This is a genomic window from Pseudomonas sp. 14P5.3.2, from assembly GCF_057799175.1.
On sequence record NZ_JBYOKU010000033.1, the window covers coordinates 1 to 57,671 of the forward strand.

The 57,671-nt window shown below is 61.4% G+C and carries 48 protein-coding genes and 2 tRNA genes (1 of these 50 running past the window's edge); 18 read left to right on the forward strand and 32 right to left on the reverse strand.

From position 1 onward, the window contains the following. The first annotated feature begins 159 nt into the window (after positions 1 to 159). Both pncB and nadE read left to right on the forward strand, forming a co-directional pair. Positions 160 to 1,383 carry a nicotinate phosphoribosyltransferase gene (gene pncB / locus AC27VU_RS22530; protein WP_003221154.1) on the forward strand — a complete coding sequence of 408 codons (1,224 nt, stop codon included), beginning with the start codon at positions 160 to 162 and terminating at the stop codon, positions 1,381 to 1,383. A gap of 4 nt (positions 1,384 to 1,387) precedes the next feature. Further along, positions 1,388 to 2,215 carry an NAD(+) synthase gene (nadE, locus tag AC27VU_RS22535; RefSeq protein ID WP_047290995.1) on the forward strand — a complete coding sequence of 276 codons (828 nt, stop codon included), beginning with the start codon at positions 1,388 to 1,390 and terminating at the stop codon, positions 2,213 to 2,215. Between the two features lie 171 nt (positions 2,216 to 2,386). On the opposite strand, the gene azu is transcribed toward nadE, so the two are convergent. Next, complete coding sequence (gene azu / locus AC27VU_RS22540; RefSeq protein WP_098966950.1) at positions 2,387 to 2,833, reverse strand: azurin; 447 nt, start codon at positions 2,831 to 2,833, stop codon at positions 2,387 to 2,389. A 340-nt stretch (positions 2,834 to 3,173) separates the two neighbouring features. Between azu and AC27VU_RS22545 the strand changes: the two genes are divergently transcribed. After that, positions 3,174 to 3,761, forward strand: a complete 588-nt coding sequence (locus AC27VU_RS22545; protein ID WP_003221147.1) for a cytokinin riboside 5'-monophosphate phosphoribohydrolase — start codon at positions 3,174 to 3,176, stop codon at positions 3,759 to 3,761. Positions 3,762 to 3,829: 68 nt separating this feature from the next. After that, a complete protein-coding gene (locus tag AC27VU_RS22550) occupies positions 3,830 to 4,015 on the forward strand; it encodes a hypothetical protein (protein ID WP_139053493.1) in 186 nt (61 codons plus the stop codon). A gap of 154 nt (positions 4,016 to 4,169) precedes the next feature. Here the strand turns inward: AC27VU_RS22550 and AC27VU_RS22555 are convergent, their stop codons facing one another. From AC27VU_RS22555 to rnr, 11 genes are all read right to left on the reverse strand, one after another. Beyond that, positions 4,170 to 5,060, reverse strand: coding sequence for a transglutaminase family protein (locus AC27VU_RS22555; RefSeq protein WP_338800658.1), 891 nt, complete (start codon positions 5,058 to 5,060; stop codon positions 4,170 to 4,172). After that, entirely contained in the window at positions 5,060 to 7,546 is a 2,487-nt protein-coding gene (locus AC27VU_RS22560) for a circularly permuted type 2 ATP-grasp protein (RefSeq protein ID WP_488724966.1), read from the reverse strand. Before AC27VU_RS22560 ends, AC27VU_RS22555 begins: the two co-directional genes overlap by 1 nt. A gap of 88 nt (positions 7,547 to 7,634) precedes the next feature. Next, positions 7,635 to 10,910, reverse strand: a complete 3,276-nt coding sequence (locus AC27VU_RS22565) for a transglutaminase family protein (RefSeq protein ID WP_488724967.1) — start codon at positions 10,908 to 10,910, stop codon at positions 7,635 to 7,637. Between the two features lie 338 nt (positions 10,911 to 11,248). Next, complete coding sequence (locus AC27VU_RS22570) at positions 11,249 to 13,552, reverse strand: YgiQ family radical SAM protein (protein ID WP_027611423.1); 2,304 nt, start codon at positions 13,550 to 13,552, stop codon at positions 11,249 to 11,251. A 192-nt stretch (positions 13,553 to 13,744) separates the two neighbouring features. Then, positions 13,745 to 15,142: a replicative DNA helicase gene (gene dnaB / locus AC27VU_RS22575; protein ID WP_003221138.1), complete on the reverse strand. Its 1,398-nt coding sequence runs from the start codon at positions 15,140 to 15,142 to the stop codon at positions 13,745 to 13,747. A 120-nt stretch (positions 15,143 to 15,262) separates the two neighbouring features. Next, positions 15,263 to 15,709, reverse strand: coding sequence for a 50S ribosomal protein L9 (rplI, locus tag AC27VU_RS22580; protein WP_003221136.1), 447 nt, complete (start codon positions 15,707 to 15,709; stop codon positions 15,263 to 15,265). A gap of 19 nt (positions 15,710 to 15,728) precedes the next feature. Beyond that, positions 15,729 to 16,622 (reverse strand): hypothetical protein, encoded by an 894-nt coding sequence (locus AC27VU_RS22585; protein WP_003221135.1) that lies wholly within the window; start codon positions 16,620 to 16,622, stop codon positions 15,729 to 15,731. A 36-nt stretch (positions 16,623 to 16,658) separates the two neighbouring features. After that, on the reverse strand, positions 16,659 to 16,889 hold the full coding sequence (gene rpsR, locus AC27VU_RS22590) for a 30S ribosomal protein S18 (RefSeq protein WP_002551829.1): 231 nt from the start codon (positions 16,887 to 16,889) through the stop codon (positions 16,659 to 16,661). A gap of 28 nt (positions 16,890 to 16,917) precedes the next feature. Continuing rightward, a complete protein-coding gene (gene rpsF / locus AC27VU_RS22595) occupies positions 16,918 to 17,340 on the reverse strand; it encodes a 30S ribosomal protein S6 (RefSeq protein ID WP_003221133.1) in 423 nt (140 codons plus the stop codon). 307 nt (positions 17,341 to 17,647) lie between these two features. Continuing rightward, positions 17,648 to 18,415, reverse strand: a complete 768-nt coding sequence (rlmB, locus tag AC27VU_RS22600) for a 23S rRNA (guanosine(2251)-2'-O)-methyltransferase RlmB (RefSeq protein ID WP_007967448.1) — start codon at positions 18,413 to 18,415, stop codon at positions 17,648 to 17,650. Next, on the reverse strand, positions 18,412 to 21,045 hold the full coding sequence (gene rnr / locus AC27VU_RS22605; RefSeq protein ID WP_488724968.1) for a ribonuclease R: 2,634 nt from the start codon (positions 21,043 to 21,045) through the stop codon (positions 18,412 to 18,414). Before rnr ends, rlmB begins: the two co-directional genes overlap by 4 nt. 225 nt (positions 21,046 to 21,270) lie before the next feature. On the opposite strand from rnr, the gene AC27VU_RS22610 reads away from it, so the two are divergent. The 4 genes from AC27VU_RS22610 (at position 21,271) to AC27VU_RS22625 (ending at position 24,416) form a co-directional block, all read left to right on the forward strand. After that, a tRNA-Leu gene (locus tag AC27VU_RS22610) sits at positions 21,271 to 21,357 on the forward strand. A gap of 181 nt (positions 21,358 to 21,538) precedes the next feature. Continuing rightward, positions 21,539 to 21,625: transfer RNA gene (locus tag AC27VU_RS22615), tRNA-Leu, on the forward strand. A 215-nt stretch (positions 21,626 to 21,840) separates the two neighbouring features. After that, entirely contained in the window at positions 21,841 to 22,851 is a 1,011-nt protein-coding gene (locus AC27VU_RS22620; protein ID WP_003221127.1) for an iron ABC transporter substrate-binding protein, read from the forward strand. Beyond that, positions 22,851 to 24,416 (forward strand): ABC transporter permease, encoded by a 1,566-nt coding sequence (locus AC27VU_RS22625; RefSeq protein ID WP_488724969.1) that lies wholly within the window; start codon positions 22,851 to 22,853, stop codon positions 24,414 to 24,416. The genes AC27VU_RS22620 and AC27VU_RS22625 overlap by 1 nt, the downstream gene beginning before the upstream one ends. Before the next feature lie 108 nt (positions 24,417 to 24,524). On the opposite strand, the gene AC27VU_RS22630 is transcribed toward AC27VU_RS22625, so the two are convergent. The 12 genes from AC27VU_RS22630 to AC27VU_RS22685 all read right to left on the reverse strand — a co-directional run bounded on the left by AC27VU_RS22630 (position 24,525) and on the right by AC27VU_RS22685 (position 39,520). Continuing rightward, complete coding sequence (locus AC27VU_RS22630) at positions 24,525 to 26,459, reverse strand: methyl-accepting chemotaxis protein (protein WP_003221124.1); 1,935 nt, start codon at positions 26,457 to 26,459, stop codon at positions 24,525 to 24,527. 139 nt (positions 26,460 to 26,598) lie between these two features. Continuing rightward, positions 26,599 to 27,888 (reverse strand): adenylosuccinate synthase, encoded by a 1,290-nt coding sequence (locus AC27VU_RS22635; protein ID WP_488724970.1) that lies wholly within the window; start codon positions 27,886 to 27,888, stop codon positions 26,599 to 26,601. Positions 27,889 to 27,942: 54 nt separating this feature from the next. Next, positions 27,943 to 29,130: an ATP phosphoribosyltransferase regulatory subunit gene (locus AC27VU_RS22640; RefSeq protein WP_047600701.1), complete on the reverse strand. Its 1,188-nt coding sequence runs from the start codon at positions 29,128 to 29,130 to the stop codon at positions 27,943 to 27,945. A 313-nt stretch (positions 29,131 to 29,443) separates the two neighbouring features. Further along, positions 29,444 to 30,313 (reverse strand): protease modulator HflC, encoded by an 870-nt coding sequence (gene hflC / locus AC27VU_RS22645; RefSeq protein WP_003221118.1) that lies wholly within the window; start codon positions 30,311 to 30,313, stop codon positions 29,444 to 29,446. Next, positions 30,313 to 31,488 (reverse strand): FtsH protease activity modulator HflK, encoded by a 1,176-nt coding sequence (gene hflK, locus AC27VU_RS22650; RefSeq protein WP_003221116.1) that lies wholly within the window; start codon positions 31,486 to 31,488, stop codon positions 30,313 to 30,315. Before hflK ends, hflC begins: the two co-directional genes overlap by 1 nt. 96 nt (positions 31,489 to 31,584) lie before the next feature. Continuing rightward, positions 31,585 to 32,886, reverse strand: coding sequence for a ribosome rescue GTPase HflX (gene hflX, locus AC27VU_RS22655; RefSeq protein WP_003221114.1), 1,302 nt, complete (start codon positions 32,884 to 32,886; stop codon positions 31,585 to 31,587). Positions 32,887 to 32,898: 12 nt separating this feature from the next. Then, positions 32,899 to 33,159 carry an RNA chaperone Hfq gene (gene hfq / locus AC27VU_RS22660; RefSeq protein ID WP_003221112.1) on the reverse strand — a complete coding sequence of 87 codons (261 nt, stop codon included), beginning with the start codon at positions 33,157 to 33,159 and terminating at the stop codon, positions 32,899 to 32,901. 94 nt (positions 33,160 to 33,253) lie between these two features. Then, positions 33,254 to 34,225 carry a tRNA (adenosine(37)-N6)-dimethylallyltransferase MiaA gene (miaA, locus tag AC27VU_RS22665; RefSeq protein ID WP_488724971.1) on the reverse strand — a complete coding sequence of 324 codons (972 nt, stop codon included), beginning with the start codon at positions 34,223 to 34,225 and terminating at the stop codon, positions 33,254 to 33,256. Beyond that, positions 34,225 to 36,126, reverse strand: coding sequence for a DNA mismatch repair endonuclease MutL (mutL, locus tag AC27VU_RS22670; RefSeq protein WP_488724985.1), 1,902 nt, complete (start codon positions 36,124 to 36,126; stop codon positions 34,225 to 34,227). The genes miaA and mutL overlap by 1 nt, the downstream gene beginning before the upstream one ends. 5 nt (positions 36,127 to 36,131) lie before the next feature. Next, positions 36,132 to 37,511, reverse strand: a complete 1,380-nt coding sequence (locus AC27VU_RS22675; RefSeq protein ID WP_400508169.1) for an N-acetylmuramoyl-L-alanine amidase — start codon at positions 37,509 to 37,511, stop codon at positions 36,132 to 36,134. A 51-nt stretch (positions 37,512 to 37,562) separates the two neighbouring features. Then, a complete protein-coding gene (gene tsaE / locus AC27VU_RS22680) occupies positions 37,563 to 38,033 on the reverse strand; it encodes a tRNA (adenosine(37)-N6)-threonylcarbamoyltransferase complex ATPase subunit type 1 TsaE (protein WP_103485508.1) in 471 nt (156 codons plus the stop codon). Further along, positions 38,021 to 39,520, reverse strand: coding sequence for an NAD(P)H-hydrate dehydratase (locus AC27VU_RS22685; RefSeq protein ID WP_488724972.1), 1,500 nt, complete (start codon positions 39,518 to 39,520; stop codon positions 38,021 to 38,023). The genes tsaE and AC27VU_RS22685 overlap by 13 nt, the downstream gene beginning before the upstream one ends. Before the next feature lie 63 nt (positions 39,521 to 39,583). Here AC27VU_RS22685 and queG point away from each other — a divergent pair, with 63 nt between their 5' ends. Next, positions 39,584 to 40,654 carry a tRNA epoxyqueuosine(34) reductase QueG gene (queG, locus tag AC27VU_RS22690; RefSeq protein WP_488724973.1) on the forward strand — a complete coding sequence of 357 codons (1,071 nt, stop codon included), beginning with the start codon at positions 39,584 to 39,586 and terminating at the stop codon, positions 40,652 to 40,654. 2 nt (positions 40,655 to 40,656) lie between these two features. On the opposite strand, the gene AC27VU_RS22695 is transcribed toward queG, so the two are convergent. The 3 genes from AC27VU_RS22695 to orn all read right to left on the reverse strand — a co-directional run bounded on the left by AC27VU_RS22695 (position 40,657) and on the right by orn (position 43,215). Continuing rightward, the gene (locus AC27VU_RS22695) at positions 40,657 to 41,703 is read right to left on the reverse strand and encodes a Fic family protein (protein WP_488724974.1); all 1,047 of its coding nucleotides are present in this window, start codon (positions 41,701 to 41,703) and stop codon (positions 40,657 to 40,659) included. 153 nt (positions 41,704 to 41,856) lie between these two features. Further along, the gene (locus AC27VU_RS22700; RefSeq protein WP_003221099.1) at positions 41,857 to 42,468 is read right to left on the reverse strand and encodes a trimeric intracellular cation channel family protein; all 612 of its coding nucleotides are present in this window, start codon (positions 42,466 to 42,468) and stop codon (positions 41,857 to 41,859) included. Positions 42,469 to 42,672: 204 nt separating this feature from the next. Then, the gene (gene orn, locus AC27VU_RS22705) at positions 42,673 to 43,215 is read right to left on the reverse strand and encodes an oligoribonuclease (protein ID WP_003221098.1); all 543 of its coding nucleotides are present in this window, start codon (positions 43,213 to 43,215) and stop codon (positions 42,673 to 42,675) included. Between the two features lie 107 nt (positions 43,216 to 43,322). On the opposite strand from orn, the gene rsgA reads away from it, so the two are divergent. From rsgA to AC27VU_RS22725, 4 genes are all read left to right on the forward strand, one after another. Then, the gene (gene rsgA / locus AC27VU_RS22710; RefSeq protein ID WP_003221096.1) at positions 43,323 to 44,354 is read left to right on the forward strand and encodes a small ribosomal subunit biogenesis GTPase RsgA; all 1,032 of its coding nucleotides are present in this window, start codon (positions 43,323 to 43,325) and stop codon (positions 44,352 to 44,354) included. A gap of 212 nt (positions 44,355 to 44,566) precedes the next feature. Then, on the forward strand, positions 44,567 to 44,974 hold the full coding sequence (locus AC27VU_RS22715) for a TIR domain-containing protein (RefSeq protein WP_003221095.1): 408 nt from the start codon (positions 44,567 to 44,569) through the stop codon (positions 44,972 to 44,974). Positions 44,975 to 44,976: 2 nt separating this feature from the next. Next, the gene (locus AC27VU_RS22720; protein ID WP_488724975.1) at positions 44,977 to 45,936 is read left to right on the forward strand and encodes a caspase family protein; all 960 of its coding nucleotides are present in this window, start codon (positions 44,977 to 44,979) and stop codon (positions 45,934 to 45,936) included. Next, positions 45,936 to 46,427: a toll/interleukin-1 receptor domain-containing protein gene (locus AC27VU_RS22725; protein WP_003221092.1), complete on the forward strand. Its 492-nt coding sequence runs from the start codon at positions 45,936 to 45,938 to the stop codon at positions 46,425 to 46,427. The genes AC27VU_RS22720 and AC27VU_RS22725 overlap by 1 nt, the downstream gene beginning before the upstream one ends. Before the next feature lie 52 nt (positions 46,428 to 46,479). Here the strand turns inward: AC27VU_RS22725 and motB are convergent, their stop codons facing one another. Beyond that, complete coding sequence (gene motB, locus AC27VU_RS22730) at positions 46,480 to 47,556, reverse strand: flagellar motor protein MotB (RefSeq protein ID WP_488724976.1); 1,077 nt, start codon at positions 47,554 to 47,556, stop codon at positions 46,480 to 46,482. A 3-nt stretch (positions 47,557 to 47,559) separates the two neighbouring features. Next, entirely contained in the window at positions 47,560 to 48,411 is an 852-nt protein-coding gene (gene motA / locus AC27VU_RS22735) for a flagellar motor stator protein MotA (RefSeq protein ID WP_007952169.1), read from the reverse strand. Between the two features lie 166 nt (positions 48,412 to 48,577). Here motA and AC27VU_RS22740 point away from each other — a divergent pair, with 166 nt between their 5' ends. From AC27VU_RS22740 to asd, 3 genes are read left to right on the forward strand one after another with little or no spacing between them, the layout of a single operon-like run. Further along, complete coding sequence (locus tag AC27VU_RS22740) at positions 48,578 to 50,116, forward strand: HDOD domain-containing protein (protein ID WP_488724977.1); 1,539 nt, start codon at positions 48,578 to 48,580, stop codon at positions 50,114 to 50,116. A 42-nt stretch (positions 50,117 to 50,158) separates the two neighbouring features. Beyond that, positions 50,159 to 50,992, forward strand: a complete 834-nt coding sequence (gene rhdA / locus AC27VU_RS22745) for a thiosulfate sulfurtransferase (protein ID WP_262141472.1) — start codon at positions 50,159 to 50,161, stop codon at positions 50,990 to 50,992. Next, the gene (gene asd, locus AC27VU_RS22750) at positions 50,992 to 51,852 is read left to right on the forward strand and encodes an archaetidylserine decarboxylase (RefSeq protein ID WP_488724978.1); all 861 of its coding nucleotides are present in this window, start codon (positions 50,992 to 50,994) and stop codon (positions 51,850 to 51,852) included. The genes rhdA and asd overlap by 1 nt, the downstream gene beginning before the upstream one ends. Positions 51,853 to 51,912: 60 nt before the next feature. On the opposite strand, the gene AC27VU_RS22755 is transcribed toward asd, so the two are convergent. Continuing rightward, the gene (locus tag AC27VU_RS22755; RefSeq protein ID WP_103485522.1) at positions 51,913 to 52,314 is read right to left on the reverse strand and encodes a lectin OAA family protein; all 402 of its coding nucleotides are present in this window, start codon (positions 52,312 to 52,314) and stop codon (positions 51,913 to 51,915) included. A 220-nt stretch (positions 52,315 to 52,534) separates the two neighbouring features. Between AC27VU_RS22755 and AC27VU_RS22760 the strand changes: the two genes are divergently transcribed. Continuing rightward, positions 52,535 to 54,289 (forward strand): molecular chaperone, encoded by a 1,755-nt coding sequence (locus AC27VU_RS22760; protein WP_488724979.1) that lies wholly within the window; start codon positions 52,535 to 52,537, stop codon positions 54,287 to 54,289. A 103-nt stretch (positions 54,290 to 54,392) separates the two neighbouring features. On the opposite strand, the gene serB is transcribed toward AC27VU_RS22760, so the two are convergent. Continuing rightward, positions 54,393 to 55,607, reverse strand: coding sequence for a phosphoserine phosphatase SerB (gene serB, locus AC27VU_RS22765; protein ID WP_003221079.1), 1,215 nt, complete (start codon positions 55,605 to 55,607; stop codon positions 54,393 to 54,395). Positions 55,608 to 55,741: 134 nt separating this feature from the next. Between serB and AC27VU_RS22770 the strand changes: the two genes are divergently transcribed. After that, complete coding sequence (locus AC27VU_RS22770) at positions 55,742 to 57,259, forward strand: AhpA/YtjB family protein (RefSeq protein ID WP_003221078.1); 1,518 nt, start codon at positions 55,742 to 55,744, stop codon at positions 57,257 to 57,259. A 251-nt stretch (positions 57,260 to 57,510) separates the two neighbouring features. On the opposite strand, the gene AC27VU_RS22775 is transcribed toward AC27VU_RS22770, so the two are convergent. Beyond that, on the reverse strand, positions 57,511 to 57,671 hold the end of the coding sequence (locus AC27VU_RS22775) for a PqiC family protein (protein WP_003221076.1). 550 nt of this gene lie beyond the right edge of the window; the window shows 161 of its 711 coding nt (coding positions 551–711); the start codon falls outside the window, past its right edge; its stop codon occupies positions 57,511 to 57,513.

Consider the following 57,671-nt stretch of genomic DNA (forward strand, 5'->3'; position numbering starts at 1 on the left):
CCCCCCCCCCCCCCCCCCCCCCCCCCCCCCCCCCACCCCCGCTCCCACAGGTGATCTCGGCGCTCTTAAAAAATGCTGGCAATCCCCACCGCTGATATGCGCCACTAGCGTCATTGATTGATCCCGCGCAACCGCGCGGTGCACCTGGAGACCCCGTTTATGAGCGAGAGTGTGTTTGCCGATCGCATCGTGCAGAACCTGCTCGACACCGACTTCTACAAACTGACGATGATGCAGGCGGTGCTGCACAACTACCCCAACGTCGAAGTCGAATGGGAGTTCCGTTGCCGTAACAGCGAGGATCTGCGCCCGTATCTGGCCGAGATTCGCTATCAGATCGAGCGCCTGGCCGAATTGAGCCTGAGCGCCGACCAGTTGAGTTTTCTCGAGCGCATCACTTTCCTGAAACCGGATTTCCTGCGCTTTCTCGGCCTGTTCCGCTTCAACCTGCGCTACCTGCACACCGGGATCGAGAACGGCGAGTTGTTCATCCGTCTGCGCGGTCCGTGGCTGCACGTGATTCTCTACGAAGTGCCGCTGCTGGCGATCGTCAGCGAAGTGCGCAACCGCTATCGCTACCGGGAAATCGAGCTGGTACAGGCGCGCGAACAGCTGTATCGCAAGTTCGACTGGCTCAGCGCCAACGCCTCGGCCGACGAACTGGCGCAATTGCAGGTCGCCGACTTCGGCACCCGCCGGCGCTTTTCGTACCGCGTGCAGGAAGAAGTGGTCAACGTGCTCAAGCACGATTTCCCCGGGCGCTTTGTCGGCACCAGCAACGTGCACCTGTCTCGCGAGCTGGACATGAAACCGCTGGGCACCATGGCCCATGAATGGATCATGGCCCACCAACAACTCGGCCCACGCTTGATCGACAGCCAGATCGCCGCCCTCGATTGCTGGGTGCGCGAATACCGTGGCCTGCTGGGGATTGCGCTCACCGATTGCATCACCACCGACGCGTTCCTCGGCGACTTTGACCTGTTCTTCGCCAAGCTCTTCGACGGTCTGCGCCACGATTCCGGGGATCCGGTGCAGTGGGGCGAAAAATGCATCGCCCACTACCACAAGCTCGGCATCGACCCGATGAGCAAGACCCTGGTGTTCTCCGACAGCCTGACCCTGCCCAAGTCGCTGGAGATCTTCCGCGCGCTGCACGGGCGGATCAACGTCAGCTTTGGCATCGGCACCAACCTGACCTGTGACATTCCGGGTGTCGAACCGATGAGCATCGTGCTTAAAATGACCGCCTGCAACGGCCAGCCGGTGGCGAAGATCTCCGACGAGCCCGGCAAGACCCACTGCAAAGACCCGAATTTCGTCGCCTATTTGCGACATGTGTTCCAGGTTCCTGCCGATTCCAGTCTATCTAGCAAGGAGTGAATTCATGCAAGCCGTACAGCGTGAGATTGCTGAACAGCTCAAGGTGCAACCGCCATTCGCCGGGCATCAGGCCCTCGAAGCGGAAGTCGCCCGGCGCATCACCTTTATCCAGGATTGCCTGGTCAATTCCGGCCTCAAGACCCTGGTGCTGGGCATCAGCGGCGGCGTCGACTCGCTGACCGCCGGCCTGCTGGCCCAGCGCGCCATGCGTGAGCTGCGCGAGCGCACCGGCGACAACGCCTACAAGTTCATTGCCGTGCGCCTGCCGTACGAAACCCAGTTCGACGAGCACGACGCCCAGGCTTCGGTGGACTTCATCGCTCCGGACGAACGCCACACGGTGAACATCGGCCCGGCGGTCAAATCGCTGGCCAGTGAAGTCGCGGCGTTCGAAGGCAAACATGCGGTGTCGGTGGATTTCGTGCTCGGCAACACCAAGGCGCGGATGCGCATGGTCGCCCAGTACACCATCGCCGGCGCGGCGCACGGTCTGGTGATCGGCACCGACCATGCGGCGGAAGCGGTGATGGGTTTTTTCACCAAGTTCGGTGACGGCGCCTGCGACCTGGCCCCGCTCAGCGGCCTGGTGAAAAACCAGGTTCGGGCGATTGCCCGCAGCTTCGGCGCACCGGAATCGCTGGTGGAAAAAGTGCCGACCGCGGATCTGGAAGACCTGTCGCCGGGCAAACCGGACGAAGCCTCCCACGGCGTGACCTACGCCGAGATCGACGCCTTCCTGCACGGCGAGCCGGTGCGTCAGGAAGCGTTCGACATCATCGTCAACACCTACAACAAGACCCATCACAAGCGGGTCATGCCGTTCGCGCCTTGATCGGCGACCGAATGAAAAAGCCCGCTGAGGAGCGATCCTCAGCGGGCTTTTCTTTGGCCATTGCATTCATTGATGCGGATGGCCCTTCGCGAGCAGGCTCGCTCCCACATTGACGGCGCGAACCTGTGGGAGCGGGCTTGCTCGCGAAGAACGATAACGCGGTAAGCCTGCTTACTTCACAGCAATGGTGCCTTTCATCATCGAGATGTGGCCCGGGAAGGAGCAGAAGAAGCCGTAGTCAGTGCCAGCGGTCAGCTTCGATACATCGATGGTCAGCGTGTCTTTCTCGCCGGCGCCGATGATCTTGGTGTGAGCGATCACGCGCTCGTCGCCGTCTTTCAGGTAGTTCTTATCGATGCCAGCGGCCAGGCCGTCGGTGGCGATTGGCTGCATGTCAGCGGTTTTGCTGACCACCAGGTTATGACCCATGACGTTCTTCGGCAGGCTGCCGGAGTGAGTCAGTTCGACGGTGAAGGTCTTGCAGCTCTTGTCGATCACGATCTCCTTGGTGTTGAAGGACATCTGGTCGGTGGAATCAACGGTGGTTTTGCACTCGGCAGCCATCAATTGGCTGCTGGCCAGCGCCAGCAGGGATACCGCAACAACTTTGGAAAACATGGTGAATCTCCAAGGCAGGGTTAACAAAAACACTAATGGTGGAAAGACTGCCTGAAATCTTCGCAAGTTCCTATGACTTGAGTCAAAAATTGTATACAACTTTCAGGCTATGACACTCATCGAAACAATCTACCGGCCAGATTCCACGGCCGGGCCTATGATCGGCGCATCTACTGAAACGGAGTGCCTGTCATGTTCTTTAACGGTCTGTTGTGCAGTTTGCTCGCCGCCTACGCCTGTGGCGCCAGCGGTACCTTTGAATCGCCAGAACGCGAAGCTTAGTCCTTGGATCAAGGCGTGCCAGCCATTACCCTGTGACGGATTGACCCAGGAGGAAGGCATGTCTCTCAAATCCGTTTGTGTATTTTGCGGTGCCAACGCCGGCACTGATCCGGCTTACACCGAAGCCGCCCAAGCCCTTGGCCGGGCACTCGCCGAGCGCCAACTGACGCTGGTTTACGGTGGGGGTGCCGTGGGCCTGATGGGGCTGGTGGCGGACGCCGCGCTGGCCGCTGGCGGCGAAGTGATCGGGATCATTCCGCAAAGCCTGATGGACAAGGAGATCGGTCACAAAAGCCTGACGCGCCTCGAAGTGGTCGATGGCATGCACGCGCGCAAGGCCCGCATGGCTGAACTGAGCGATGCGTTCATCGCGTTGCCCGGCGGTCTCGGCACGCTGGAAGAGCTGTTCGAAGTCTGGACCTGGGGCCAGCTCGGCTACCACGGCAAACCGCTGGGGCTGCTTGAGGTGAACGGTTTTTACAGCAAACTCACCGCTTTTCTTGACCATATCGTCGGCGAAGGCTTCGTTCGCGCCCCACACCGTGACATGCTGCAAGTGAGCGAATCAGCACAAACGCTGCTCGACGCCCTGGATAACTGGAAGCCGACCGTCACGCCCAAGTGGGTCGACCAAAAACCCGGCTAACCGCCGGGCACCGATACAGGGCAGAATACGCGCCGCTCAACCTCACCTTCGACCCCAGAGGATCGCCCATGGCCAAACCCAATTACTCCTTCGCCAAACGTCAACGAGACCTGGAAAAGGAAAAGAAGAAAGAGGAAAAGCTTCAGCGCAAGAAACAGCAGGCTGAAGAAGCGGCACTGAACCCTGACGGTGAAGTGGCGACTGACAACGATGATGATGTTGATGCACCGAAAGACCAGGCACCTGACGCCTGAGCTGATTGCTGATTCGCTCCCAGAGGGAGCGATCTGTGGCGAGGGAGCTTGCTCCCGCTGGGTTGCGCAGCGACCCCAAATTGTTTTGCGACTGCTTCGCAGTCGAGCGGGAGCAAGCTCCCTCGCCACAAAAGCTCCCCACACTCGATTGTCTTCATTCCAATGGCATCACCGTGACCCGCACTTCCGGATCATGCGAACCGCCCCCCAGAATCACCCCGCGCAACGGCGACACATCGGAAAAATCCCGGCCCCACGCCAGGGTGATGTGCTCCAGCGCCGGCTGCACGTTGTTGGTCGGATCGAAATCCACCCACCCCAGCACCGGACAAAATACTGACACCCAGGCATGCGACGCGTCGGCGCCGATCAGCCGTGGCTGCCCCGGTGGCGGCTGGGTCAGCAGATAACCACTGATGTAACGCGCCGCCAGCCCCCGTGAACGCACGCAGGCAAGCATCAGGTGGGCGAAGTCCTGACACACGCCGCGTCGGCGCTCCAGCACCTCGACCAGCGGCGTCGCCACTTGCGTCGCCTCGGCGTCGAAGGTGAATTCGCTGAAAATCTTCTGCATCAACGCCTGCACGCCCAGCAACAAGGGCCTGCCCGGTGGAAAACAGCTTTCGGAAAACTCGACGAAACTGCGTTTCAAATGCACGTAGGGTGACTGAAAGCGATAGCGACAAGCCTCCAGCATTTCAGCAGACAACGGCAGGCTGCTGTAAGTCAGTGCGTTGCGCGTCTGCTCCCACGCCGGGGACAGATTGAAATCCGCCAGCGGCCGCGCCAGCACCTCAACCGTGAGCCGGGCGTTGACCTGCAATTCATCATGCGGCCGCTCAAAGGCCAGCCGGGTCAGCGGATTGCCGAACACATCCAATTCATCCCGCCGCGTCGTCGGCTCCGGGCTGATCAGCAATTGCTGCTCGGTGCAGCGCTGCCACGTGCACTCGCGCGGCCACAGGTGCGCCAATTGCTGTGCCAGGGAAACCGGGCTGTCGTAGTGGTAACAGGTGTCGTGAAAGATCTGGTAATGCGCGCTCATCAGACGGACACCGTACGCTGGCTGACATCATCGACATGGGCAAAGTGGCGCAGCGCCAGACGATCGGACACCTGCCCGCTGGCCTCGGCAATTTCTTGCAGCAGATCCGCCAGACCATCGAGCGCGGCACGCACGCTGTTCTCCCCGAACAGCGGATTCTCCAGACAACCCAGATCGAACCGCGCCAGACGCTCGACCAATTGCGACAACCCCGCCTCGCGAGGCACGCCGAAATCATCATTCAGGCGCTTGAGCGTGCGGGTCACCAGTTTCAACTGGAACAGCACCGCGTGCGGGTTCTGCTCATCCAGCAGCAACAGGTCGAGCACCGGAATCAACTGCGCCACCGCCAGATACCGCGAACGGTAGGTGATGCTGCTGTTGCCCAGTTCCAGCAGCCATTCCAGCCCCGCCTGATCGAACGCCCCGGCGCCGCGCAGAAATGCGGCCAGACTGCGGCTGAGAAACTGCAACCGTTCGATCCGCCGGCCGATCATCAGAAAGCGCCAGCCTTCGTCGCGGGTCATGTCGTCGAGCGCGAAACCCGAAAGCGCCGCCAGCGACATCACCAGCCGGTTGAGGAAATCCAGCAACTCGCCGAAGTCCGGCTCCTCGGTGTCCAGTTCCAGCGCCTCGCGTTGCAACTCGACCAAGGCCTGCCAGTTCTCCCGCGAGAGCTTGCCGCGCACCTGCGAGGCCGCCCACTGCAAGCGCTGCAGGTTGGAGCGCAGACTGAACGACCAATCCTCACCGAGCAGCGCCGCGAGCAGCCGCTCCGGCAACTCGCCCTCCTCCGGCAGCAACATCAGACGCTCGCCCAGCTCCACGGCGGCCTGCAAGGCTTGCGGATCATCGCCATCGACATAACGCGCGAGCATAATCCGCAGCAGTCGCGCACTGTCGTCACAACGCTCGCAGTAACGGCCGAACCAGAACAGGTTCTCCACCACTCGCGAGGGCAGGTAAGGATCGCGGCGCACCAGATCGTGCACGCCGACGTTGCGCTGGGTTTTCCATTGTTCGCCACTCGGCGCACGCTCGCCCAACACCCAGGTGTCCTTGCTCGCGCCACCGCGCTGCATCGACACCACCTCGGCATCGGCCTCGGCGGCGACCCGGGTCAGCCCACCGGGCAATACGCGATAGCCGTCACCACTGGCCACCGCGTACACGCGCATGCCGATCGCTCGCGGTTGCAGTTGGCCGTCTTCGGCCTGCCAGATCGGTGCCTGGGACAGCTGCGCCAACTCTTGCGCGACATACGCGTATGGCCGCGCCTGCATGCGCTCGGCAAGTGCCTGGCGCTGTTGTTCACTCAGATCGCGGCCGAATACCGGCGCGAAGCTTTGCGAGGGGAACGCCGGTTTGATCAGCAGTTCCGGAAGCTTTTCCAACGCCTGCGCCAGCACCGGCGCCTCGCCGCACCACCAGGTGGCGATGGACGGCAGCAGCAGTTCTTCGCCGAACAGGTACTGATTGATCTTCGGCAAAAATCCGAGCAATCCCGGTGATTCCAGCACGCCGCTGCCCAAGGCATTGGCCACCAGCACCCGGCCCTGACGCACCGCTTCCAGCAGGCCAGGCACACCAAGTGCCGAATCGGTGCGCAGCTCCAGCGGATCGCAGAAGTCATCGTCGAGCCGGCGCATGATCGCGTGCACCCGGCGCAGACCACTGAGGGTTTTCAGGTACACCGTGGCATCGCGCACGGTGAGGTCGCCGCCCTCCACCAGTGGATAACCGAGCTGGCGCGCCAGATAAAGGTGTTCGAAGTAACTTTCGTTGAAGCGCCCCGGGGTGAGCAGCACCACCAACGGCGCGTCGTCGGCACACGGCGCCTGACGCGCGAGGGTTTCCTGCAGGGTGCGGAAGAAGCCGGCCAGGTGCTGCACTTTCAGATCGCGGTACAACTCGGGAAACGCCCGCGAAACGATGGTGCGGTTTTCCAGCGCATAACCCGCGCCCGACGGCGCCTGGGTACGATCCGCCGTGACCCACCAGCGTCCGTCCGGCGTGCGCGCCAGGTCCACGGCGTACAGATGCAGAAAGGCCCCTTCAGGCGGAGCAATGCCCTGACAGGGCCAGAGAAAATTGTTGTGGCCGAACACCAGGTCCGCCGGTAACAACCCTTCGCTGATCAGCCGCTGCGGCCCGTACAGATCAGCCAGTACCGCGTTGAGCAGGCGTGCTCGCTGGGCAATCCCCGCCGACAGGTGCTGCCACTCATCAGCAGCGATCACGTGCGGCAGCAGGTCCAGCTCCCACGGGCGGTCGGCGCCCTTGGGATCGGCATAGACGTTGTAGGTCACGCCGTTTTCCTGAATCTGCCGGGCCAGCAGCGCCTGCCGCTGCACCAGTTGCGCCGGGGTGCTGCGCTGCAATTGATCGAACAGCCGCCGCCAGTGCGGGCGCACTTCCCCGCTGTCATTCAGCAGTTCGTGATAAGTGCCCGCGGTCAGCGGGTAGCGGTCTAGCAGGTCAGGCATGGAAAGCTCGGCAGACAGCAGGGAACGGTCAGACTAACGCAGGCACATGACGTGCGGATATACGAAAAATCCGCATGTCGTGCAGGACTTAGAAACGTCGCAAATCGAGTGTCATCGGCAGCTCGTCGGAGATTGTCAGGTTAGGTATCGGAAGTTTCCCCGGCGTGTGTCCGATGCGGAAAAACCGCGCCATGCGCCGGCTCTCCGCTTCGTTGGCATTGACCGGCAAGGTCTCGTAATTACGCCCGCCCGGGTGTGCAACGTGGTACTGGCAACCGCCCAGCGAACGTTGCATCCAGGTATCGAGCAAATCGAACACCAGCGGCGCGTGCACCGGAATGGTCGGTTGCAGACAATTGGCCGGTTGCCAGGCCCGAAAGCGCACACCCGCGACGAACTCACCGATGCGCCCGGTCGGTTGCAGCGGCAGCGGGATGCCGTTGCAGGTCAGCAGATAACGCTGCGGCGGCAGACCGCTGAGTTTGATCTGCAAACGCTCCAGCGACGAATCGACATAACGCACCGTGCCGCCCGCCGTCCCTTCCTCGCCCAGCACATGCCAAGGCTCCAGCGCCTGACGCAGTTCCATCTCGATGCCACTGACCGCGTAGTCGCCGACCTTGGGAAAACGGAACTGCAGATGCGCGGCGAACCACTCGGCGCGCAACGGATAACCGGCGTTGTTCAGTTCGACGATGACGTCGGCAAAATCCTGCTCGATAAAATGCGGCAGCATAAAGCGGTCGTGCAGCTCGGTGCCCCAACGTGCGAGCTTCGGCGGCGCATAAGGCTCACGCCAGAAGCGTGCCACCAGTGCCCGCAACAGCAACTGCTGGGCAAGGCTCATGCGCGCATGCGGCGGCATTTCGAAAGCGCGCAGCTCCAGCAGGCCGAGACGCCCGGTGGCGCCTTCCGGCGAATACAGTTTGTCGATGCAGAACTCGGCGCGATGGGTATTGCCGGTGACGTCGATCAGCAGATTGCGCAGCAGTCGATCCACCAGCCACGGTGCGCACGCTTCGCCCGGTTCTGGCATCTGCGCAAAGGCGATTTCCAGTTCGTACAAGGCGTCGTTGCGGGCTTCATCGACCCGCGGCGCCTGTGAGGTCGGGCCGATGAACAAGCCGGAAAACAGGTAGGACAGCGACGGGTGATTGTGCCAGTAACTGATCAGGCTGCGCAGCAGATCCGGGCGGCGCAGGAACGGTGAGTCCGCCGGGGTCGCGCCACCGAGGACGAAATGGTTGCCGCCGCCGGTGCCAGTGTGGCGGCCGTCGATCATGAATTTCTCGGTGGTCAGCCGCGTCTGTCGCGCCTCTTCATAAAGAAACTCGGTGCGCTCGACCAGTTCGTCCCAGGTCGCGGAAGGCTGCACGTTGACCTCGATCACGCCCGGATCCGGGGTGATGCGGAAATTGCTCAGGCGCGGAACGCTCGGCGGCTCGTAACCTTCCAGCAATACCGGGCAATGCAGCTCTTCGGCGGTGGCTTCAATGGCCGCCACCAGCTCCAGATAATCCTCGACCCGCTCCAGCGGCGGCATGAACAGATACAGACGCCCTTCGCGCGCCTCTGCACAGAAGGCGGTGCGGGTCAGCCAGTCGGCGGACTCATCGATTTTCGGCGCACGTTCGGCGGCCGCGGCGGGTTCGGCATGACTGTTGAGCTGCGCGGTATCCGGCAGCTCGGGGAAGTCCTGATTCGGATCGCTGGGATGAATGAACGGGTACTCCGCCGCCTTCACCCACGGCTGCGAGGCGAGCGGCAAGCGGTAACCCAGCGGCGAATCCCCCGGCACCAGCCGGCAATGCTCGTCGCGCAGATACCAGCGCCCGCTCTGCCATTGATCACCCTTGGCGGTGCGCGCCAGCGGCAGCACCTGGCCGATCACTTTATCCAGGCCCTGAGCGAAAACCTTGCGCAGTCGCGCACGCTCCAGTGGCTCTTCCAGTCGCGAATCTTCAGCACTGACGTTGCTCGGTAATGCGCCCTCACGCCAGAGGTAATAGAAATGGTCTTCGTAGGCTGGAAACACGAAACGTGCGGGCAGTTTCAGGCGTTCGGCAACACTTGCGAGAAAACGCCCGGCCAGTTCGCCATTGGCGCCGTAGTCCTGCTGCTCATCGGCGATCAGCGCGTTGTTGTGCCAGATCGGCACGCCGTCGCGGCGCCAATAGCAGTTGAGCGACCAGCGCGGCAATGGCTCGCCCGGGTACCACTTGCCCTGACCGAAATGCACCAGACCTTTCGGCGCATAGTGCTGGCGCATGCGCTGGAACAGTTCGGCGGAGAGTCGGCGCTTGTCCGGGCCCAGTGCGGCGGTGTTCCATTCGGCACCGTCCGGATCGTCGATGGAGACGAAGGTCGGCTCGCCGCCCATGGTCAGGCGCACATCGCCTTCCAGCAGATCGGCATCGATCTGTCGGCCCAGCGCCTGGATCGCCAGCCACTGCTCATCGGTATAGGGTTTGGTGACCCGTGGCGCTTCCCAGATCCGCTCCACCGACATTTCGTGGCTGAACTGGCACTCGCACGGCTCGACCAGGCCACTGATCGGCGCCGCCGAGGACGGATCGGGACTGCAGGCCAGCGGGATATGCCCTTCACCGGCGAACAGCCCGGACGTGGCATCCAGACCGATCCAGCCAGCGCCGGGCAAGTACACCTCGCACCACGCGTGCAGGTCGGTGAAATCCACCTCGGTACCGGACGGACCGTCGAGACTCTTCACGTCGGCGGTCAGTTGAATCAGATAACCGGAAACGAATCGCGCAGCCAACCCGAGGTTGCGCAGCAGTTGCACCAGCAGCCACGCCGAGTCACGGCAGGAACCGGACGCATGTTCGAGGGTGCGTTCCGGGGTTTGCACGCCCGGTTCCATGCGGATCAGGTAGCGGATGTCTTCGCTGAGACGCTGGTTGAGCATCACCAGGAAATCCACGGCGGGCTGCGGCGTGCGGTCGATCCCGTCCAGATAGGCTTTGAAGGCAGGCGTCAGCGGCAGGGTTTCGAGGTACGGCGCCAGCTCCTTGCGCTCATCGGCCGCGTAGGTGAAGGGGATTTTCTCGGCGTAGGGTTCGAGGAAGAAGTCGAACGGGTTGAACACCGCCATCTCGGCCAGCAGGTCGACTTCGATGCGCAACTCGTCGGTTTTCTCGGGGAACACCAGACGCGCGAGGTAGTTGCCCTGCGGGTCTTGCTGCCAGTTGATGAAATGCTGCTCGGGCGAGACCTTCAGCGCATACGAGAGGATTCGCGTGCGGCTGTGGGCGGCCGGGCGCAGGCGTACGATCTGCGGGCCGAGTTCGACAGCGCGGTCGTAGCGGTAATGCGTGACGTGATGCAATGCGACATGAATCGACACGGCGTGCCTCCTGCGAGCCTAAGCGTATTCGAAAGCGCGCAAGACTTATGCCATGCAGAGGCTTGGGCGCTTTCCCGGAATGCTCAGGGCAGTACAGCACCAAAATCGGGCGATGCGGGGAAATGGATTGAGGAAGTTGCGCCGAAATGTGGCGGCAGTGGTAGATGCGGCGCCTGAGATGACGCCTTCGCGAGCAAGCCCGCTCCCACAGGAGACCGCATTCCAACTGTGGGAGCGGGCTTGCTCGCGAAGGGGCCAGTCGATTCAGCGCACTTCCTGAGCCCTGAAATGCAAAACGCCAACCCGAAGGTTGGCGTTCTGTTGAAACAAAAAGCGACTTAGCGCGGAACGACCGGCTTGCGCGCCGGCTTCGGCCCCTTGCCCTTGGCCGCTTCCTTGCGCTCCTTGGCCGCCTGCTGGTTGCGGGCGAACGCCGCAGCCTTGGCCTGTTCACGCTTGTCCCAAGGATTACCACCGTCGCTGGCGCGCGGCGGCAGGCCGTTGTGCTGGGTGAGAATCTTGGTGGTCTTCTCTTTCGCGACCTTGTGGCTGCCGGCCGGCGTCGAGTTCTTGCGACGGGCGCTCTGGTAGCTGTCGGTGGCCGGTTGATGCAGCGGAATCAACTGATCCTTGCCCGGACCGATCAGATCACCACGGCCCATGCGGATCAGCGCTTCACGTAGCATCGGCCAGCCTTTCGGGTCGTGATAACGCAAGAACGCCTTGTGCAGACGACGCTGCTCTTCGCTCTTGACGATGGTCACACCGTCGCTCTTGTAGGTGACCTTGCGCAGCGGGTTCTTGCCCGAGTGGTACATCGCGGTGGCGGTGGCCATCGGCGACGGGTAGAACGCCTGCACCTGGTCGGCACGGAAACCGTTGCCCTTGAGCCACAGCGCCAGGTTCATCATGTCTTCGTCGGTAGTGCCCGGGTGCGCGGCGATGAAGTACGGGATCAGGTACTGCTCTTTGCCTGCTTCCTTGGTGTACTTCTCGAACATGCGCTTGAACTTGTCATAGCTGCCAATGCCCGGTTTCATCATCTGGTTGAGCGGACCTTCCTCGGTGTGTTCCGGGGCGATCTTCAGGTAGCCACCGACGTGGTGGGTCACCAGCTCTTTGACGTACTCCGGCGACTCGACCGCGAGGTCGTAACGCAGGCCGGAGGCGATCAGGATCTTCTTCACACCCGGCAAGGCACGGGCGCTGCGGTACAGCTGAATCAGCGACGAGTGGTCGGTGTTCAGGTTCGGGCAGATGCCCGGGAACACGCAGGACGGCTTGCGGCACGCGGACTCGATTTCCGGGCTCTTGCAGGCGATGCGGTACATGTTCGCGGTCGGGCCGCCAAGGTCGGAGATGACGCCAGTGAAGCCCGGGACCTTGTCGCGGATCTCTTCGATTTCGCGAATGATCGACTCTTCGGAACGGTTCTGGATGATCCGGCCTTCGTGCTCGGTGATCGAGCAGAAGGTGCAACCGCCGAAGCAGCCACGCATGATGTTCACCGAGAAACGGATCATGTCGTAGGCCGGGATCTTCTCCTTGCCGTACGCCGGGTGCGGAACCCGGGCATAAGGCATGCCGAACACGTAGTCCATTTCTTCAGTGGTCATCGGAATCGGTGGCGGGTTGAACCAGACGTCGACCTCGCCATGCTTCTGCACCAGCGCGCGGGCGTTACCCGGGTTGGTTTCCAGGTGCAGCACGCGGTTGGCGTGGGCGTACAGGACCGGGTCGTTACGCACCTTTTCCATCGACGGCAGGCGGATCACGGTCTTGTCGCGGGTCATGCGCGGGCTGGCCAGGATCTGTACGACCTTGGCTTCTTCGGGATCATCCACCGGCCCCTTCTCTTGCTCGATGGCGCAAGCCTGGGTGTCCTGGGTGTTGACGTACGGGTTGATGATCTTGTCGACCTTGCCCGGACGGTCGATGCGCGTGGAATCGACTTCGTACCAGCCCTGCGGCGTGTCACGACGGATGAATGCGGTGCCGCGCACATCGGTGATGTCTTCGATCTTGTGCCCGTAGGACAGACGCTGGGCCACTTCGACGATGGCGCGCTCGGCGTTGCCGTACAGCAGGATGTCGGCACTGGCGTCGATCAGGATCGAGTTGCGTACACGATCCTGCCAATAGTCGTAGTGGGCGATGCGGCGCAGCGAAGCTTCGATGCCGCCGAGGACGATCGGCACATGCTTGTACGCTTCCTTGCAGCGCTGGCTGTAGACCAGACTCGCGCGATCCGGACGTTTGCCCGCCATGCCACCCGGGGTGTAGGCGTCGTCGGAACGGATTTTCTTGTCCGCGGTGTAGCGGTTGATCATCGAGTCCATGTTGCCGGCCGCGACGCCGAAGAACAGGTTAGGCTCGCCGAGCTTCATGAAGTCGTCTTTGGACTGCCAGTTCGGCTGGGCAATGATCCCGACGCGGAAGCCCTGGGACTCCAGCAGCCGGCCGATGATCGCCATGCCGAACGACGGGTGATCGACGTAGGCATCACCGGTGACGATGATGATGTCGCAGGAATCCCAGCCGAGCTGATCCATCTCCTCCCTGCTCATCGGCAGGAATGGCGCTGGCCCGAAACATTCGGCCCAGTACTTCGGATAGTCAAATAACGGCTTGGCTGCTTGCATGTCGATAACCGGTGTTGGCTTTCATTGAATTTCGCGGGCGCGGAATATAGCACAAATTTTGACCAATTCCGACGGCTGTGGTCGGAAATTGTGCCATGCCCATTCGCGAGCAAGCCCGCTCCCACATTTGAATGCATTCCAAGTGTGGGAGCGGGCTTGCTCGCGAAGGCGTCAGTTCAAACGATGAAGCATTTACTCGTCGTCGTCGAAGTTGTAACTGCCCGGCGCGAGGTTTTCGAAGCGGGTGTACTTACCGATAAAGGCCAGGCGGATAAAGCCGATCGGGCCGTTCCGCTGCTTGCCGATGATGATTTCGGCGATGCCCTTGTGCTCGGTTTCCGGGTGATACACCTCGTCCCGGTACACGAACATGATGACGTCGGCGTCCTGCTCGATCGCTCCGGATTCCCGCAAGTCGGAGTTCACCGGACGCTTGTTGGGACGTTGTTCCAGGGAGCGGTTGAGCTGCGACAGCGCCACCACCGGGCAGTTGAATTCCTTGGCCAGGGCTTTCAGGGATCGCGAGATCTCGGAAATCTCGTTGGTCCGGTTGTCACCGCTGGAACCCGGGATCTGCATCAGCTGCAGGTAGTCGATCATGATCAGGCCGATGTCGCCGTGCTCACGCACCAGACGTCGGGTTCGCGCACGCATTTCCGACGGGCTGATGCCGGCGGTATCGTCGATGAACAGTTTGCGATCGTTGAGCAGGTTGACCGCCGAGGTCAGGCGCGGCCAGTCGTCGTCTTCCAGTTGGCCGGAACGCACCTTGGTCTGGTCGATACGTCCGAGGGACGAGAGCATACGCATGATCAGCGATTCGCCTGGCATCTCGAGGGAGTACACCAGTACGGCCTTGTCGCTGCGCAGTACGGCGTTTTCCACCAGGTTCATGGCGAAGGTGGTTTTACCCATCGACGGACGGCCGGCGACGATGATCAGGTCGGACGGCTGCAGGCCGCTGGTCTTCTCGTCGAGGTCGGTATAGCCGGTGGACAGGCCGGTGATCGCGTCGGCGGTGTTGAACAGGGTGTCGATGCGGTCGATGGCCTTGGTCAACAGTTCGTTGACCCCCACCGGGCCGCCGGTCTTCGGCCGCGCCTCGGCAATCTGGAAGATCTGCCGTTCGGCCTCGTCAAGGATCTCTTCGGCGGTACGGCCTTCGGGGTTGAACGCGGCGTCGGCAATTTCGGTGCTGATACCGATCAGCTGGCGCAGCGTCGCGCGCTGGCGAACGATCTGCGCATAGGCCTTGATGTTGGCGACGGACGGCGTGTTTTTCGCCAGTTCGCCGAGGTAACCGAGGCCGCCGACCTGGGACGTCTGACCTTCCTTGTCCAGTTGCTCGGCAAGGGTCACGACGTCGATCGGCATGTTCTGATCGGCCAGTTTGGCGATCGCACGGAAGATCAGACGGTGGTCATGTCGGTAGAAATCGCCGTCGGAGACTTGATCGAGCACGCGTTCCCAGGCGTTGTTGTCCAGCATCAGACCACCGAGTACGGCCTGTTCGGCCTCGATGGAATGCGGCGGCACTTTCAGCGCGGCGGTTTGCAGATCGTATTGCTCGGGAGCGGTGATTTCGTTCATGGCCACTTGGAGTCAGGTTTGAAAACGGGATTACCAGAAAGACAAAGGGCACGACCTGTAAACAGGATCGTGCCCGATGTTACCGGCAAGCACCCGAGGGTGCCAGCCGACAAGTATTGCTTAAGCTGCTACCACGACAACGCGTACGGTGGCTTCAACTTCGGCGTGCAGGTGCACAGCCACGTCGAATTCACCCACGTTGCGGATGGTGCCGTTCGGCAGACGAACTTCGCTCTTCTGCACTTCAACGCCGGAAGCGGTCAGTGCGTCAGCGATGTCGTGAGTACCGATCGAACCGAACAGCTTGCCTTCGTCGCCAGCGGTGGCAGTGATGGTCACTTCCAGCTCGGCCAGTTGGGCAGCACGGCTTTCAGCCGATGCTTTACGGTCTGCGGCAGCTTTTTCCAGCTCAGCACGACGCTCTTCGAACGCAGCCAGGTTGGCAGCGGTCGCAGCGGTAGCTTTGCCGAAAGGCAGCAGGTAGTTACGACCGTAACCGGCCTTAACGTTTACTTTGTCGCCCAGGTTGCCCAGGTTGGCGATTTTTTCCAGAAGGATCAGTTGCATGTGGAAATCCTCTTAACTTTTAACCTTCACCGTTCGCGTTATCGGTGTCTTTCGACACGTGACGACCGCGAAAATCAATCAGGCTGTCGACAATGGCCAGAACCACGAGCAACGGATAGAGCAGCTGCATGAACAACAGCAGCGTGACGTACAACCCCACCAGCCAGAAACCGGCCAGTCGCTTCTGCCCGACCAGCCCGTGAATCAGGGCGAGTCCGGCGAACACCAGCGGTACACTGCACAACGGCGTCAACATGGCCATCTGTGCACCGAGATTCGGGCCCAGAAGCATCAACGCCAGCAGCAACATCGCCGGCCCCAGCGGGATCCGGATGGCGCGAAACTCGCGACCAAAACCACCCGGGTTGTACAACAACGCCTGCCAATGACGCCCGACAATCAGGCTCAGCACGCTGACGATCTGCAACAGAGCCGCAATCAGTCCGGTCAGGACTGGTGCAATCAGGGACGCGAAGCGCGCTTGCTCATCGACCGACAATTGCTTGTAGGTTTCACCAAGAAGCGCCGGCATGACCTTTATCAAGGCCTGCGCGAGCATCTCGATCTGGGCCGCAAACGCTGCCCCGAGCACCACTGAAAACACCACTCCAATCACTACGCTGACCAGCAGCGTGCGGACCCAGGATTCGCTTGCGCGCAACACCAACGCAAGCCCCGAAGACCCCAGCAGCACCAGAAGTGCCCGTGGATCATCGGCATACAGCCACCAGATCAATGCCGGCAGCAGCCCCAGGGACAGAACGCCAATGGCGTCCGTCAGTCCGCGCCGCAGAAGCACCAGGCTCCCGGCGGCAGCACCCAACCAATACAACAACGGCAATGTTGCACACCCGGCCACTACGAGAGTGGCCTGCATGCGGCCGCGCATGATGAACTCAGCTATGGCACGCATGCATTCAATCCTTTGCTACTTGTCGACTGCCCGGTCTCAGCGGCCGTGGCTGTCGGTGTAGGCCAGCAGGGCCAGGAAGCGGGCGCGCTTGATAGCGGTGGCCAGCTGACGCTGATAACGAGCTTTGGTACCGGTGATGCGGCTTGGAACGATTTTGCCGGTCTCGGATACGTAGGCTTTCAGAGTGTTGAGATCTTTGTAATCGATCTCTTTCACGTCTTCAGCGGTGAAGCGGCAGAATTTACGACGACGGAAGAAACGTGCCATTTGATAGGCTCCTTAAAAGGTCCGTGGATTACTCGTCAGCGTTATCGCTGTTGTCGCTGTCATCACCCTCAACGCCATCAGCGTCGGAGTGCTCAGGACGGTCGCGACGCTCACGGCGCTCACTGCGGTTTTCTTCAGCCTTGAGCATCTCGGACTGGCCGGTAACGGCTTCGTCGCGACGGATGACCAGGTTACGGATCACTGCATCGTTGTAGCGGAAGTTGTCTTCCAGCTCGGCCAGGGCCTTGCCAGTGCATTCAACGTTCAGCATCACGTAGTGAGCCTTGTGAACATTGTTGATTGCGTAGGCCAGTTGACGACGGCCCCAGTCTTCCAGACGGTGGATTTTGCCGCCGTCTTCTTCGATCAGCTTGGTGTAACGCTCAACCATGCCGCCGACTTGCTCGCTCTGGTCAGGGTGGACCAGAAAGATGATTTCGTAATGACGCATGAATGCTCCTTACGGGTTGTAGCCTGCCGCTCAAAAACGGTCAGACAAGGAGTGAATGACACTTATGGACTTGCTGGCGCGGGGCACATGCGTGCCTGCCGTCACAGCAAGGGGCGCAATTGTAGAGAAGGGACTGCAGAGGTGCAAGGCAATTGGTGATTATTTGAACAATCACCGGATACAGGCCACACCACAAAACAATGTAGGAGTGAGCCTGCTCGCGATGAGGGCGCAACATTCAACTTTGATGCTGAATGTAACTCCGCTATCGCGAGCTGGCTCACTCCTACAGGAGATTTGCAACAGGTCAGGCTTTCTTGGCTGCAGCCTTGGCCTTGGCACCGCGTTGACGCTGCGCTTCGAACAGGCACACGCCGGTTGCCACGGACACGTTGAGGCTGCTGACGCTACCGGCCATTGGCAGGTTTACCAGATAGTCGCAGTGCTCGCGGGTCAGGCGACGCATGCCCTTGCCTTCGGCGCCCATGATCAGGATGGTCGGGCCGGTCAGGTCCTGGTCATAAATGCTGACCTCGGCCTCACCCGCCGTGCCGACCACCCACAGACCGCGTTGCTGAAGCTTTTCCAGGGTGCGCGCCAGATTGGTCACCGCCACCAGCGGAATCACTTCCGCCGCGCCGCAGGCCACTTTACGCACCACCGGCGTCAGGGTTGCCGACTTGTCCTTGGGCACGATCACCGCCAGCGCGCCGGCAGCATCCGCCGAACGCAGGCAGGCGCCGAGGTTGTGCGGGTCGGTCACGCCGTCGAGCACCAGCAACAGCGGTGCGCCTTCGGTGCGGTCGAGCAGCTCGTCGAGCATCGCCTCGCCCCAGACCTGACTCGGACTGACGTCCGCCACCACGCCCTGGTGCACGCCTTCAACCCAGGCGTCCATTTCGCGGCGCTCGGCCTGACCGATCTGCACACGATTTTCGTTGGCCAGTTCGATCAGGGTCTGCACACGCGGATCGTTGCGGCTTTCAGCCAGCCAGATCTGCTTGACGCGTTTCGGGTGGTGACGCAACAACGCTTCTACCGCGTGAACGCCGTAGATTTTTTCCAACTGACTCATGACTTCGCCTTCGGTTTACGCGACCCGCCACTTTTGGCTGGAGCCGAACCCGCTTTCGGCGGGCCTTTACGGTGTTTGCTCGGTTTGGCTGGCTTGCCGCCGACAGCCTTGTCAGGCGCCGACCGTCCGGTCTTTCCCCCAGACGCCGCTTTACCACCGCTTTTGGCGTCGGCCAGCAAGGCCTTCTTCATTTCACGGCTTTTGCGCAGCTCGGCGTTTTTCGCCACGGCATCGCTCGGGCGATAGGCCTCGGCAGCCTTTTCCTTGGCTGGACGACGGCTGGCGGTTTTCGCCGGAGCCTTCTCTTCCACAGCCTTGGTCGCTGCCGGAGCAGTTGTTTCGCTACCGCGCTTCTTGCGGCCAATCGGCGCGCTGATGGTTTTTTCAGCCATCTCGAAGTCGATCTTGCGCTCGTCGAGGTCGACGCGCATCACGCGCACTTCAACGGTATCGCCGAGACGGAAGCTGCGACCGGTGCGCTCGCCCGCCAGGCGGTGATGCACAGGATCGAAGTGGTAGTAATCGCCCGGCAGCGCGGTGACGTGCACCAGGCCTTCGACGTAGATATCGGTCAGCTCGACGAACAGGCCAAAACCGGTCACCGCAGTGATCACGCCCGGGAACGACTCACCGACGCGATCCTTCATGAACTCGCACTTGAGCCAGTTCACCACGTCGCGGGTGGCTTCGTCGGCACGGCGCTCGCTCATCGAGCACTGCTCGCCGAGTTGTTCCAGCGCCGCTTCGTCGTACGGATAGATGCGCGCCTTCGGAATGGTCATCGCCCCGGCACGACGAACGTGCGGAGTGTCCTGTTTCGAATGGATCACGCTGCGGATGGCGCGGTGCGTGAGCAGGTCCGGGTAACGACGGATCGGCGAAGTGAAGTGGGTATAGGCTTCGTAGTTCAGGCCGAAGTGGCCTTCGTTCTGGGCGCTGTACACCGCCTGGCTCAGGGAGCGCAGCATCACGGTCTGAATCAGATGGAAATCCGGACGGTCCTTGATGCTGGCCAACAGGGCCTGATAGTCCTTCGGCGACGGGCCATCCTTGCCTTTGTGCAGGGACAGGCCGAGCTCGCCGAGGAACGCGCGCAGTTTTTCCAGACGCTCCGGTGGCGGGCCGTCGTGGACACGGTACAGCGCAGGGATTTCGTGCTTCTTGAGGAATTCGGCGGTGGCCACGTTGGCCGCCAGCATGCATTCCTCGATCAGCTTGTGCGCATCGTTACGGGTGGTCGGACGGATTTCGGCAATCTTGCGCTCGGAACCGAAGATGATCCGGGTTTCCTGCGTTTCGAAATCGATCGCGCCACGCACGTGACGGGCAGCCAGCAACACTTTGTACAGCGCATAGAGCTGCTTGAGGTGCGGCACCACGTCGGTGTATTCGCCGCGAAGCTTGCGCGCTTCGGTGGCTTTCGGGGTTTCCAGCATCGCACTGACCTTGTTGTAGGTCAGGCGGGCGTGGGAGTGAATTACCGCTTCATAGAAGCAGTAGTCGGTCATTTCGCCGGACTTGGAGATGGTCATCTCGCAAACCATGGCCAGACGATCGACGTGCGGGTTCAGCGAGCACAGGCCGTTGGACAGCTGCTCAGGCAGCATCGGCACCACGCGCTCGGGGAAGTACACCGAGTTGCCGCGCACCTGGGCTTCGTTGTCCAGCGCCGAACCGATCTTCACGTAGCTGGAAACGTCGGCAATCGCTACGTACAACTTCCAGCCGCCGGAGAACAGGCGCAGCTTGCCAGGCTTGGCTTCGCAGTAGACCGCGTCGTCAAAGTCGCGGGCATCTTCGCCGTCGATGGTGACAAATGGCAGATGGCGCAGGTCAACGCGCTTCTCTTTGTCTTTTTCTTCGACTTCCGGCTTGAGCTTGGCGGCTTCTTTCAGCACCGCTTCAGGCCAGACATGCGGAATGTCGTAGGTACGCAGCGCGACATCGATTTCCATGCCCGGCGCCATGTAGTTGCCGACCACTTCGACCACATCGCCTTGCGGCTGGAAGCGCGGCGTCGGCCAGTGGGTGATCTTCACCTCGACGAACTGACCGATCTGCGCGTTGGCGTTGCGGCCCGGGGTGACCAGCACTTCCTGCTGGATCTTCGGGTTGTCGGCAACGACGAAACCGATACCGCCCTCTTCGAAGTAGCGACCGACGATCGTTTCGTGGGCACGGGACACCACCTCGACGATCACGCCTTCACGGCGCCCGCGACGATCAAGACCGGAAACACGGGCCAGCGCGCGATCACCATCGAACACCAGACGCATCTGCGCCGGGCTCATGAACAGGTCATCGCTACCGTCGTCCGGCACCAGGAAACCGAAACCGTCACGGTGACCGCTGATGCGGCCGAGGATCAGGTCGAGCTTGTCCACTGGCGCATAGGTGCCACGGCGGGTGTAGATCAATTGAGCGTCGCGCTCCATGGCGCGCAGACGGCGGCGCAGGGCTTCGATCTGGTCTTCGGTGGTCAGACCAAACTCTTCGACCAGTTGCTCACGGGCAGCAGGCGAACCCCGATCAGCAAGGTGCTGAAGGATCAGTTCGCGGCTGGGAATAGGGTTTTCATATTTTTCCGCTTCACGAGCGGCCTCGGGATCGAGGGACTGCCAATCGGCCATTAGAGAGTTTTCACCTTGTCTATATGCGGGTTAGTTTGGCATAGGCGCCATCAAACGGGAAATTTCCGACTCTATAAGGCCCTTCTATAGGCTTGTATCGACGCCTGAAAGCCCTTTTGAACACCGCCGGTAAAAAAATTCATTTTTTTTGCTGACAGGGGTTTACAGTTAAAAAGGCGCTCCGTATAGTGCGCGCCATCGACGACGTACACACGTTGACGAGATGCCCAGGTGGTGAAATTGGTAGACACGCCAGCTTCAGGTGCTGGTGACCTTACGGTCGTGGAAGTTCGAGTCTTCTCCTGGGCACCAATTTCGAGTTTGAGACTAGATCAGTTTCAAGGCTCACACAAAAACCCGCGAAAGCGGGTTTTTTGCATTCTAAGCAACCGATTTGTTAAAACCGATTAACTAAAATTAAATCAGGGGTTTACAGATCAAAAAGCGCTCCGTATAGTGCGCCACATCAACAGCGGCAACGCTCGCGATGAATGCCCAGATGGTGAAATTGGTAGACACGCCAGCTTCAGGTGCTGGTGACCTTACGGTCGTGGAAGTTCGAGTCTTCTTCTGGGCACCAATTCAAACTCAAGGTCACGATCTTGAGTTTCCCAAAAACCCGCGAAAGCGGGTTTTTGCGTTTCTGGCGTTTGAAAACCTGCAGCTCCCTCGCCACACATGATCACCAGATCATGCTCTAGCAAACCTCCGCCCTCCCCGCAAGGCGCACTTGAGAAACAATATCGTTTATCATTGTTGCAAGTTTTTGCAATGCGACAGTGAGGAACCCTGCGAATGATGTTTCGAAATACCCTGCGCCGCGGCTTGACCTTCACCCTGCTCGGCCTGGCACTCGCCACTCCCCTCACCCAGGCAGCCGATGCGGTTTCCCTGACGCTCTACAACGGTCAACACAAGGAAGTCGGCGATGCGATCGCCAAGGCCTTCGAGGCCAAGACCGGTATCCACGTCAATGTACGCAAGGGCAGCAGCAACCAGCTCGCCAGCCAGGTCATCGAAGAAGGCGACCGCTCCCCCGCCGACGTGATCTACACCGAAGAATCCCCGCCACTGAACAACCTCGGCGAGCAAGGTCTGCTGGCCAAGACCGACGACGCCACGCTGGCCGTGCTGCCCAAGCAATACGTCGCCGGCAACGGCACCTGGATCGGTGTCACCGCCCGGGTTCGTGTAGTCGCCTACAACCCGAAACTGGTCGATGAGAAAGACCTGCCGAAGTCGGTGATGGAATTCTCCGATCCGAAGTGGCAAGGCAAAGTCGGTTTCGTACCAACCAGCGGCGCCTTTCAGGAACAGGCTGTGGCGATCATCAAGATGCACGGTCGCGACGCCGCTGAGGAATGGCTGACCGGGCTGCGCGCTTTCGGTAAGACCTACAGCAACAACATGGTCGCCCTCAAAGCCGTGGAAAACGGCGAAGTCGCCACGGTGCTGGTGAACAACTATTACTGGTTCGCCCTGCAACGCGAGAAAGGCAAACTCGACTCGAAACTGCATTACTTCACCGGCGGCGACGTCGGCGGGCTGATCACTGTTTCCAGCGCTGCCGTCCTCAAATCCAGCAAACATCCAAAAGAAGCTCAGCAATTCCTCGCCTACATGGCCAGCGAGGAAGGCCAGCGCGTGATCACCCAGACCACCGCCGAATACCCACTGCACAAAGGCATGGAATCGGATCGCGGGCTCAAGCCGTTCAGCGAACTGCAAGCGCCAAACGTGACCCCGGCCGATCTGGGCAACGCCGAAGAAGCCTTGGACCTGGAACGTGAAGTTGGCCTGAACTGATGGCCACATCGTTATCCGCCCCCGCCGCGCGCGGGGGTTACGTGCCACGACGCAAGCGGCCGTCAATCTGGCTAGTGCTGCCGGTCTTATTGCTGGTGGTCATGAGCCTGTTGCCTCTGGCCTATGTCGGCCTGAAAGCCTGGCAGGCCGGGTGGGCCGAAGCGCTGCACCTGTTGTGGCGCCCGTACGTATTCGGTCTGCTGCGCAACACCCTGGCGCTGATGGTCGGCGTAACGCTGACTTGCGGCGTGATCGGCCTGTCACTGGCGTGGCTGCTGGAGCGGAGCAATCTGCCGGGACGACGCCTGTGGGGGGTGATTCTGTGCTTGCCGTTCGCGGTGCCGGCGTTCGTCAGCAGCTTCACCTGGGTGTCGTTGAGCGCGCAGTTCGAAGGTCTTGGCGGGGCGATTCTGGTGATGAGCCTGTCGAAGTATCCGCTGATCTTTCTGCCCGTGGCGGCGACTCTGCGCAACCTTGATCCGTCCCTTGAAGAATCGGCCCACACCTTGGGACAGAACCGCTGGGGCGTGTTTTTTCGCGTCACCCTGCCGCTGCTCTGGCCGTCGCTGCTGGCCGGCTCGCTGCTGATTGCCCTGCACATGCTGGTCGAGTTCGGCGCGCTGTCGATCATCGGCCTGCAAACCTTCACCACGGCGATCTACCAGCAATTCGAACTGGAATTCAGCAACGCCAACGCCGCGATGCTCTCGGCGGTGTTGCTCGCGCTGTGTCTGATGCTGTTGTGGCTGGAGCTGCGGGTGCGCGGCAAGGGTCGCCATGTGCGTACAGGCCAAGGCGCGGCGCGTCAGGCCGAACAAGTGCGTCTCGGGCCATGGGCCGTTGTCGGTCAGCTGTATTGTCTGCTGCTGGCGATCGTCGGCAGCGGGATTCCGCTGGGCATGCTCGCGTACTGGCTGGCGGTTGGCTCATCGGCGGCCTTCCCGGTCGCAGCGATCACCGAGGCCCTGCTGTCTTCGCTGGCCTTGTCGCTCGGTGGCGCAGCGCTGTGCTTGCTGCTGGCGGTGCCGGTGGGGCTGCTGGTGGTGCGCTACAAGGGTCGACTGGCGATCTGGGCCGAGCGCTTGCCGTATCTGCTCCACGCCTTGCCAGGCCTGGTGATTGCGCTGACGCTGGTGTATTTCGCCCTGCATTACGTGCCGGCGCTGTACCAGACCTCGGCATTACTGCTGATCGCTTATGCGTTGCTGTTTCTACCGTTGGCGCAGGCACCGATTCGTACGGCACTGAACAAGGCTGCGCCGCAGCTGGAAGAAGCGGCACGCACGCTGGGGGCGTCGTCGTTCACCGCGTTTTGCCGGGTGACCCTGCCGATCATTTTCCCGGCACTGGGTGCGGCGTTTGCGCTGGTGTTTCTGGATGCGATGAAGGAATTGACGGCGACGCTGCTGCTCAGTCCGACCGGGCTGAACACGCTGGCGACCGAAGTCTGGGCGCATACGGCGAACGTCGAGTTTGCGGCGGCAGCGCCTTATGCGGCGTTGTTGATAGTGGTGTCCGGGTTGCCGGTGTATCTGCTGACGACGCGGATGTATCTGAGCCGCTGACACCGCTTTCGCGAGCAGGCTCGCTCCCACAGCTTGACCGAATCCCTACCTGGGAATGCGATCGAATGTGGGAGCGAGCTTGCTCGCGAAGAGGCCCGCCAGACGACCTCAAGCCCTGAACTGCCCCAGACTCGCCTTCAACTGCGCCGCCAAGCCATCCAGCACCTTGCCACTGGCCGTGGTCTCCACCACCGCCTGCGCCGCTTTCTCGGCCTGGGCATGAATCGTTTCGACCCGCCCACGCACCGCCTGCGCGCCCTGCGCCTGATGCGCCGCCGCCTGCGTCGCCAGACCAATCGCCGCATGCACCTGCTCGACCGAGGCCTGCACCGACTGCTGCAGCCGCGCACTGTCGCGCAACACCAGCAAACCCTCGCTGGCCTGACGCCCGGCCTGTCCGATCGCTTCAACCGCCTCACGCGCGCCCTGCTGCAACGCGACGATGTGCGCCTGAATGTCGCCGGTGGAGCTTTGTGTCTTGCTCGCCAAGGCGCGCACTTCATCCGCGACCACGGCAAAACCGCGCCCGGTCTCGCCGGCCCGCGCCGCTTCGATCGCCGCGTTCAGGGCCAGCAGGTTGGTCTGTTCGGCGATGCCGTGAATCACCGTCAGCACCACTTCAATCTGTTCGCTCTGCTGCGCCAGTCGCTCGATGACTTTCGCCCCGGTGTCGACCTGCCCGGCCAGCGCTTCGATCAGGCTGCCGACCTTCGCCGAGGTCCGAGTGTTTTCGTCGGTGGCCTGGCGAATATCCACCACCTGTTTCAACGCCGCCTGCATGGCATGGCTTTCCGATTGCGCCTCGTCAGCCATTTGCGACAGCGCGCGCAGGCTTTCCGCCACTTCATCACGCTGCATCCCCGCCGCCGCATCGGCACCGGCATTGCGCAGGGTCATGGCGCCGATTTCCACGCCGGTACGTTGGGCCACGTCGCCCGCCTCGCGCACAATCGGCTGCAACTTATCCACAAAGCGATTGACCGCCGACGCCATGTCGCCGATCTCGTCTTTGCTGTTGATCTGCACGCGCTTGGTCAGATCGCCCTCGCCCGCCGCCAGATCATCCATCGCCGCGTTGAGCATCTTCAGGCGGTTGACTACCCGATGACCGAGCACCACCGCCAGCAACAGCAGTACGCCAAATCCAACCAGCGCCAGGCCCATGCCGATCCGCCAGCGTAGCGTCCCCGCGGCATCCTGCACGGTGCTCGCGGTATTAGCCTTCATCTCGGCAGCCGTGGACTGCGCCGACTGCAGGCGTGCGCGCATGGCCGTGGCGCTGTCAGCAGCCGCCCCCTTCAGGCTGTCGCCGACCAGTTGATCACTGCTGGCGATCAGCGCCGAGAAACGTTTGTCGAGCGCCGCCAGATCAGTTTCCACCGACGCCGTCGAGACGCCCATCAGCACCTTGCCGATTTCCACACCATTGGGGTTGATCGAGGCCTCGAGGTAGTAGACCGACGGATCGTTCTTCGCCGCATCCAGCACTTTATCGAGCGCACGCTCGCCCTGGCCTTTTTCCAGCAAGGCCTTGTTGATCGGGTTTTCGCGATTGAGATAACGCGTCAGGTGCTGACCGGTGGCGTCGTCGTAGACCACGAACAGCACGTTGGGATTGCGCTGGGCGCGCCGGGCGAACTCGGAGAGGGTCGGTACGTCGTTATCCCACATGGCACGGGGCGCGACCGAGGCGAGCAACTGGGCCATGTCGTTGGCCGAGTCCTTGAGGTCTTTTTCCAGAGTCGTACGCAGCTGCGCCTGCTCCTCTTCCAGACGCGAAGACAGACCCGCAGTAAGTCGCTGACGAGTACTGGCGGACAAGGCGTCGAGGCTCGACGTGACTTCACGCCCGGCCTGCTCCAGCTCACCCGAAAGCTTCTGGCTGTCTGCGCCCAGGCGAGTGCCGAGATCGGCTTCCAGCGCCGTGACGGTGCTTCGTGTCAGGGCGACTGCCACCAGCACTTGCACCAAAAGGGCGATACCAAGGGTAACGAACACGGGCCGCAACAAACGGCTTTGTAACAGTGAGAGAACGGCCGACACTGTGAATCCCTCTACTTCTGACGCCATTAATTTGATGGCACTCTTGTAGGAAGATTTACAGCAAAGGTCATGCCGTCCAACAGGCATAAACGACAAAGGCCCCGATTAAGGGGCCTTTGTTTTTTACATCAACGACTTATCAAGCGAACGGATGACGCAGAACGATGGTTTCGTTGCGGTCCGGGCCCGTCGAAATAATGTCAATCGGCGCGCCGATCAGCTCTTCAACGCGTTTGATGTAAGCACGAGCGTTAGCTGGCAGCTCTTCCAGGGTTTTGGCACCCACGGTCGATTCGCTCCAGCCCGGCACTTCTTCGTACACAGGCTGCAGGCCCACGTAGCTGTCAGCGTCGGTCGGCGCCACGGCGTTGCCTTGCGCGTCCTTGTAGCCGGTGCAGATGTTGATGGTTTCCAGGCCATCGAGGACGTCCAGCTTGGTCAGGCAGATGCCCGAGATGCTGTTCACATCGATAGCGCGACGCAGGATAACGGCGTCGAACCAGCCGCAACGACGGGCACGGCCGGTGGTCGCGCCGAACTCGTGACCCTGCTTGGCCAGATGCGCACCCACATCGTCGAACAGCTCAGTCGGGAATGGACCCGAACCGACGCGAGTGGTGTAAGCCTTGGTGATGCCCAGGATGTAGTCCAGGAACATCGGGCCAACGCCCGAACCGGTGGCCACGCCACCTGCGGTGGTGTTGGAGCTGGTCACGTACGGGTAGGTACCGTGGTCGATGTCGAGCAACGAACCCTGGGCGCCTTCGAACATGATGTCTTTGCCGGCGCGACGCAGGTCGTGCAGCTCGGCAGTCACGTCCAGCATCAGCGGCTTGAGCAGCTCAGCGTATTCCTTGCACTCGGCCAGGGTCTTTTCGAACTCGATGGCCGGCTCTTTGTAGTAACCCACCAGCATGAAGTTGTGGTAATCCACCAGTTCACGCAGCTTGTCTTCGAAGCGCGGCATGTTGAGCAGGTCGCCCACGCGCAGGCCACGACGTGCAACCTTGTCTTCGTAAGCCGGGCCGATGCCGCGACCGGTGGTACCGATCTTCAGCTCGCCACGGGCTTTTTCACGGGCCTGGTCCAGCGCCACGTGGAAGGACAGGATCAGCGGGCAGGACGGGCTGATACGCAGGCGCTCGCGCACCGGTACGCCTTTCTCTTCCAGCTTGGTGATCTCACGCAGCAGGGCGTCAGGTGCAACCACCACGCCGTTGCCGATCAGGCACTGCACGCCTTCGCGCAGCACGCCCGAGGGGATCAGGTGCAAGACGGTTTTCTCGCCGTCGATCACCAGGGTGTGGCCAGCGTTGTGGCCACCTTGGTAGCGCACTACGGCGGCAGCATGTTCGGTCAGCAGATCAACGATCTTGCCTTTGCCCTCATCACCCCATTGGGTGCCCAGGACTACGACATTCTTACCCATAACACTTGTCCTCATTCGCGCAAACTTGGTGCCGGCGATGGCCGGCAGGAAAACTCAAGAAGCCAGTGGCGATACTTGCCAAAGCCCGTTCTGCTGAATCAATTGCCGGTCGCAGTCCGCATCACGGGCGGCGGCCAAAGGTTGTCCAGGCAACGCCTGAACGACACGCTGACCCTCACTGCGCAACTGGCAAACCTGCTGCCAGAGTGCCGCATCCGTACTGTCAGGCATCCAGATACCGCCAGACGGTAGCTCGATCTCAGCACGCCCCAGGGTCACCAGGGTTTTCAAATCGGTAGAGAAGCCGGTCGCCGGACGGGCACGACCGAAGTCGGCGCCGATGTCGTCGTAACGACCGCCCTGAGCGATGGACTGGCCCACGCCCGGGACAAACACCGCGAACACCACACCGGTGTGGTAGTGGTAGCCGCGCAGCTCGCCCAGGTCGAAGTACAGCGGCAGCTCCGGGAAACGCGTCGCCAGACGATCGGCGATCTCCAGCAAATCTTCCAGCGCGGCCAGCACCGGCGCCGGTGCATTGGCCAGACGCTCACGGGCCGCACTCAGTACTTCACGGCCGCCACACAGATCGACCAGCGCCCGCAGCATGCCGGACAGATCGGCCGGCAGGCCTTCGGTCAAGGTAATGACCTCGTCGATGGCCTTGCGTTGCAGCGCATCGAACAACTGCTGCTCGACTTCACCGGACAGACCGGCGGCGCGCGCCAGGCCACGATAGATACCGACATGACCAAGGTCCATGTGCACATCCGGCACATCGGCCAGTTGCAGCATGGCCAGCATCAGGCTGATCACTTCAACGTCGCTGCTCGGGCTGGCATCGCCGTACAGCTCGGCACCCAGCTGGATCGGGCTGCGCGAGGACGACAGTGCACGCGGCTGGGCATGCAGCACGCTGCCGGCATAGCACAGACGGCTCGGGCCTTCGCGACGCAGGGTGTGCGCATCGATGCGCGCCACCTGCGGCGTGATGTCGGCACGGAAACCCATCTGCCGGCCCGACTGCGGGTCGATGACCTTGAAGGTACGCAGATCCAGATCCTGGCCCGCACCGGTCAGCAGGGATTCCAGGTACTCGATATGGGGAGTCACGACAAACTCGTAACCCCAGCTCTGGAACAGATCCAACACCTGACGACGCGCGACTTCAATGCGCGCCGCTTCCGGTGGCAGTACTTCTTCGATGCCATCTGGCAGCAGCCAGCGGTCTACCGTTGCCATTACGCCATTCCCCTTTGATCCGGGCGGCCAGCCTGCGGGCGAGCCTTGAGTGAAGCAGAAAATGACCGACTCGTTCAAAACGCACGCGCATGAACGACGCGGCGAAAGGCCTGTTACCGGCTTCGCCCATCACTTTCCTCGAAATACTCTCGGGCCATTCAACCCGATGCCTGCAACAAAAAACAGCAATCAAACGTGCAGACGCAAAAAAGCCGGGAATTTCCCGGCTGCCGCATCATACACACGTTTTCCCAAAGGATCACCCCGCCCGAGGTTTTAGCCGCCGGGCGGAGTGATTCAGGTCAACGTCGTATCAAGGCTTGGACTTTTCCAGATAACGGAAGAAGTCGCTGCTTGGGTCGAGAACCATGACGTCGGTTTTGTTCGCGAAGCTTTCACGGTAGGCACGCAGGCTACGGTAGAAACCGTAGAACTCCTGATCCTGACCGTAGGCCTTGGAGTAGATCGCAGCGGCCTGGGCATCGCCATCACCGCGAATCTCTTCGGATTCACGATAGGCTTCAGCCAGCAGCACGCGGCGTTGACGATCGGCGTCGGCACGGATGCCTTCGGCCAGCTCGTTACCCTTGGCGCGGTGCTCGCGAGCTTCACGCTCACGCTCGGTGCTCATACGTTCGAACACGCTGCGGTTCACTTCCTTCGGCAGATCGATGGCCTTGACCCGGACATCGACCACTTCGATACCCAGCTCTTTTTCTGCCATCGAGTTCAGCGACGCGGTGATGTCAGCCATCAACGCATCACGCTCACCCGACACCACTTCGTGCAGGGTGCGCTTGCCGAACTGGTCACGCAGGCCCGATTCCAGGCGACGGGACAGACGCTCATCGGCGATTTGCTTGAGGCCGGAAGTCGCGGTGTAGAAGCGCTCGGCATCTTTCACGCGCCACTTGGCGTAGGCATCGACCATCACGGCTTTCTTTTCCAGGGTCAGGAAGCGCTGTGTCGGTGCATCCAGCGTCATCAGACGTGCGTCGAATTTACGCACCTGGTTAACGTAAGGCACCTTCACATGCAGACCTGGCTGAACATCGGCCTGAACCACACGACCAAATTGCAGCAACACCGCACGCTCGGTCTGAGCCACGATGTAGAAGCAGTTCCAGCCCACCAGTACCACAACAACGCCAACGATCAGGGCGATCAGCGATTTATTGCTCATCAGCGGGTCTCCCTTGTGCGTGTCTGCGGCAGATCAGTGACATGCGGCGCGACATCCGTGTTGTTGCTGGCAGCGGCCGAACCGGTCACCGGTGCATTGCTGCCCGAACTGTTCTGAATCATTTTATCCAGCGGCAGATAAAGCAAGTTGCTCTGGCCGTTCTTGTTGCCGGTCACGAGTACCTTGCTGGTGTTGCTGAAGACTTCCTGCATGGTGTCCAGGTACAGACGCTGGCGGGTGACTTCAGGTGCCTTGCGATACTCGGCCACCAGTTTGGTGAAGCGGTCAGCCTCACCCTTGGCGCGCGAGACTGTTTCGTCGCGGTAACCGTTGGCATCCTCGAGGATACGCTGGGCCTGACCACGGGCTTCCGGCACGACGCCGTTGGCGTAGGTTTCAGCCTGGTTGCGTGAACGCTGCTCGTCTTCACGGGCGCGGATCACATCGTCGAAGGCTTCCTGCACTTCACGCGGGGCTGCCGCGTTCTGTACGTTGACCTGAGTGACGGTGATACCGGTGCGATAGGTATCGAGGAAGCGTTGCAGACGCTCCTTGATTTCGCTGGCCATCAATTCACGACCTTCGGTAAGCACCTGGTCCATGGCGGTCGAACCCACCACGTGACGCAGGGCGCTGTCGGTCGCATGCTGCAGGCTGATTTCCGGCTGATCGACGTTCAGCACGAAGTCCTGCAGGTTGCTGATCTTGTACTGCACGGTCAGCGGCACTTCGACGATGTTCTCGTCTTCGGTCAGCATCTGGCCCTGCTTGGTGTAGGCACGCTCACGCGTGACGTTCTCCATGTACTTCTTGTCGATCGGCGGGAAGTAGATGTTCAGGCCGGGGCCGACCGTCTCGTAGTACTTGCCGAAGCGCAGCACCACGGCTTGCTCCTGCTCGTCGACCACATAGACCGCGCTGTACAGCCAGACAGCCGCCAGCACGACGAGGCCGATGCCGAGCAGACCGCCGAAGCCGCCACCACTCCTGCCCGAACCACCGCCGTCATCACCACCGCGTTTCTTACCACCACCGAACAACCCGTTCAGGCTTTCCTGCAGCTTTCGGAAGGCCTCGTCGAGATCCGGTGGCCCCTTGCGGTCGCCGTTATTGCGGCGCTTGCCACCCCAAGGATCCTGATTATTCGAGTTGCCACCCGGCTCATTCCAAGCCATAGCGCTCTCCATCTGATAAAGCAAAGACGCACCCACGGCGCGCCGACCAATGCTACAGAATGCCTGCCGTCGCGGCACAACCGCTTTGCCAGGCTTTTATTGCAAAGTGTGTTGCTCGATGAATTCCATCGGCTGCAATCCTTCGCGGCTTACCAGTCGATTCAACTCGACCCGGGGCAAACGAACGGCCAGCAGGCAGATGCCTTCTTCGTCATGCTCTTCTTTCTGTACCGCACCGAGCTCGAAGAACTGCGCACGCAGTCGAGCGAACCGTTGTGGCAAGCGCAATGTCCCCACAAACAAATCACTGCCCAGCAACTCGGCAATCGCCTGTTCAAGCAATTCCAGACCCGTGCCATCACGCGCCGACAGCCAGACCCGCTGCGGTTTGCCATCGGCATCGCGCTGGATCTGTGGCTCAACGCCTTCAAGCAAATCGAGTTTGTTGTATACCTCGAGGATCGGCAAGTCCTGGGCTCCGATCTCGCCCAGCACCACCATCACCTGCTCGATCTGCAACATGCGATCCGGTTCGGCCGCATCGATCACGTGCAACAGCAGGTCGGAGTTGCTCGACTCTTCGAGCGTAGACCGAAATGCCTCGACCAGCTTGTGCGGCAAGTGCCGAATGAACCCTACCGTGTCAGCCAGAACGATCGGCCCCAGGTCGTCCAGTTCCAGACGGCGCAAGGTCGGGTCCAGCGTGGCGAACAACTGGTCGGCCGCGTACACCTCGGATTTGGTCACGTTATTGAACAGCGTGGATTTGCCGGCGTTGGTATAGCCCACCAGAGAAACGGTAGGGATATCCGCACGGGAGCGGCCGCGTCGCGACTGCTCGCGCTGGCTGCGTACTTTTTCCAGACGACCCTTGATCTGCCGCAGGCGAACCCGCAGCAGACGCCGGTCGGTTTCGAGCTGGGTTTCACCCGGACCACGCATGCCGATACCGCCACCCTGACGCTCAAGGTGAGTCCAGCCGCGAACCAGCCGGGTGCTCATGTGGTCAAGCTGGGCCAGTTCGACCTGGAGCTTGCCTTCATGGGTACGGGCGCGCTGGGCGAAGATATCGAGGATCAGGCCGGTACGGTCGATCACGCGACACTCGAAAACACGTTCGAGGTTACGTTCCTGACTGGGCGTGAGAATGTGATTGAAAATCACCAGATCGGCCTTTTCGGCATGAACCAGGTCGCGTAATTCCTCGACCTTGCCGCTGCCAATCAGGAATTTGGCGGTTGGCCGATGACGCGGTACGTTAAAAAACGCAACGGTCTCGGCGCCCGCCGAATTAGCCAATTCCTGAAACTCCTGCGGATCTTCGCGCGCCTCAGGGTCCTGACCTTCCAAGTGAACGAGGATGACTCGCTCACCACCACCGTGGCGCTCAAAGAACAAAGGAGACTCCTATCAGGCGTTACCTGGCTCAGCGTCACCTGCATCGGATTCGGTTGCGCTAGGCAGACGAATTGGACGTACTGGCACGACTGTCGAGATAGCGTGTTTGTAAACCATCTGGCTGACGGTGTTTTTCAGCAGGATAACGAACTGGTCGAACGACTCGATCGTGCCTTGCAGTTTGATACCGTTGACCAGGTAGATGGAAACCCCAACTTTCTCTTTACGTAAAGTATTCAAGTAAGGGTCTTGTAGCGAATGCCCTTTTGACATGTGCCGCACTCCTTTAAGGATTCAATAATAAAAATAGGTAATTCAGATGGCTTTGGCCGCCACACCCCCAAGGATAGACGGCAATTGCAAGGACTCAGCTCAATATGGAGATGGTCCCAAGGTATTTCAAGGCGCGTGGCAGATTGTCGCAATCAAGACTGTCCAGCCAGTGCAGTTCTTCCCAGCTGCGCAGCCAGGTGAACTGGCGCTTGGCCAATTGACGCGTGGCAATGATGCCGCGTTCCTGCATTTCGGCTAACGACAGCTTGCCATCCAGGTAGTCCCAGACTTGGCGGTAGCCTACCGCACGTATAGACGGCAACCCGGAATGCAGGTCACTTCTTTTACGCAGGGCTACGACCTCGTCGATGAACCCCTGTTCCAGCATATTTGTGAATCTTTGTTTAATGCGCTCGTGCAGTACCTGGCGATTTGCCGGAGCAATGGCCAAGTTCGCGACAGTATAGGGCAATTGTTGCTGTCCCGAAGCGGCTGCTTCAGTACTTTGCGCAGATTGTTGCTGACGCAGGGCAGTCATGCTCTGACCGCTGACCCGATAGACCTCCAGCGCACGACTCAGGCGCTGCGGATCGTTCGGGTGAATGCGTGCCGCCGACACCGGATCGATGAGCGCCAGTTGCTCGTGCAGGGCTTGCCAGCCAAGGCGTGCAGCCTCTTCTTCGATCTGCGCACGAACGTCGGGATCCGCCGCCGGCATGTCCGCCAGACCTTCGACCAAAGCCTTGTAATAGAGCATGGTGCCGCCGACCAGCAGCGGAATTTTCCCGCGCGCGGTGATTTCAGCCATGGCTTGCAGGGCATCGTGGCGGAAATCCGCAGCCGAATAGGCGTCGGCTGGATCGAGAATATCGATCAGCCGGTGCGGAAATTCGGCCAGCAGTTCTTTCGAGGGCTTGGCGGTGCCGATGTCCATGCCGCGATAGACCAGCGCCGAATCGACGCTGATCAGTTCGCACGGCAGCACCTTGGTCAGCTCGATGGCCAGGTCGGTCTTGCCCGCAGCGGTCGGGCCCATCAGGAAAATCGCTGGAGGAAGCTGGCTCATCAACGACCGCGCAGGAACAGTTTGTCCAGATCGTCCAGGCCCAGTTGGGTCCAGGTCGGTCGGCCATGGTTGCATTGACCGCTGCGCTCGGTGTTTTCCATGTCGCGCAGCAGGCCGTTCATTTCCGGCAGGGCCAGGCGCCGATTGGCGCGGATCGCGCCGTGGCAGGCCATGGTGCCGAGCAGTTCGTTCAGGTGTGCCTGAATCCGGTCGCTGGTGCCGTACTCCATCAGGTCCGACAACACGTCACCCACCAGGCGATTGGCCTCGGCCTGTTTGAGCAGGGCCGGAATCTGGCGGATCGCCAATGTTTCCGGGCCCAGGCGCTGCAGTTCGAAGCCCAGTTTCTGGAACCATGCGGCATGTTCTTCGGCGCAGTCGGCTTCACGCTGACTGACCGCCAGCGACTCCGGCACCAGCAATGGCTGGCCGCTCAGGCCTTCACTGGCCATGGCGATTTTCAGGCGTTCGTACATGATCCGCTCGTGCGCGGCATGCATGTCCACCAGCACCAGCCCCTGAGCGTTCTCGGACAGAATGTAGATGCCCTTGAGTTGCGCCAGCGCGTAACCGAGCGGCGGAATATCTTCTTGACCGGCCGGCAGCGCGTTGGCGTTGGCCTCGGGCAGCGGCGCGAAGAACTCGCGGTAAGCAGCTTGCGCCTCGGCGGCCGGCGGCATCGCCGACTGCGGACGTGGCGTGTACTGATACTGATAAGCGCCGCCAGCGCTGGCGCCCGACGAGGTGCTGAACACCGGTTGCGCCTGCGGCTGCTCCAGCAGCGCGTTGGCCGCCAGACGCATTTCGCCCTGCGGGCCGAATTCACCCGCCTCGATGCCGGTTGGACGGACGACAGCAGTGGTGACCGAACCGGCCAGTTGATCTTCCGGACGCACATCGCCCAGTGCGCGGTGCAACGTGCCGTAAAGGAAGTCATGCACCATGCGCCCGTCACGGAAGCGCACTTCGTGCTTGGTCGGGTGCACGTTGACGTCCACCGCCGCCGGATCGACCTCGAAAAACAGCGCGAAGGTCGGATGACGACCGTTGAACAGCACATCGCGATAAGCCTGACGCACCGCGTGCGCCACCAGTTTGTCGCGCACCGCCCGGCCGTTCACAAAGAAATACTGCAAGTCCGCCTGGCTGCGGTTGAAGGTCGGCAACCCGACCCAGCCCCACAGGTGCAGACCGTTGCGCTCGATCTCGATCGGCAGCGCCTGCTCGAGGAAGCCCGAACCACAAATCGCCGCCACCCGCCGGGCGCGGGCCGCATCATCGTGGGCCTCATGCAGGCTGAGGATGGTCTTGCCGTTGTGGCGCAGATGGAAGGCTACGTCGAAACGCGCCAGCGCCAGACGTTTGATCACTTCCTGCAGATGATCGAATTCGGTTTTTTCGGTCTTGAGAAACTTGCGTCGCGCCGGCGTGTTGAAGAACAGGTCGCGCACTTCCACCGAAGTGCCGACCGGATGCGCTGCCGGCTGAACGCGAGGCGCCATGTCGCGACCTTCGGTCTCGACCTGCCAGGCCTGATCGGCGTCGCGGGTGCGCGAGGTCAGGGTCAGGCGTGCCACGGAGCTGATCGAGGCCAGCGCTTCACCACGGAAGCCCAGGCTCATCACCTGTTCGAGGTCTTCGAGATTGCGGATCTTGCTGGTGGCGTGACGGGCCAGGGCCAGCGGCAGGTCGTCGGCGGAAATGCCACTGCCGTCGTCACGCACCCGCAGCAGCTTGACGCCGCCCTGCTCGACATCGACGTCGATGCGTCTGGCACCGGAGTCGAGGCTGTTTTCCAGCAATTCCTTGATCACCGAAGCCGGGCGCTCGACCACCTCACCGGCGGCGATCTGGTTCGCCAGCCGCGGGCTGAGCAGTTCGATGCGTGCGGCGTTCAACACCTGGTTCATTCTTTGGACGCCAGTTCGGTGCCAGGAATGGTCAGGTGCTGACCGACCTTCAGCTCATCGCTGCTGAGATTGTTGGCACTGCGCAGCGTGGCGGGCGACACCTGATAACGCACGGCGATCATCGCCAGCGTCTCACCCGGACTCACGCGGTGATCACGCGGGCCTTGGGCGATCTTGCCGGAGTCACGCAGCCAGGCAATGTAGGTGCCCGGTGGCGGGTTCTGCTGGAAGAACTGCCGCACACCGCTGCTGATCGAACGCGCCAGCGCCTGCTGGTGGCTTGATGCCGAGAGCTTGTTCGCTTCGTTGGCGTTGGAGATGAAGCCGGTTTCGACCAGAATCGACGGGATGTCCGGCGATTTCAGCACCATGAACCCGGCCTGCTCCACGCGTTGTTTGTGCAACGGGGTCACGCGACCAATGTTGGTCAGGACTTTCTGGCCGACGTTGAGGCTGGAAGTCAGCGACGCGGTCATCGACAGGTCGAGCAACACGCCGGCGAGCATGCGGTCCTTGTCGTCGAGGCTGACGTTGCCGGCACCACCGATCAGGTCGGAACGGTTTTCGCTGTCGGCCAGCCAACGGGCGGTCTCCGACGTTGCGCCGCGATCGGACAGGGCAAACACCGAGGCGCCGAAGGCTGCCGCAGACGGCGCGGCATCGGCGTGGATCGAAACGAACAGGTCGGCGCCCTTCTTGCGGGCGATTTCGGTACGGCCGCGCAACGGGATGAAGTAATCGCCGGTCCGGGTCAGCTCGGCACGGAAACCCTTCATACCGTTGACCTGACGCTGCAGTTCGCGGGCGATCTGCAGTACCACATCTTTCTCACGCTGACCGCGCGAGCCGGACGCACCCGGGTCTTCGCCGCCGTGGCCGGCGTCGATCACCACAATGATGTCGCGTTTGCCGGCCGGGGCCGGTGGCAGTTTGATCGCCGGTTCCGAAGGCGTCACCGGCACTGCCGGCACGGTCGCAACCGAAGGCGTCGGAGCTGGCGGCGGGGCGGCATCGGCGGCATTGTCGAACAGGTCGACCACCAGACGGTTGCCATATTGCGCGTTCGGCGCCAGCGAGAAACTTTTCGGGGTGACGGCTTTTTTCAGGTCGATGACCACCCGCAGGTCAGTCGGCGTACGCTGGGCCGAGCGCATCGCGGTGATCGGCGTGTTGGCGGTCGACACTTTCAACGGCGCACCCAGAGTGGCGCCATTGATGTCGATCACCAGTCGATCCGGTGCGGTCAGGGTGAAGACACTGTGCTGCACCGGGCCGCTCAGGTCGAAGACCAGTCGCGTATTGTCCGGCGCCCGCCACAGGCGCACGCTGTTGACCTTTGTGTCGGCCACAGCGTTGACGGCCACTGCCATCAACATCAGTCCTGCGGCAGCCACCAACGCGCGAAAGCGCATACCTAACCCCATCATTTAATTGGATTCCAATGCCAAAGCGGCACACCAGGACTCACCACGCGCGCCCTGGGACAAAATTTTCAGCGAACGGCCGCTGTCTTGCGGGGTAATGGTAATGGTCAGGTCAGGCTTTGGCAAAAAGCCTGCACCTTTATCGGGCCACTCGATCAGGCACAGGGCATCGTCTTCGAAATAATCGCGGATACCGAGAAACTCCAGTTCCTCCGGATCGACCAGACGGTACAGGTCGAAGTGAAAGGCACGGACGTCGCCGATCTCGTAGGGCTCAACCAGAGTGAAGGTCGGACTTTTTACTGCGCCGACATGCCCAAGCCCACGAATGATGCCCCGCGACAGGGTGGTTTTACCCATGCCCAGATTGCCTTCGAGAAAAATCAGGCCATGGCCCTGGGTAACGCGGGCGATCCGTGCGCCAAAGTCGCTCATGGCCTGTTCATCGGCCAGGTACAGGGTTACTTCAGACACGGTGCATGCTCCTCCAACAACTGACGAATGGCTGGAATCAGATCACTGGCCGCCAGCCCACGGCCGAATTTACCTAGTTGCGCGCCGGCATTGGCGTGCAGCCAGACTGCGAGGCAGGCGGCATCGTAGCCGTCCATGCCCTGCGCCAGCAGCGCCCCGGTCAACCCGGCGAGCACATCGCCAAGGCCGGCAGTGGCCATGGCCGGATGGCCCTGATGACACAACGCCAGACGCCCATCGGGATGGGCGATCAGGCTGCCGGCGCCTTTCAGCACGACGACGGCTGAGTATTTTTTGCATAACGCCCGCGCGGCGGCCGGGCGATCTGCCTGCACCTCAGCGGTACTGACGCCCAACAGGCGCGCCGCCTCGCCCGGATGCGGAGTGATCACGCAATTCCCGGGCAGGCTGACAAAACCGCTCGCCAGCAGATTCAACGCGTCGGCGTCCCATACCTGCGGCAGCGGCGCATTGGCGGCAGCGGACAACAGCGCCCGGCCCCAACTCGCCTGTCCGAGACCCGGACCAACCACCAGCACCGAGACCTTTTCCAGCAGCCCCATCAACTGATTGGCCGACGATGTGCCGAGCGCCATGACTTCCGGCATCCGCGTCAGCGCGGCCGGGACATGTTCCGGACGGGTCGCCAGCGACACCATGCCGGCGCCGCTGCGCAAGGCCGCTTCGCTACTGAGCAGAATCGCCCCGCCAAAACCCTGATCGCCACCGATCAGCAGCAAATGCCCGAAGCGCCCTTTGTGTGCCGCGGGCGCACGCGGGGCCAATCGTGGAAGATTAGCCGCCGAGAGACGCAGAGCGCTGACAGGAATGTCACGGTAGATGTCGGCAGCGGCTTGCAGATCGTTAAACACCAGCGCTCCGACCTGATCCGCCGCATCACCGGTGAACAGGCCAAGCTTCAAGCCAATAAAGGTCACGGTAAGGTCGGCGTGAACCGCAACGCCAAGGACATGCCCGGTATCGGCAGACAGCCCCGAAGGAATATCCACCGCCACCACCGGCAGGCCACTGGCATTGATCGCCTTGATCGCAGCGGCATACGGCTCGCGCACATCGCCGGCCAGCCCGGTGCCGAGCAAGGCATCGACGATAATGCCGCGCAGCTCGAATTGCGCGGTCCAGCCCTGCACGGCGACGCCATCGCTCAGTGCCTGCGCATAAGCCTGCGCAGCGTCGCCCTGCAAGCGTTGCGGATCACCGACGGCCAGCACCCGCACCGCCCAACCGGCCCGGTGCGCCAGCGCGGCGATCAGAAAACCATCACCGGCGTTGTTGCCATGCCCAGCCAGCACGGTCATTTCGTTCGCCAACGGCCATTGCCGCTCCAACGCGCGCCAGGTCGCGTGCGCAGCGCGCTGCATCAATTCGAAGCCCGGGGTGCCCGCAGCGATCAGCCGCGCGTCGAGTGCTCGCACCTGTGCAGCGCCATACAGCGCGTCGGGTAATTCATCTTTCGTGTGCGGCATGCGTCTTCGGGCTCCGATGTCTGGCAGAATTATACGCACCTCAGCTCCGGTTTCTCTCGCCTCATGTCCGCCATCACCACAGATCTTCCCGCCCTCGCCCAATCGATCAAGGATTGGGGCCGCGAGCTGGGCTTCCAGCAAGTCGGCATCAGCGGTCTGGACCTGGCCGAGCATGAGCAGCACCTGGAGCGCTGGCTCGCCGCCGGCTACCACGGCGAAATGGATTACATGGGCGCCCACGGCAGCAAACGCTCGCATCCGGAGGAGCTGGTTCCGGGTACGTTGCGCGTGGTTTCGCTGCGTATGGACTACCTGCCCGGCGACACGCAAATGGCGCAAATGCTCGCGCAACCGGAGAAGGCCTACGTTTCGCGTTATGCCTTGGGCCGCGATTACCACAAATTGATCCGTAAACGTGTGCAGCAATTGGCCGACAAGATTCAATCCGAGATCGGCCCGTTCGGTTTCCGTGCCTTCGTCGACAGTGCCCCCGTGCTTGAAAAAGCCATCGCCGAGCAGGCCGGACTGGGCTGGATCGGCAAAAACACCCTGGTACTGAACCGCAAGGCCGGCAGCTATTTCTTCCTGAGCGAACTGTTCGTCGATCTGCCGCTGCCGGTGGACGAACCGCACAGCACCGAACATTGCGGGCGCTGCACGGCGTGCCTGGACATCTGCCCGACCAACGCCTTCGTCGGTCCGTACGTGCTGGACGCGCGACGGTGTATCTCGTATCTGACCATCGAACTGAAAAACGCCATCCCCGAAGACCTGCGCCCGCTGATCGGCAACCGCGTGTTCGGCTGCGACGACTGCCAGATCGTCTGCCCGTGGAACCGCTTCGCCCGGCCATCCGGGGAAAGCGATTTCAAGCCACGGCACAACCTGGACAACGCCGAACTGGCCGAGCTATTCCTGTGGGACGAGGACAAGTTTCTCAGCAGCACCGAAGGCTCGCCGCTGCGCCGCGCCGGTTACGAGCGCTGGCTGCGCAATCTGGCGGTCGGGCTGGGCAACGCGCCTTCGAGCATTCCTGTGCTGGAAGCCTTGAAGGCGCGTCGTGATTACCCGTCCGATCTAGTCCGCGAACACGTCGAGTGGGCGCTGAAACAGCACGCTGAACGCTTTACTTGAGGCTATGCCGGCTTTCTCCACTTGGCTGTGCGCCCCTTACCGGTCGGCTCAATCAGCCCTTCTGCTTTCAGTGATCGTAAAACCAGGCGCACTGTATCGCGACTGACTCCCGGACAGGACTCTTCAATTTCCGAGATGGAAAAAGGGAGGACTCGCTTCAAGGCTTCGTCTCTGATTCGATCGCTTTTACCCCCTCGACGCTTCTCTATCGTACCCACTCGCTCCTCGAACTCTTTGTACGCTTTAAGCAATGCCCCCCAAAAATAATCCATCCATGGCCGAACATCATGCGTGCCCTCGTGCCACCCCTGAGAACTCAGTTCGAGTGTTGCGTAATAGCCCTCCTTTGACTCCTCGAATATCCGTTCAAGACTGATAAATCGCCCGACTCGGTAATCAAATTGATAGAGCAGCAGCAATGTCAGCAGACGAGCGACGCGACCATTACCGTCAGAGAAGGGGTGTATACAAAGGAAGTCGAGGACCGTAAGCGGCACCAAAACCAAAGGGTCAGCGAGATTCAATGCCAGCGCCCGGTGGTAATGCGCCAGGGTTTCAGTCACCGCAATAGGGGTCATATGCGCAGGAACAGGTTGGAAGCGAATCCGCGATGAACCATCGGCATGACGCTCGATGATGTCGTTGTTCATCGCCTTCCATTCACCACCATCCTGAGGTAGATAGCGGTAAAGAAGACTGTGTAATTGTCTAAGAACACCTTCGGAAAATGGCATTCCATCGGCTGATTCATGGATGAGTGACAGTGCGTCCCGATAGCCAGCAATTTCCTGTTCGGATCGGCTCTTGGGATCAGTGTTTTTGCTCATCAGTGACTTCAGCCGCGCTGGCGCGACAGTTACACCCTCCAGTCGGTTAGATGACTCCGTGGATTCAATTACGGCTATCTGCGTAAGTCCCTGGAGTACCTGCGGCGATTGAGCAACGAACAGTTGTTGCTTACCCCGAAACTCTCCCAATGCACGAAGCGTCGCAATCTGGAGACCGTCAAAGCGCAAGGCGTCAAGAAATTCCGGGGTGAGTGAGTGCATGATTCAGGCAGCCGTCTAAATGAGGTAAAAAGACTTAAATAGGGTATTTCATGACGAAATACCCCCTTAAAACTTTATTTTTACCCTATTTAGAGACGCGGCATCTATTCAACATTCCCGACAGAATATTTCCATGCGATCGCCAGCGTGACGTCAAGGTGCGTCGTTGTAGACGAACTTGGGCATTTCCCAGTGGAACCGAATCGCCAGCAGCCGCAGCAGAAAGCCGCCGAACAAGGTGATCAGGATCGCCTGCTCGCTCGGCACATTCAGATACAGACAGAGCATGTAGCACCACGCGGCGGCGAACGAGACGCTGGCGTACAGTTCGCGGCGGAAGATCAGCGGGATGTCGTTGCAGAAGATGTCGCGCAGGATGCCGCCGAATACCCCGGTGATCACGCCGCTGACCGAGGCCACCAGCATGCCGTGGCCCATTTCCAGAGCGGTCATGCAGCCGATCAGGGTGAACGCCACCAGACCGACCGCATCGAGCACCAGAAACAGTGAGCGCAGGTGACGCATCCAGCGGGCGGTGAACACGGTGAGCATCGCGGCGGCCGAGGTCAGCACCAGGTATTCCGGGTGTTTGACCCATGTCAGCGGATAGTGCCCGAGCAACACGTCACGCACCGAACCGCCACCCAGCGCGGTGACGCAGGCGATCAGCACCACACCAAACCAGTCCATGCCGCGCCGTCCGGCAGACAACGCGCCAGTCATGGCTTCAGCGGTAATGGCGATCAGATAGAGCATCAGCAACATGGCGGCGGTCCTGGCAGGAAGGCGCGCAGTCTAGCCATTTCAGCGCCGCACCAGAAGGGGGCGCGCTCCGGGATGCATTTCTGACTTGAATCTTACGGGACTCTGATGCCCTCTTCGCGAGCAAGCCCGCTCCCACAGGGGGAACGCATTCCAAATTGTGGGAGCGGGCTTGCTCGCGAAGACGTCAGGGCAGACACCCCTCAATCAGAACTTGATGAAATGCTTGCGGTAGTGCTGCAGCTCGGCGATCGACTCGCGGATGTCGTCCAGTGCCAAGTGAGTGCTGCCCTTCTTGAAGCTGTCGCGCACGTCCGGTGCCCAGCGTGCGGCCAGCTCTTTGAGCGTCGACACATCGAGGTTGCGGTAGTGGAAGTAGCTTTCCAGCGCCTTCATGTGGGTATAAAGGAAGCGGCGGTCCTGGCAGATACTGTTGCCGCAGATCGGCGACTTGCCCTTCGGTACCCATTTCTCGAGGAAAGCGATGGTTTCGGCCTCGGCCTCGGCCATGCTGATACGGCTGTCACGCACACGCTGGGTCAGGCCCGAGTTGCCGTGGGTGCGGGTGTTCCACTCGTCCATGCGGGCGAGCACTTCGTCACTGTGGTGAATGGCGATCACCGGGCCTTCGGCCAAGGTGTTCAGGTCACTGTCGGTGACGATGGTGGCCATTTCGATGATGACGTCGTTTTCCGGATCCAGACCGGTCATTTCCAGGTCGATCCAGATCAGGTTCTGCGGGTTTTGCATATTCGGGCTCCTAGGCAATGCTGCGCAGTTTAGCCTAGGCCGATGCCCGGGCGTGCTAAACTCGCGGCCGCTTTATCTAATCGCTGCATTCTTCAGACGGAACACCCATGGCCAAACGCCAACTCAATCGTCGTCAAAACTGGCGCATCGAAAAGATTCAAGGCGAGCGCGCCGCGCGCGCCGCCAAACGCGAGTCCTCGGCGGTCGAAGCCCTCGAGGGCGGCGACCTGGGCCCAGAGCAACACGGCCTGGTGATCGCCCACTTCGGTGTGCAGGTCGAAGTCGAGGCCGTGGACGGCGAACAGGCCGGCCAGGTTTTCCGTTGCCACCTGCGCGCCAACCTGCCGGCACTGGTGACCGGTGATCGGGTGGTCTGGCGCGCCGGCAACCAGGGCATCGGGGTGATCGTCGCGCAACTGCCGCGCAGCACCGAACTCTGCCGCCCGGACAGCCGTGGCCAGCTCAAGCCAGTCGCTGCCAACGTCGACATGATCGTCATCGTCTTCGCACCGCTGCCCGAGCCGCACGCCAACCTGATCGACCGCTACCTGGTCGCCGCCGAACACGCCGGCATCCGCCCGTTGCTGCTGCTGAACAAGTTCGACCTGATCGACGAGCAGAACGCCCCGGCGCTCAACGCGCTGCTGGCGGTGTACCGCACGCTGGGTTATCCGGTGCTGGAAGTCTCCGCGCATCACGGCAACGGCATGGAACAGTTGCAGAAGCAGCTCGACGGCCGCATCAGCGTGTTCGTCGGCCAGTCCGGGGTCGGCAAGTCGTCGCTGGTCAACAGCCTGTTGCCGGAAGTCGAAACCCGTGTCGGCCCGCTGTCGGAGTTGTCCGGTCAGGGCACGCACACCACGACCACCGCGCGCCTGTTCCACTTCCCTGGCGGCGGTGAGCTGATCGACTCCCCGGGTATCCGTGAGTTCGGCCTGGGCCACGTCAGCCGCGCCGACGTCGAAGCCGGCTTCATCGAGTTCAACGACCTGCTCGGCACCTGCCGCTTCCGCGACTGCAAGCACGATCGCGAACCGGGTTGCGCCCTGCTCAAGGCCCTCGAAGATGGCCGCGTGCAGCAGCAACGGATGAACAGCTACCGCTCGATCATCGCCAGCCTGCCGGAAAACGGCTACTAAACATCTGCACCGGCAGCCCCTCGTCCGAGGGCTGCCGGATGTCGGACCACGCCTGACACATCCCCCGACCGTTTAAACGTCAGACCTTTCTGACAGGCCTGCTCGCGCCTGCCTGCAGGACATTTCTCTTTCCGTGCGCAGACCTTGCGGGCACTTTAGAGATGCCTAAATTGGGTTGTTCCTTCGCACCTTCGCGACCTTCGAGGAACCCCATGCAGACCTACCATTTGTTCATCAGCCATTCGTGGAACTACGCCCACGCCCACGACAATCTGGTGCGCCTGCTCGGCGCCAAGGCAGATTTCAGCTTCAAGAATTTTTCCGTGCCGCCGCACAACCCGATCATGGGCGCGCAGACCGACAAGCAGCTCGAGGAAGCCATCGAAAACAAGATTCGTCCGTGCTCGGCGGTGCTGATCATGGCCGGGATGTATTCGACCTACAGCAAGTGGATCAACAAGGAAATCGAGATCGCCAAACGCATGGGCAAAGTGATCATCGCAATCAAGCCGTTCGGCGCCGAGCGCATTTCCACGGTGGTACGTGAGGCGGCACACGCCGAGTGCGCGTGGAACACCAACAGCATCATCGGTGCGATCCGTCAGCACACGGCGGTGTAAACATGCGCAAGGGACTGTTTATCGGCATCAACCACTACGCGCACGTTTCGCCCTTGAGCGGTTGCTGCAACGACGCCATGGCCATGGCGTCCGTGCTGAAGACCGACGCCAACGGTGACCCCAACTTCAAAAACGTGGTGCTGACCTCGGCTGAGGACGACCTTGGTCGAGGCAAGCTCGAAGACCAGATTCGCGAGCTGTTCTCCGGCGACTGCAACGTCGCCCTGCTGTACTTCGCCGGGCACGGCGGCTTCGACAGCGACAACGATGAAGGCATGCTCCTGCCGCAGGACTATCGCAGCGCCAAGGACGGCATCCGCATCAGCGACATTCTCAACTGGGCCGCCAAAGCCACGAAAATCAAAAACAAAGTGATCATCCTCGACTGCTGCCAGAGCGGCGCGGCCGGCGAAGTGCGCGCCTTGCGCAGCGAAAGCAGCGTGGTCGGCGAAGGCATGACCATCCTGACCGCCTGCAAAAAGGAAGAGCCGGCCCTGGAAGGTGCGCAACACGGTGTGTTCACCGGTTTACTGTTGCAGGCCCTGCACGGCGGTGCGGCGAACATCCTCGGCAAGATCACCCCGGGCAGCCTGTATTCCTTCGTCGACAACGCACTCGATGCCTGGGAGCAGCGCCCGGTGTTCAAGACCAACGTCTCGCAGTTCATCTCCCTGCGCGAAGTCTCGCCGCTGATCCCCAAGGAGATCCTGCGCAAACTGCCGGAATGGTTCGCCGAAGCCGAATCGACGTTCCGCCTCGCCCCCAGCTACGAACCCACCGAAGCAACTTTCGACCCGGAGCACGGCGAGGTCTTCGCCCAACTGCAAAAGTGCAACCGCCACAGCCTGATCGAACCGGTCGACGCCGAACACATGTATTACGCGGCCATTCACTCCACTGGCTGCCGTCTCACGGCGCTCGGCGCCTATTACCGCGAACTCGCCATAAAAGGACACTTCTGATGCCCGTATTCATCAGCTACCGCCACATGGATCGCCCGCAGGCCATGGCGATCAATGCCCAATTGATGCAGGCCAACATCAAGACCTACCTCGACGTGCTCGACCCGGAATCGCAGACCACCGACGACATCACCGGGGTCATCACGCGCAACATCACCGAATGCACGCACCTGCTGGCGGTGGTGTCGGAGAAAACCGCGTTGTCGTGGTGGGTGCCGTTCGAAATCGGCGAAGCGACGATCAGCAACCGGCGGATCTGCTCGTTCCGCACCGGGCCGGCGCAACTGCCGGAGTATCTGGACAAGTGGCCGAAGCTGAGCACGCCCACGGATGTCGATTTCTTCATCGAGGCCTATCGCAGCGAAGGCACGATCAAACGCTCGATGACGCTCGACTCGGTGACCGGCAATCAATCGACGCGCAGTGCGAACAAGATCAATGCCGAGATGTTCCATGAGGGGCTGAAGAACCGGATTCGTCGCGGGTTCTGAGGTCAATCGACAGCCACAAAAAAGCCGACATCGCTGTCGGCTTTTTTGTCGGTCACTGCTTCGGCGCGGGCGCCGGTGCGGCGGCTGGTGGAGCCGCCGGCGCTGGTGCCACAGTCCCCGGCACTGCCGGTTTTGGTGCGGCGTCGTCGAACAGGTTCAGGCGTTCACGCAACTCGTGCGCCGGCACTGGTTGCTGATCCGCCGGCAGCGCGTTCGGATCGACCGGCGCTGCCGGAGCGGCGCCGTTCTGGCCTTCGGCGGCGGGCTTGGCCGGTTCGGCACCTTGCGAGCCTTCGATGGCGGCCTGGGCCTTCTTGGTCAGGACCACGATGTCGATGCGGCGGTTGACCGGGTTGAACGGATCTTCCTTGTCGAACAGCGCCGACGAGGCATAACCCACCACCCGCGCCACTTGCCCGTCCGGATAGCTGCCGGCAACCAGTGCACGCCGCGCGGCGTTGGCACGGTTGGCCGAGAGTTCCCAGTTGCCGAAATCGCCGGTGCCGGTATACGGCTTGGCGTCGGTATGGCCACTGATGCTGATCTTGTTCGGCACCGCTTTGATGGTGTCGGCCATGGCCAGCAGGATGTCTTCGAAGTACGGTTTCAGGCGTGCGGAACCTGAGTCGAACATCGGCCGGTTCTCGGCGTCCATGATCTGGATGCGCAAGCCGTTCGGGGTGATCTCGAACAGGATCTGGTCCTTGAACTTCTGCAGTTGCGGGTTCTCGTTGACCTTGTTCTGCAGTTCTTGCAGCAACAGTTCCAGGCGCTCTTTCTCGACCTGCTCGGCCATGCCTTCGACCTGCTCGGTGTCGACCGTGACCTTGTCCGGTTGCGGCTGCGACTTCACTTCAGGGTTGAGGGTGTTTTCCGGCGCCAGGGTCGGCGTGCCGCCCAGATCGATGATGTACGGCGTACCGCTTTCGGAGAAGCCGACCGGATCCTTGAAGTAACCGGCGATGGCGATCTTCTGCTCAGGCGTTGCGGTGGACAGCAGCCACAACACCAGGAAGAACGCCATCATCGCCGTGGCGAAGTCGGCGAAGGCGATTTTCCACGCCCCGCCGTGGTGCCCACCGGCTATGCGCTTGACGCGCTTGATGATTATCGGCTGATTATTTTCCATGGCTTAACGACCGCGAACGGCTTGTTCCAGCTCGGCAAAGCTTGGACGGTGCGCCGGGTACAGAACCTTGCGCCCGAACTCCACGGCCAGCGATGGCGGCATGCCGGAAGCCGACGCCACCAGCGAGGCCTTGATGGCTTCGTAGACGTTCAGTTCTTCCTTGGCATCGTGCGCCAGGGAGTGCGCCAACGGCCCGAAGAAACCGTAGGCCGCGAGAATACCGAAGAAGGTACCGACCAGTGCCGCACCCACGTGCAGGCCGATGGATTTCTGATCGCCCTCACCCAGCGAAGCCATGGTCACCACGATACCCAGTACCGCCGCGACGATACCGAAACCGGGCATGGCGTCAGCGATACCGTTCACCGCATGGGACGGGTGCTCGAGGTCTTCCTTGAGGCTGTAGAGCTCCATGTCGAACAGGCCTTCCAACTCATGCGGAGCCATGTTGCCGGAGGACATGATGCGCAGGTAATCGCAGATGAACGCGGTCATGCGCTCGTCTTTGAGCACGGCCGGGTACTTGGCGAAGATCGGGCTCGCGGCAGCGTCTTCGATGTCGCCTTCGATGGCCATCATGCCTTCGCGGCGGCTCTTGTTGAGGATCTCGTAGATCAGGCCGAGCACTTCCAGATAGAACGTGTGGCTGAAGCGCGAACTGAACATGCTCAGGGATTTCTTGAGCACGTGCATCGTCATGTAACCGGGGTTGGCCTGCAGGAATGCACCGAGGGCCGCACCACCGATGATCATCACCTCGAAAGGCTGGATCAGGGCGGCAATTTTGCCGTGGGAGAGCACGTATCCGCCGAGCACGCTCGCGAATACGACGATGATGCCGATAATTTTAGCCATAGGTAGGAAAGTACTTACTGAGTCGGGTTCAAGGTCATATTCGGAAGTTAAAAAATCTCTTCTTCTACTTATCGGCAAAACTGCGCCAGACTATAGCCAGTTCAGGCGAAAAGCCAATTTAGCCCATGCCGGGCGCGTCTACAGTCAGTGAAGATCTCGTCCAGACATGGCTAATGAAACGAACGTCCCACATGTAAAACCGACCACGCTCGAGGGCTGGGTCAAGCTGCTCGATGGCGTGCGCCTGCCCGTGCCGCAAGAGGCTCACGACAAGGTTTGCCGGGCGATCCGCGACAACCGCAGCTCGCTGCGCGATATCGCCGACCTGATGCAGGACAGTCCCGCGCTGGCCTTGAGCATCATCCGTGAGGCCAATCGTCACACCCTCGGCACGATGACCGCACCGGCGGAAAATCTCGAGGTGGCGATCAACCGTCTGGGCCTTGCGCGTACCGAAGAATTGCTCGCGCGTCTTCCCGTCGAACCGCAGATGCAGATCCCCAAGGCGCTGCGCCAACTGCAGATGATCAGCCAGCACGCCACACAACAGGCCAACGGTTTTTTCGCCAGTCGCCTCGCGCGGCTGTGGCAGGACATTCATTGGGGCAGCCTGTTGTTTCTCTCGCCGTTATGGCCGCTGGCGCTGACGTTTCCAGAATTGCTCGAAGAGTGGGAAGTGCGAGTTATCCACAAGGGCGAATCGGCCCCGGTCGTCGAGAAGCAACTGTTTGGCGTGCGCCTGCTGAAGATCGCCGAGGCACTGGTCCAGGTCTGGCACCTGCCGATCTGGGTGCAGCAAGGCTATAAACTGCTGCTCAGCGAGCAGCGCGAACTGGTGAAAGTGCTGCGCATCGCCCGTGACAGCGAGCATCCGCTGCGCCAGCAGAATCGCCTCGACGACGATCCGACCCTGCGCCGCTGGCTCAACCAACCGGCCAACACCGTGTTGCTGGCCAACGGCCTGGCGCTGTCGGCGCAACAGGCCTGGGACAGTCCGCACAGTGAGCGCTGGCAGTACCTGACCAGCCTTTATCTGCAAATCTCGATGGACGAAGTGCAGCAGCAGTTGCACCAGCAAGCGGCCAACAGTGCGCGCCAGCATGCAATGCCCGATCTGTGGCACCCGGCCGTTTCATTATTATGGCCGTGGGGCACCCATCGGTTGCCGGCCGGGATGCTGCCGGCGGCCGCGCCGAGTGCCGAGGATCTGACTCAATGGCGCCGGCAATGCGCCGAACTGCTGGCCGAGCCGAGCCGCTTCACCAATGCCATGAGCCTGACCGTCGCCGCGCGTGATGCGCTGGTGGCCAGTGGCATGCGCCGGGTGATGATTCTGATGGCCGACCGCACGCAATCGAATCTGCGGGTGCACCGGACCTTCGGTTTGCCGAAGGAAGCCGCCGCGCTGAATTTTGTCGTTAGTCAGAGCAAAGTTCTGCAACGGTTGCTCGCGCAGCAGGCACAGGTGCGGATCAACCCCGAGAACAACGCGCAATTCTCCGCGCTGCTGCCGCAAGGCCTGCGCACGCTGTTCCGCGGCGAGCACCTGTTCCTGCGCTCGCTGGTCAATAACGGCCGGGTGATCATGATCGTCGTCGCCGACCAGGGCGGTGGGCCGTTCGCCGACATCAGCGTGCAGGCTTTCGGCAAAACCGCGCAGTGCATCGAAAAGGCCCTGCACAGCTTTAGCAGCCGTGGCCGATGAGGCTGCGCTACAATCCCCCCCTTTGTGCTCTGGAGACCTCACATGTCTGACTTCTCTGGCTTGCCGCTCGTCATCGAACCGAGCGACCTGCTCCCTCGGCTGGATGCCAGCGAACTGATTCTGGTGGACCTGACCAGTGCCGCCCGCTATACCGAGGGCCATCTGCCAGGCGCACGCTTTGTCGATCCGAAGCGCACCCAGCTCGGCCAGCCGCCGGCGCCGGGATTGCTGCCAGCCAAGGCCGATCTGGAAGCCCTGTTCGGTGAACTGGGCCATCGCCAGGACGCGGTCTACGTGGTCTATGACGACGAAGGCGGTGGCTGGGCCGGACGCTTCATCTGGTTGCTCGACGTGATCGGCCACGACAAGTACCACTACCTCGACGGCGGTCTGCCGGCGTGGCTGGAAGCGGGTATGCCGATGTCGATCCAGGTTCCGCCTGCGGTGGGCGGCCCGGTGGCGCTGACCCTGCACGACGAGCCGACGGCCACCCGCGAATACCTGCAAAGCCGGCTCGGCGCCGCCGATCTGGCGATCTGGGATGCGCGCGGACCGCTGGAGTTTTCGGGCGAGAAGGTGCTGGCTGCCAAGGGCGGACACATTCCCGGCGCGGTCAACTTCGAGTGGACCGCCGGCATGGACAAGGCGCGTCAGTTGCGGATTCGCACGGATATGCCGCAGATCCTCGATGACCTCGGGATCACCAAGGACAAAGAAATCATTACTCACTGCCAGACCCATCACCGGTCGGGCTTCACTTATCTGGTGGCCAAATCCCTCGGTTATCCGCGGGTCAAGGGCTACGCCGGTTCCTGGGGCGAATGGGGCAACCACCCTGATACGCCTGTCGAGATTCAAGGTTCTAAGGACAACTAATGAAAGAGCGTCTGTTTATCCTCAGCCAGTACCTGCTGCCTCATCACTTGCTGTCGCGCCTGGCCGGCTGCGTTGCCGAGTGCCGCGTGCGCTGGTTCAAGAATGCCTTCACCCAGTGGTTCGCCAAGCGTTATCAAGTGGACATGTCGCAAACACTGGTTGAAGACCTGACCGCCTACGAGCACTTCAACGCGTTCTTCACCCGTGCCCTGAAGGACGGCGCGCGGCCACTGGACCAGACTCCGGGCGCAATCCTCAGCCCGGCCGACGGTGCAGTCAGCCAGCTCGGCCCGATCGAACACGGTCGCGTGTTCCAGGCCAAGGGCCACAGCTTCAGCGTGCTGGAACTGCTCGGCGGTGACGCCGCCAATGCCGCGCCATTCATGGGCGGCGACTTCGCCACCATTTACCTGTCGCCGAAGGACTACCACCGCGTGCACATGCCGCTGGCCGGCACTCTGCGCGAAATGGTCTACATCCCGGGCCGGATCTTCTCGGTCAACCAGACCACTGCCGAAAACGTCCCGGAACTGTTCGCCCGCAACGAGCGCGTGGCGTGCATCTTCGACACCGAGCGCGGGCCGATGGCCGTGGTACTGGTCGGCGCGATGATCGTCGCTTCGATCGAAACCGTATGGGCCGGTCTGGTCACCCCACCGAAGCGCGAACTGAAAACCTTCCGCTACGACGAAGCTGCCCGTGCGCCGATTCATCTGGAAAAAGGCGCGGAACTGGGGCGTTTCAAACTGGGTTCGACGGCGATCGTGCTGTTCGGCCCGGATCAAGTGAAGTGGACTGAAGAACTGGTGGCGGGTTCGCCAGTGCAGATGGGCCAGGCCCTGGCCCTGCCGACTGCCTGAGCCGGCTGATCCGCCCTTTCACACGTCTGTGAAGGGGCGGACACGACCTGGGAGGCGCCGTTACTCTATCTGCCCACGGAAGCCGATCGGCCCTTCGTTGGCGTAGGTATTGGTGCCACTGAGGTTTTTCCCTCCATCGCTGGAAGTGACGCTCAACGCGACCACGTCCTGATTGTCCCGACCACCGATCACCCACTTGCCGCCCGGATGCCATGGGGCATCATTGCCACCCCACTGGTTCTCGACGTTGTATTGATTCTGACCGGTGCGCTGCGCCTTGAAGCCAATCGGGCCTTCGCCGGCGTAAGTCATGGTGCCGGTGAAGCTTTTGCCGCCATCGCTCGACTTGATCTCGATGGCGACGACTTTCTGGTTGTCCCGCCCGCCCAACACCCAGGTTCCACCCGGATGCCACGGTGCCGAACTGCCGCCCCATTGATTTGCCACTGCATATTTAGACATGAACCTCATCTCCTTGAAGTTTCGGGAGACCTGCCCGAGGTTGACGGCAGGCCGTGCAACCGTGCGTTTCCGATCGCACGCCTGAGAGCCTAGTAGGGCTTGTCGAATGGCATCCGGCCAGCAGACCAGCGGTCAAAAAGCCTGCCGCCATCCGGCGAAACGGATCACAGCTGCTAGAGTTCTCGGAGTTGCCTATTTCGCCGCTGGAGCCCGTCACGGCATGAGTGAGTCACGCCCCCAACCCTCCCTGCGCGCCCCGATCCCGACGCAAACGCGCCTGTCGTTCTGCGAAGCCACCCCGCGCGACCTCAAGCGCTGGATCGCCGGCCTGCCCAAGGCCAACATCGGCGAAACCGCTCGCCAGTTGTACCAGGGCCTGGGCGAACTCAACCAATTGCTTACCCCCAGCGACAATCGCCTGCACCTCCTGGAGCTGCTGCGCCCCGAGGTGTATTTCGTTTGTCAGCATCTGGAGCGGCACTTCCTGCTTCAGGCGATCATGCTCGATGACCGTTCGCGCAAGATCAGCAATCTGTGCCAGGCGCTGCAAAGTCAGCTGGCCATCGGCTACAAGCAGATCGTTCTGCGCATTGCGCCTAAGTACACCAAGGATCGTGCGGCGCTGGTCAGTCAGGCCCTGCAACGGGCAGCACATGCACTCAAGGGGCAACTGCTGCGCGCGACGCAGCTGTATAGCCCGCCGCCGGAGCATCTGTGGATCGAGCTGCATCAGCTGTATCGCTGCGCCTGCGCATTGCAGTTGCATCAGCGCCAGGTGCCTGACGATCTGGCGAGCCTGAGCAGCGAACTGAGCCTGGAACAGACCTATATCGCCGCGTTGCTGCTGGGCAGCGCCCGTTGCAATCAATTGCGTCAGAACCAGATCGCCCGACTGGCCGAAGTGCTGGAACCGTGGAGCGCCCTGCTCAAGCTGCATCCCGGCAGGCCGGACGATGGACTGTTCGCCATCAGCGCCGAACTGGACGCCGGTCCGCGTTACCGCAGCATGTTTCGCAAAGAACAACAGGGCGCACTGCAGGGCTTCGATCCACAACCGCTGGTGAACGTGATCGAAGCGCATTTACTGCAGCAAGAGACGTCGACGCCGCTGCCCGTCCCGGCAGGACTAAGCCTCGATACCCTGCAGCATTTGCACGCGAGTTGGGGACATACCGCCGAGCGCAGCTTTCAGCGCACCATCGGTCAGGGCAGCCTGAGCGTGTGCGTCGGCATGAGCGCCCTGCACTTTTATCTGGGCGGCGAGCGCACTTTCAGCGAACTGCTGAAACATCCCGGCGCCCGCGCGGCGAACTTCAGCCGCGCCGTGGTTCAGGGCGAAAAGGACAGCTGGAGCCAGGCCTTCGACGCCGCCCCACTGAGCGCGGCTGAGGAATTGCTGCCGTACGAGGAAATTCAGTACGAGCACTTGGGCGACGATGAAAGCAACGCCAGCAGCACTCCACACTACCCGACCTACACGTTAGCGGTGATCAACCACAGTCCCGGCGGCTATTGCTTGATGTGGCCGAGTGACGTGCCCGCCGAGTTGCAGGCCGGGGAAATGGTCGGTATTCAGGACAGCTCGAATCAGGGCTGGAGCATTGCGGTGATCCGCTGGATTCGTCAGGTACGCGGCAGCGGGCCGCAAATGGGCATCGAGCTGGTGGCGCCACACGCCGAACCCTGTGGCTTGCAACTGGTGCGTTCGCGGGACGATCACAGCCACTATTTGCGCGGCCTGTTGCTGCCCGAGATCAGCGCCATCGACTTGCCCGCGACCTTGCTCGCCCCGCGCCTGCCGTTTCAGGAAGGCAATAAAGTGCTGATCAACACCCACGGCGAAGAACACCGCGCCGGACTGGATCGACGGGTGGCGAGTACGCACAGTTTCAATCAGTTTGCCTATCGCTCGCTGGAAGCCGCGCAGAATGGCGGGGGCGAGGAGAATTTCGACTCGTTGTGGAAATCGCTTTAGATCGAGTTGAGCCCTTCGCGAGCAAGCCCGCTCCCACAGGAGACCGAGTTCCAATGTGGGAGCGGGCTTGCTCGCGAAGTGGCCAGCTCAGACAACAGAGATTTCAGAGTTGCCCGTCGCGATCGCGAAAGCCCAGCAGATACAGCACGCCATCCAGCCCAAGGGTGGAAATCGCCTGCTTGGCCGACTGCTTGACCAGCGGCTTGGCGCGGAACGCTACACCCAGGCCGGCAATCGCCAGCATTGGCAGGTCATTCGCGCCATCGCCGACAGCGATGGTCTGCTCCAGACACAAGCCTTCCTTGTGCGCCAGTTCCTTCAGCAGATCTGCTTTACGCTGCGCATCGACAATCGGCTCGATGGCCACGCCGGTGCACTTGCCATCGACCACTTCCAGTTCGTTGGCGAACACGTAGTCGATGCCGAGTTTGGCCTGCAACTGCTTGGCGAAGTAAGTGAAGCCGCCGGACAGGATCGCGGTCTTGTAGCCCAGGCGCTTGAGTTCGGCGAACAGGGTTTCCGCGCCTTCGGTCAGGCGCAGCGAAGCACCGATCGAGTCCAGCACGCTGACATCCAGGCCCTTGAGCAGCGCCAGGCGCTCCTTGAAGCTGGCGCGGAAATCCAGTTCGCCGGCCATCGCGCGCTCGGTGATGGCCGAGACTTGCTCGCCGACACCGGCGGCCTTGGCCAGTTCGTCGATGACTTCGGCTTCAATCAGGGTCGAGTCCATGTCGAACACCGCCAGACGCCGGTTGCGACGGAACAGCGAATCTTCCTGGAAGGCGATGTCGACATTCAGTTCCTGAGCAACGCTGAGAAATTCGGCACGCAGGGCCTGCGGATCAGCCGCTTCGCCACGCACGGAGAACTCGATGCAGCCCTTGCCCTTGTCGGCTGGCGTGTCCAGTGGCATGCGACCCGACAAACGGTCGATATGATCGATATTCAGACCATATTTGGCAGTGATCGAACTGACAGCCTGCAACTGACCGGCGGTCACTTTGCGGGTCAACAGGGTGACGATGTGGCGTTTTTTGCCCTGATTGCCCACCCACTGCTGGTAATCCTCTTCGGACACCGGGGTGAAGCGCACCTGCTGCTCAAGCTCGTAGCCCTTGAACAGAATGTCCTTGAGCACGGCTTTGCCTTGCTCGGAGTCGGGTATTTCAACCAGGATGCCGAACGACAGGGTGTCGTGGATCACCGCCTGACCGATGTCGAGAATGTTCACACCACCCTGGGCCAGAACGCCGGTAATGGCCGCAGTCAGACCCGGACGGTCGACTCCCGTGATGTTAATCAGGACGATTTCGCGCAACGCGCACCCCCGCAACTGGAAAAAAACCGCATTCTACCCACTTTCAGTGACCATCGGGCACCGCGAGCGCTTTGCCGGTCTAGGGCCTGTCGCTATACTGCGCGTCAACTTCACGGACAAAAGAGCCGAGCTCAGTGAACCGGCCCACGCCAGTTAAAACCGATAACTTCTTCCTGCTGATCTTCCGTGCACTGCGCCACCGCCGTGTGCCGATTGCATTGCGCATTGCCAGCCATAACGTGATCCTGGTCGCTCTGGCCCTGGTGATCTATGCCGGGGTGATGGGCTTGCAGTTCAAGCAGGCCATGCACGAGCAGGCCGATGCGCTGGGCGAAAGCCTGACCACGCAGACCGCCACCTCTGCCACTGAACTGTTGGTGTCCAACGACATCCTCAGCCTCAACGTGCTGCTCAACAACCTGACCAAGAACAAGCTGGTTGCACACGCCGCTATCTATAGCGTGGACAACCGCATCCTCGCCGAATCCGGTCAGCGCCCCAAGCACAGCCTGCTGGGCGAAGCCGAGGGCATGTACGAGAGCAAGATCACCTTCCAGGACGTGACTGCCGGGCAACTGCGCATCAGCCTGGACATGGATCAGTTCCAGCAGCCGATGACCATCAGCCTGCAAAGCATGGGTATTCTCAGCGCGATTCTGCTGGCCCTGTCGCTGGCCCTGAGCCTGCGCATGGGTCGCTACCTGTCGACGCCGCTGCTGCAATTGCGCGTCTGGCTGCGCAACATCGACGAATACACCCCGGCCACCGACCGTCAGGACGAGATCGGTGATCTGGCGCGTCAGCTGCACGCCAACTTCGCTCCGGAACCTGCGCCAAAACCAGAGCCCGAGCCGGAACCCGAGTTCGAGGAGGAGGATGAGCCAGAGTTTGAGGTACGCAATCTGCGTGACCCGAGCTTTGACGAAACCCGCCCGATGGCCGCGCAAAAGCCTGCGCCGCGCCACGTGGTCAGCACCGTTGAAGACGATGATGACGACGAAGACCCGTTTGCCGATCTGCGCGACGAGTCGCTGACCGAAGCCGCTCCAGCGGCCCCGCGTCAGGCGACCCCGAGCGTGCCGCAACACAGCGCGGTGCTGGCGATCCAGTTGGGTTCGCAAGAGCAACTGCGGCGCCTGCCGCGTGCCCGTCTGGAAGAGTTGCTGGAGCGCTATCGCGACTGCCTCGACCAGGCCGCTTCGCTGTATCAGGGCGAAATCGAAACCCTGAACGATGGCAGCACACTGATGCTGTTCCACACCGAAGACAGCGGCGACGACTATCTGACCAATGCCATCTGCTGCGGCGAGCTGCTGCGGGCGCTGGGCCATCAGTTGCAGATCGAAGTCGCCGACAGCGGCATCACCCTGCAATTGCAACTGGGCCTGACCCTGGGCGATGACCTGTTCGGTCTGAGCCAGATCGACCTGCTGCTGACCGATTCGGCCCAGGATGCCCTGGCCCTGTCGCAACACAGCCGCAATCTGCTGCTGGTCGAGCGCAAGATCGGTGATGATGCGCTGATTCGCCAGCGTGCGCGGATCCGCCCGATCGCCAGCCCTGAGGGTGCCTGCTGTGTCGAGCGGCTGATGGAGCCTTATCCGTCGATGCTGGAGCGGCAACTGGCGCGGATGCATGAGCGCCGGGCGTAAGCCTTAGGCCAGATGCACAGAAGCCCGCAGACGAGTGATTGTCTGCGGGCTTTTTTGTTGCCTGTACCGGCCCTTTCGCGAGCAAGCTCGCTCCCACAGTGGACGGTTGCTGCCACAGACCTTGTGAACACCTTCAAGACCTGTGGGAGCGAGCTTGCTCGCGAAGAGGCCCGCACTGACGGCAAAGATTTCCAGCCCCCAGACACGACAAAGCCCGCACAAGGCGGGCTTTGTTTTGACTCGAACCAGACTCAGAAGCGGAACACTTCCATATCGGTGCGAATCGGCGAAGCCATCGGAATCTTCGGTTGCTTATCGGCATCCGCCGCCGGCGCTGCCGGTTTTGGCGCCGCTTTACGCGGAGCTTCGGCCACTGGTGGCTGGTTGGCCAATGGCTTGAGCGCCACCGACA

Coding starts and splice junctions, on each gene's coding strand:
- asd (WP_488724978.1), top strand. CDS start 50,992: ATGAAAGAGCGTCTGTTTATCCTCAGCCAGTACCTGCTGCCTCATCAC.
- AC27VU_RS22755 (WP_103485522.1), bottom strand. CDS start 52,314: ATGTCTAAATATGCAGTGGCAAATCAATGGGGCGGCAGTTCGGCACCG.
- azu (WP_098966950.1), bottom strand. CDS start 2,833: ATGTTTTCCAAAGTTGTTGCGGTATCCCTGCTGGCGCTGGCCAGCAGC.
- AC27VU_RS22715 (WP_003221095.1), top strand. CDS start 44,567: ATGCAGACCTACCATTTGTTCATCAGCCATTCGTGGAACTACGCCCAC.
- AC27VU_RS22675 (WP_400508169.1), bottom strand. CDS start 37,511: ATGTTGATGGCAGTGGCCGTCAACGCTGTGGCCGACACAAAGGTCAAC.
- rsgA (WP_003221096.1), top strand. CDS start 43,323: ATGGCCAAACGCCAACTCAATCGTCGTCAAAACTGGCGCATCGAAAAG.
- queG (WP_488724973.1), top strand. CDS start 39,584: ATGTCCGCCATCACCACAGATCTTCCCGCCCTCGCCCAATCGATCAAG.
- hfq (WP_003221112.1), bottom strand. CDS start 33,159: ATGTCAAAAGGGCATTCGCTACAAGACCCTTACTTGAATACTTTACGT.
- AC27VU_RS22545 (WP_003221147.1), top strand. CDS start 3,174: ATGTCTCTCAAATCCGTTTGTGTATTTTGCGGTGCCAACGCCGGCACT.
- AC27VU_RS22620 (WP_003221127.1), top strand. CDS start 21,841: ATGATGTTTCGAAATACCCTGCGCCGCGGCTTGACCTTCACCCTGCTC.
- rnr (WP_488724968.1), bottom strand. CDS start 21,045: ATGGCCGATTGGCAGTCCCTCGATCCCGAGGCCGCTCGTGAAGCGGAA.
- AC27VU_RS22555 (WP_338800658.1), bottom strand. CDS start 5,060: ATGAGCGCGCATTACCAGATCTTTCACGACACCTGTTACCACTACGAC.
- motA (WP_007952169.1), bottom strand. CDS start 48,411: ATGGCTAAAATTATCGGCATCATCGTCGTATTCGCGAGCGTGCTCGGC.
- AC27VU_RS22720 (WP_488724975.1), top strand. CDS start 44,977: ATGCGCAAGGGACTGTTTATCGGCATCAACCACTACGCGCACGTTTCG.
- pncB (WP_003221154.1), top strand. CDS start 160: ATGAGCGAGAGTGTGTTTGCCGATCGCATCGTGCAGAACCTGCTCGAC.
- AC27VU_RS22760 (WP_488724979.1), top strand. CDS start 52,535: ATGAGTGAGTCACGCCCCCAACCCTCCCTGCGCGCCCCGATCCCGACG.
- rlmB (WP_007967448.1), bottom strand. CDS start 18,415: ATGAGTCAGTTGGAAAAAATCTACGGCGTTCACGCGGTAGAAGCGTTG.
- AC27VU_RS22625 (WP_488724969.1), top strand. CDS start 22,851: ATGGCCACATCGTTATCCGCCCCCGCCGCGCGCGGGGGTTACGTGCCA.
- hflK (WP_003221116.1), bottom strand. CDS start 31,488: ATGGCTTGGAATGAGCCGGGTGGCAACTCGAATAATCAGGATCCTTGG.
- AC27VU_RS22640 (WP_047600701.1), bottom strand. CDS start 29,130: ATGGCAACGGTAGACCGCTGGCTGCTGCCAGATGGCATCGAAGAAGTA.
- AC27VU_RS22685 (WP_488724972.1), bottom strand. CDS start 39,520: ATGCCGCACACGAAAGATGAATTACCCGACGCGCTGTATGGCGCTGCA.
- dnaB (WP_003221138.1), bottom strand. CDS start 15,142: ATGAACGAAATCACCGCTCCCGAGCAATACGATCTGCAAACCGCCGCG.
- AC27VU_RS22740 (WP_488724977.1), top strand. CDS start 48,578: ATGGCTAATGAAACGAACGTCCCACATGTAAAACCGACCACGCTCGAG.
- AC27VU_RS22700 (WP_003221099.1), bottom strand. CDS start 42,468: ATGTTGCTGATGCTCTATCTGATCGCCATTACCGCTGAAGCCATGACT.
- AC27VU_RS22635 (WP_488724970.1), bottom strand. CDS start 27,888: ATGGGTAAGAATGTCGTAGTCCTGGGCACCCAATGGGGTGATGAGGGC.
- AC27VU_RS22585 (WP_003221135.1), bottom strand. CDS start 16,622: ATGCGTGCCATAGCTGAGTTCATCATGCGCGGCCGCATGCAGGCCACT.
- rplI (WP_003221136.1), bottom strand. CDS start 15,709: ATGCAACTGATCCTTCTGGAAAAAATCGCCAACCTGGGCAACCTGGGC.
- AC27VU_RS22560 (WP_488724966.1), bottom strand. CDS start 7,546: ATGCCTGACCTGCTAGACCGCTACCCGCTGACCGCGGGCACTTATCAC.
- rhdA (WP_262141472.1), top strand. CDS start 50,159: ATGTCTGACTTCTCTGGCTTGCCGCTCGTCATCGAACCGAGCGACCTG.
- motB (WP_488724976.1), bottom strand. CDS start 47,556: ATGGAAAATAATCAGCCGATAATCATCAAGCGCGTCAAGCGCATAGCC.
- AC27VU_RS22570 (WP_027611423.1), bottom strand. CDS start 13,552: ATGCAAGCAGCCAAGCCGTTATTTGACTATCCGAAGTACTGGGCCGAA.
- AC27VU_RS22695 (WP_488724974.1), bottom strand. CDS start 41,703: ATGCACTCACTCACCCCGGAATTTCTTGACGCCTTGCGCTTTGACGGT.
- rpsF (WP_003221133.1), bottom strand. CDS start 17,340: ATGCGTCATTACGAAATCATCTTTCTGGTCCACCCTGACCAGAGCGAG.
- orn (WP_003221098.1), bottom strand. CDS start 43,215: ATGCAAAACCCGCAGAACCTGATCTGGATCGACCTGGAAATGACCGGT.
- miaA (WP_488724971.1), bottom strand. CDS start 34,225: ATGAGCCAGCTTCCTCCAGCGATTTTCCTGATGGGCCCGACCGCTGCG.
- nadE (WP_047290995.1), top strand. CDS start 1,388: ATGCAAGCCGTACAGCGTGAGATTGCTGAACAGCTCAAGGTGCAACCG.
- AC27VU_RS22550 (WP_139053493.1), top strand. CDS start 3,830: ATGGCCAAACCCAATTACTCCTTCGCCAAACGTCAACGAGACCTGGAA.
- hflC (WP_003221118.1), bottom strand. CDS start 30,313: ATGAGCAATAAATCGCTGATCGCCCTGATCGTTGGCGTTGTTGTGGTA.
- rpsR (WP_002551829.1), bottom strand. CDS start 16,889: ATGGCACGTTTCTTCCGTCGTCGTAAATTCTGCCGCTTCACCGCTGAA.
- AC27VU_RS22725 (WP_003221092.1), top strand. CDS start 45,936: ATGCCCGTATTCATCAGCTACCGCCACATGGATCGCCCGCAGGCCATG.